This window comes from Vibrio sp. 10N.239.311.G01, assembly GCF_041465805.1.
Lineage (GTDB): Bacteria > Pseudomonadota > Gammaproteobacteria > Enterobacterales > Vibrionaceae > Vibrio > Vibrio crassostreae_C.
The window spans coordinates 1-47,000 of record NZ_JBFSRM010000033.1; the positions used below are offsets into that span (position 1 = coordinate 1).

36 protein-coding genes and 2 pseudogenes are annotated in these 47,000 nt (G+C 44.4%); 16 read left to right on the forward strand and 22 right to left on the reverse strand.

Translation table 11 applies throughout. The features are described 5' to 3' along the window. A partial coding sequence (locus AB6D06_RS19995) for a cadherin-like domain-containing protein (protein ID WP_372111560.1) occupies positions 1-1,678 on the reverse strand: 1,678 nt, incomplete at its 3' end. A 190-nt stretch (positions 1,679-1,868) separates the two neighbouring features. Between AB6D06_RS19995 and AB6D06_RS20000 the strand changes: the two genes are divergently transcribed. The 10 genes from AB6D06_RS20000 to AB6D06_RS20045 all read left to right on the forward strand — a co-directional run bounded on the left by AB6D06_RS20000 (position 1,869) and on the right by AB6D06_RS20045 (position 16,382). Further along, entirely contained in the window at positions 1,869-2,219 is a 351-nt protein-coding gene (locus AB6D06_RS20000; protein WP_065584860.1) for a hypothetical protein, read from the forward strand. Positions 2,220-2,231: 12 nt separating this feature from the next. Next, the gene (locus AB6D06_RS20005) at positions 2,232-3,581 is read left to right on the forward strand and encodes an HlyD family type I secretion periplasmic adaptor subunit (protein WP_017060459.1); all 1,350 of its coding nucleotides are present in this window, start codon (positions 2,232-2,234) and stop codon (positions 3,579-3,581) included. A gap of 3 nt (positions 3,582-3,584) precedes the next feature. After that, positions 3,585-5,816 (forward strand): response regulator, encoded by a 2,232-nt coding sequence (locus AB6D06_RS20010; RefSeq protein WP_372101356.1) that lies wholly within the window; start codon positions 3,585-3,587, stop codon positions 5,814-5,816. Further along, on the forward strand, positions 5,791-7,215 hold the full coding sequence (locus AB6D06_RS20015) for a TolC family protein (RefSeq protein WP_372101358.1): 1,425 nt from the start codon (positions 5,791-5,793) through the stop codon (positions 7,213-7,215). Before AB6D06_RS20010 ends, AB6D06_RS20015 begins: the two co-directional genes overlap by 26 nt. Beyond that, positions 7,205-8,791 (forward strand): ABC transporter transmembrane domain-containing protein, encoded by a 1,587-nt coding sequence (locus AB6D06_RS20020; RefSeq protein WP_017060462.1) that lies wholly within the window; start codon positions 7,205-7,207, stop codon positions 8,789-8,791. The genes AB6D06_RS20015 and AB6D06_RS20020 overlap by 11 nt, the downstream gene beginning before the upstream one ends. Further along, the gene (locus AB6D06_RS20025) at positions 8,788-10,926 is read left to right on the forward strand and encodes an ATP-binding cassette domain-containing protein (RefSeq protein WP_017060463.1); all 2,139 of its coding nucleotides are present in this window, start codon (positions 8,788-8,790) and stop codon (positions 10,924-10,926) included. Before AB6D06_RS20020 ends, AB6D06_RS20025 begins: the two co-directional genes overlap by 4 nt. Positions 10,927-11,034: 108 nt before the next feature. Further along, a complete protein-coding gene (locus AB6D06_RS20030; RefSeq protein WP_017060464.1) occupies positions 11,035-11,409 on the forward strand; it encodes a hypothetical protein in 375 nt (124 codons plus the stop codon). A 213-nt stretch (positions 11,410-11,622) separates the two neighbouring features. Next, positions 11,623-14,826, forward strand: a complete 3,204-nt coding sequence (locus tag AB6D06_RS20035) for a response regulator (protein WP_372111567.1) — start codon at positions 11,623-11,625, stop codon at positions 14,824-14,826. Positions 14,827-14,836: 10 nt separating this feature from the next. Next, positions 14,837-15,313: a hypothetical protein gene (locus tag AB6D06_RS20040; RefSeq protein WP_017060466.1), complete on the forward strand. Its 477-nt coding sequence runs from the start codon at positions 14,837-14,839 to the stop codon at positions 15,311-15,313. A 1-nt stretch (position 15,314) separates the two neighbouring features. Next, positions 15,315-16,382, forward strand: coding sequence for a sulfate ABC transporter permease (locus AB6D06_RS20045; RefSeq protein ID WP_372111569.1), 1,068 nt, complete (start codon positions 15,315-15,317; stop codon positions 16,380-16,382). 136 nt (positions 16,383-16,518) lie between these two features. On the opposite strand, the gene AB6D06_RS20050 is transcribed toward AB6D06_RS20045, so the two are convergent. The 3 genes from AB6D06_RS20050 to AB6D06_RS20060 form a co-directional block, all read right to left on the reverse strand. After that, a complete protein-coding gene (locus AB6D06_RS20050; RefSeq protein ID WP_010429296.1) occupies positions 16,519-16,929 on the reverse strand; it encodes a phosphate ABC transporter substrate-binding protein in 411 nt (136 codons plus the stop codon). Positions 16,930-16,938: 9 nt separating this feature from the next. Further along, positions 16,939-18,075 (reverse strand): outer membrane beta-barrel protein, encoded by a 1,137-nt coding sequence (locus AB6D06_RS20055; protein ID WP_016768816.1) that lies wholly within the window; start codon positions 18,073-18,075, stop codon positions 16,939-16,941. 131 nt (positions 18,076-18,206) lie between these two features. Next, the gene (locus AB6D06_RS20060) at positions 18,207-19,673 is read right to left on the reverse strand and encodes a methyl-accepting chemotaxis protein (RefSeq protein WP_372111607.1); all 1,467 of its coding nucleotides are present in this window, start codon (positions 19,671-19,673) and stop codon (positions 18,207-18,209) included. A gap of 621 nt (positions 19,674-20,294) precedes the next feature. Here AB6D06_RS20060 and AB6D06_RS20065 point away from each other — a divergent pair. Both AB6D06_RS20065 and AB6D06_RS20070 read left to right on the forward strand, forming a co-directional pair. After that, positions 20,295-20,573, forward strand: a pseudogene (locus AB6D06_RS20065) (gamma-glutamyltransferase); the annotation flags it as partial. 64 nt (positions 20,574-20,637) lie between these two features. Continuing rightward, the gene (locus tag AB6D06_RS20070) at positions 20,638-20,781 is read left to right on the forward strand and encodes a hypothetical protein (protein WP_157939025.1); all 144 of its coding nucleotides are present in this window, start codon (positions 20,638-20,640) and stop codon (positions 20,779-20,781) included. Positions 20,782-20,928: 147 nt separating this feature from the next. On the opposite strand, the gene AB6D06_RS20075 is transcribed toward AB6D06_RS20070, so the two are convergent. Together AB6D06_RS20075 and AB6D06_RS20080 are read right to left on the reverse strand one after the other, a co-directional pair. Then, positions 20,929-21,987, reverse strand: a complete 1,059-nt coding sequence (locus AB6D06_RS20075; RefSeq protein WP_102319817.1) for a HEAT repeat domain-containing protein — start codon at positions 21,985-21,987, stop codon at positions 20,929-20,931. An 87-nt stretch (positions 21,988-22,074) separates the two neighbouring features. Next, positions 22,075-23,406 carry an anaerobic sulfatase maturase gene (locus AB6D06_RS20080; RefSeq protein ID WP_372111573.1) on the reverse strand — a complete coding sequence of 444 codons (1,332 nt, stop codon included), beginning with the start codon at positions 23,404-23,406 and terminating at the stop codon, positions 22,075-22,077. A gap of 137 nt (positions 23,407-23,543) precedes the next feature. Between AB6D06_RS20080 and AB6D06_RS20085 the strand changes: the two genes are divergently transcribed. From AB6D06_RS20085 to AB6D06_RS20100, 4 genes are all read left to right on the forward strand, one after another. Further along, positions 23,544-24,332 carry an SUMF1/EgtB/PvdO family nonheme iron enzyme gene (locus AB6D06_RS20085; RefSeq protein WP_017060470.1) on the forward strand — a complete coding sequence of 263 codons (789 nt, stop codon included), beginning with the start codon at positions 23,544-23,546 and terminating at the stop codon, positions 24,330-24,332. A 165-nt stretch (positions 24,333-24,497) separates the two neighbouring features. Continuing rightward, entirely contained in the window at positions 24,498-26,180 is a 1,683-nt protein-coding gene (locus AB6D06_RS20090) for an alkaline phosphatase family protein (protein ID WP_372111576.1), read from the forward strand. A gap of 195 nt (positions 26,181-26,375) precedes the next feature. Continuing rightward, positions 26,376-27,638, forward strand: coding sequence for an ISL3 family transposase (locus AB6D06_RS20095; protein WP_372111579.1), 1,263 nt, complete (start codon positions 26,376-26,378; stop codon positions 27,636-27,638). Positions 27,639-28,220: 582 nt separating this feature from the next. Then, on the forward strand, positions 28,221-29,396 hold the full coding sequence (locus AB6D06_RS20100; RefSeq protein WP_017064690.1) for a threonine/serine exporter family protein: 1,176 nt from the start codon (positions 28,221-28,223) through the stop codon (positions 29,394-29,396). A gap of 312 nt (positions 29,397-29,708) precedes the next feature. Here the strand turns inward: AB6D06_RS20100 and AB6D06_RS20105 are convergent, their stop codons facing one another. The 16 genes and pseudogenes from AB6D06_RS20105 to AB6D06_RS20180 all read right to left on the reverse strand — a co-directional run. Continuing rightward, positions 29,709-30,692 (reverse strand): GTP-binding protein, encoded by a 984-nt coding sequence (locus tag AB6D06_RS20105; RefSeq protein ID WP_032548688.1) that lies wholly within the window; start codon positions 30,690-30,692, stop codon positions 29,709-29,711. Positions 30,693-30,784: 92 nt separating this feature from the next. After that, positions 30,785-32,461 carry an amidohydrolase family protein gene (locus AB6D06_RS20110; protein WP_017062008.1) on the reverse strand — a complete coding sequence of 559 codons (1,677 nt, stop codon included), beginning with the start codon at positions 32,459-32,461 and terminating at the stop codon, positions 30,785-30,787. 168 nt (positions 32,462-32,629) lie between these two features. Continuing rightward, positions 32,630-32,923 (reverse strand): hypothetical protein, encoded by a 294-nt coding sequence (locus AB6D06_RS20115; protein WP_372111583.1) that lies wholly within the window; start codon positions 32,921-32,923, stop codon positions 32,630-32,632. Next, on the reverse strand, positions 32,886-33,287 hold the full coding sequence (locus tag AB6D06_RS20120; RefSeq protein WP_372111586.1) for a carboxylesterase family protein: 402 nt from the start codon (positions 33,285-33,287) through the stop codon (positions 32,886-32,888). Before AB6D06_RS20120 ends, AB6D06_RS20115 begins: the two co-directional genes overlap by 38 nt. Before the next feature lie 44 nt (positions 33,288-33,331). Then, positions 33,332-33,616: a hypothetical protein gene (locus AB6D06_RS20125; protein WP_017062010.1), complete on the reverse strand. Its 285-nt coding sequence runs from the start codon at positions 33,614-33,616 to the stop codon at positions 33,332-33,334. A gap of 377 nt (positions 33,617-33,993) precedes the next feature. Beyond that, positions 33,994-34,953, reverse strand: a pseudogene (gene tnpC / locus AB6D06_RS20130) (IS66 family transposase); the annotation flags it as partial. Further along, positions 34,854-35,594: a YegS/Rv2252/BmrU family lipid kinase gene (locus AB6D06_RS20135; RefSeq protein ID WP_372111589.1), complete on the reverse strand. Its 741-nt coding sequence runs from the start codon at positions 35,592-35,594 to the stop codon at positions 34,854-34,856. The pseudogene tnpC and the gene AB6D06_RS20135, both read right to left, overlap by 100 nt. A 19-nt stretch (positions 35,595-35,613) precedes the next feature. Continuing rightward, on the reverse strand, positions 35,614-36,519 hold the full coding sequence (locus tag AB6D06_RS20140; protein WP_372111592.1) for a LysR family transcriptional regulator: 906 nt from the start codon (positions 36,517-36,519) through the stop codon (positions 35,614-35,616). A 78-nt stretch (positions 36,520-36,597) separates the two neighbouring features. Then, positions 36,598-37,980, reverse strand: a complete 1,383-nt coding sequence (locus AB6D06_RS20145; RefSeq protein WP_372111594.1) for a BatD family protein — start codon at positions 37,978-37,980, stop codon at positions 36,598-36,600. Beyond that, positions 37,977-39,701 carry a VWA domain-containing protein gene (locus AB6D06_RS20150; RefSeq protein WP_372111596.1) on the reverse strand — a complete coding sequence of 575 codons (1,725 nt, stop codon included), beginning with the start codon at positions 39,699-39,701 and terminating at the stop codon, positions 37,977-37,979. The genes AB6D06_RS20145 and AB6D06_RS20150 overlap by 4 nt, the downstream gene beginning before the upstream one ends. Continuing rightward, the gene (locus AB6D06_RS20155; protein WP_372111599.1) at positions 39,694-40,773 is read right to left on the reverse strand and encodes a VWA domain-containing protein; all 1,080 of its coding nucleotides are present in this window, start codon (positions 40,771-40,773) and stop codon (positions 39,694-39,696) included. The genes AB6D06_RS20150 and AB6D06_RS20155 overlap by 8 nt, the downstream gene beginning before the upstream one ends. Further along, a complete protein-coding gene (locus AB6D06_RS20160; RefSeq protein WP_017064701.1) occupies positions 40,766-41,308 on the reverse strand; it encodes a DUF4381 domain-containing protein in 543 nt (180 codons plus the stop codon). Before AB6D06_RS20160 ends, AB6D06_RS20155 begins: the two co-directional genes overlap by 8 nt. Further along, on the reverse strand, positions 41,309-42,271 hold the full coding sequence (locus AB6D06_RS20165) for a DUF58 domain-containing protein (RefSeq protein WP_017064702.1): 963 nt from the start codon (positions 42,269-42,271) through the stop codon (positions 41,309-41,311). It abuts the gene before it with no gap. A 12-nt stretch (positions 42,272-42,283) separates the two neighbouring features. Beyond that, on the reverse strand, positions 42,284-43,267 hold the full coding sequence (locus tag AB6D06_RS20170) for a MoxR family ATPase (RefSeq protein ID WP_017060007.1): 984 nt from the start codon (positions 43,265-43,267) through the stop codon (positions 42,284-42,286). A 130-nt stretch (positions 43,268-43,397) separates the two neighbouring features. Continuing rightward, complete coding sequence (locus AB6D06_RS20175; RefSeq protein ID WP_372111604.1) at positions 43,398-45,806, reverse strand: tetratricopeptide repeat protein; 2,409 nt, start codon at positions 45,804-45,806, stop codon at positions 43,398-43,400. Between the two features lie 208 nt (positions 45,807-46,014). After that, positions 46,015-47,000 (reverse strand): sulfatase-like hydrolase/transferase (locus AB6D06_RS20180; RefSeq protein ID WP_372111605.1); only part of this gene is annotated, 986 nt, incomplete at its 5' end.

Sequence of the window (47,000 nt, forward strand, 5' to 3'; positions counted from 1 at the left end):
TGTCGGTAAGAATACCGTCACCGCCATCGTAGGTCACACCTTCAACCGTTAGGTTATCACCTTCAATGTCCGTTGCGCCTGTTAATAGGTCGGCATCAGTAAAGATTAACGTGCCGTCTTCTTCAACGCTGAACTGTTGATCTTGAGGTACTGGCAGGTCATTAACTGGGTTAACCGTTAGGTCAGCTGATGCTTGAACCGTATTGGTGTCATCTGAGATATCGAAACTGATATCGATGTCACCATTGAAGTTTTCATCTGGCGTAATCGTGAAACTGCCGTCATCGTTTTGAGTAACGGTTGCATCACCGTCGACCGTTAAGCCGCTGGCTGTTAGGTCATCGCCTTCAACATCTGATGCTTGTGATAGCAACTGCTCTTGGCTTAGACGAATCGAACCATCTTCGTCGATTGAGTACGCTAGGTCGCCAGACACTGGCGCATCATCAACCGCTGTTACGCTCACGTCGATGTTTGCTGATACCGTATCGGTGCCATCTGACACATCGAAGCCGAAGTTTACGTCACCATTGAAGTTTTCATTCGGTGCGAAGGTGTAAGTCCCGTTGCCGTTGTCGGTCAGGATACCGTCGCCACCATCGTAGGTCACACCTTCAACCGTTAGGTTGTCACCTTCAATGTCTGTCGCACCAGAAAGGAGGTCAGCGTCGGTGAATACAAGAGTTCCGTCTTCCTCGATTTCAAACGTTTTATCTTCAGGAACAGGCGCGTCATTAATCGGGCGTACCGTTAAATCAATTGCGCTGCTAATCGTTTCTTGGCCGTCACTGATGTCGAAAGTAAGGTCAAGTTCACCATTAAAATCAGCTGAAGGAACAACGGTGAAAGTACCATCACCATTGTCTTGAACTGTTGCATCATCACCAACTTGAACGTTAGAAGCAACAAGCTCGTCCCCATCTACATCACTTGCGTATTCGAGTAATTGTTCTTGAGTGAATGTTATGGAGCCATCTTCATCCATGATGTAAGCCAGATCTTGTTCAGCTTCTGGCGCATCATTTTCACTTTCCACTTTGATTTTAAACGTTTCGCTTACCGTTTCAGAATCAAAGTCATCCTCTACTTCGCTAATGGTCTCTTCGTCAGAAGCTTGAACATCAACTGCAAACGTCTCTTCTACTGTTTGTGAATCTAGCTCATCACCAACTTGTTGGTCACCCGACTCTGAAGATGTCGCACTCGGCGCTGCTGAAGTACGCGCAGCTTGGCCTTGTTCTTCATTACCTTCAGCGTCTACACCACCTGTCGCAGCCTCTGCGATATCACCACCTACAGCTTGTGCGCCCGCTCCAGCACCGCCACCACTGCCAGCAGCGTTATCCGAGCCAGCTTCAGAAGCGGCTCCACCAACTACATTGGATTGTGCAGCGTCTGAATCTCCATCACTTTCTGGCGTCTCTTCTTGCACAGCCGCACCAGAAGCAGAGGCATCTTCAGCATTACCTGCACCACTCGGATTTTCGTCTAAAGCCTGGTTAACTTCGTCTGCCGCATCCGCATTTTCAGCACCCGTCGCTATTGTCGACGCAATCGTGTTTTGTTGATTTTGTTGATTCTGCTGTTGGGAGGGCGTACCCGCGTCGTTCGTGTCCGTTTGTTCTACCGCGTCATTTAGATCTTCATTTTGGTTGTTTTGGTTATTTTCGCCTGCCATTACAGCCTCCGTTGCTACTAGCTAACTGATCGTATTTATAGAGGCATTAAAGGACATCATTTTGAAAAACCAATTTTTTATACAACATTTTTCATAATTTCTTTTTAAAGAGAAAGAATCAAAAAAAATTTGAAAACTGCCTTTAAAGATCCTTAGTTATTGTGATTAAAGCAATTAAGGGAGTGGAGCGATGATAGACATGACGAATTTGTTGCGCTCGGTCGACAACAACCACAAAGGGCTGCAATTGCTATTAGGCGACTTTTACAATGACTTTTCTGACGCAGCCCTAAATATAGAAGCGCTTCATAAAGGTAATCGTTTTGATGAACTCAACAGTTACTCAAAACGATTGAAGACCATCTTAACGTTGCTTTGCGACCAAGACCTTCCGCCAAAAATGGCCAAATTGGAACACTTGAGTAGACACGAGTTTCCTGCGCCGGAAGATCTAATAGAGGATGTAAAAACTGAATTGCACAACGTCAATCGACAAATCAACCACTTGTTGGATATTAAGGAAGTAATAGATGGCAAGTAACCGAGGTCAGTCATGAGCAATAACCAAATAGAACATCACCTCAGAAAAGCACTCGTTTCCAATAACGAGGCTTCTAAGGTCACAGCTGATGACACTATTGTGCTTGCTAGTGCCATGACCAGCGTTCACAAAACGTTGCTCATTATATTCTTGCTCGCTTTGGTCGCTATTGCGGTGGCGTCACAAGCACGTATCGATATTGTTGTTTCTGTACGTGGCGAACTGCTATTGGAATCGGATGTTGAGAAAGTTCAGCATTTAGAAGGCGGGATATTAGAAGAATTGTTAGTCAGAAAAGGGGAAGTCGTTTATGAGGGCCAACCTATCGCTCGAATACGCTCACTTGACCGTAACACTCAACTTGATACCGTCAATACTGAAATTATTCAGATAGAGCTCGATAAGATTCGTTATGAAAGCTTACGCGACATGATAGAGCCTAACTTCGACGCTTTCATTGAGAAATACCCTGAGCAAGTTCAGGTCAACATGAATACCTGGAGACAAGAATTCTCTAAAAACCGTTCAAATGAAGAACTCATTACACACGATATTAAGCACAAGAACTCGTTGATCAGTTCAATGTTAAAGCGTCGCAAAAGTTCAGAGAATCAACTCTCTCTGATACGTAAGCAGCTCAACATCAAAAACACCCTCTATAAAGAAGAGATGGCGTCTTATGTCGACGTTCTTAACATGAAAGTACAAGAGTCGAATATGGTGCGTGAGATTGAGAACCTTGACGAATCTGTGATGAATGAGCGTTTCCAACTCGACAAACTGGAAAAGCAACACCGTGACTTGGTTGAGAATCGAAACTCTGAGTACCAAGCACAAATCATTCAAGCGAACAAAGACCTCAAGCTAAAGCGAATCTTACAACCGCAGCATTCCGACAAGGTTGATCGCCTAGTCGTCTACTCGCCAGTCGATGGTGTGGTCGATAAACTTCACTTCAATTTCCGTTCTGCTGTGATTCCGCCAGGAGAAAGTATCGCCGATATTGCCCCAATAAATAATTCGTTACACGGTGAAGCGAAGATCCCACGTAAAGACATGGGATTTGTCGAAATTGGTCAGGCAGTGAAAGTAAAAATGGATACCTATAACTTTGCAAAATACGGGTTTGTTGAGGGAACCATCGCCTCAATCAGCCGTTCATCATACGAAGAAGAAGACGCTGAATTCTATTTAGCTGAGATTGAAATTGACCGAAATTTTCTTGAACGAGGAGGCACTCAATACAAGTTATCACCTTACATGGAGTTTACCGCTGATGTGAAAACAGGCTCGCGTCGCGTGATCGAATACGCTGCGAAACCGGTGATGTCAGCCATCGAGGATGCTTTCGATGAGAGATAATCAATGAGCGGTAAACCTTCGTACAATATTTCCATACCCGCCCTACGTCTAAGCATACTATTTAGCGTGGTATTGGCTGCGCTCGCTTTCTATTTATACTTTTCTTGGTCAAAAATAGATTCAGTCGCACAAGTGCAAAGCGCCCCACTGCTCATACAAGCCCAGAAGCTTAATCAGACCATAGAACAAGATATTCAAACTCTGCAACAGTGTTTAAGTACCAACACTTGCGGCACTAACCAATTCAACCTGGTTAACTTGAAGCTTGAAATTAATGAATTTCGCTCTTTAGCCTCGTTGAACAAAACCGAGTTCAGCTTGGTTGGGGCAACTGAATACACACAACTGGAATTGGCGATTAATCGTTTCTCCGATAGCGCAAAAACACGTAACGACGTATTAGGCTTGTACCTTTCATTGACCAATAACTATCTGCAGATGGACGACAACTATCGCACCATGTTTAACAACCATGCAAATGACTTAATGTCAGAAAAAAACGAGTTCTTTATCTGGTTGTTTATGGTGGTCGTGATATTGGCTGTGATTACGATTCTATCCAACTCAGTTGCTATGTTGAAGCTAAAGAAATCCAGTTCTAACGAACGCGAAATCGACTATGAATTCGATGCCCTGTATCAAGAGCTGAAGCAGCTAGATTTACAACGTCTTGAAGAGCTTCTTAATGAAGTTAGCATCAACCCCAAGCAGCGTCAGATTTACTCTCATCTCAAACTTATTTTCAGTAAATTAGAAGACCAAAAGCGCAATAACGATCTCTACAAACAGTTGTATGCGCTGATCGGTTATGAGATTCGCGGAATTACAAACACCATCAACGGTGGCGTCCAATATCTGGTTCAAGAAACCGATGAAAACGGCGTGTTGATGGCGAACGATATTACCTCTGCGTGTAGCACACTATCTGAGTTAGCAGAAAACTATAATCGCTTGATATCACAGGGTACGGAAAGCAAGTCGAAAGAGTTCTCTTTACTGAGTGTGTTATCTGAATTAATGATTCATATCAGTGCCAAAGTACAACGTAATGAAAGCCAACTGGACTGCTTTATTTCTGACAACTTACCCAATCGTGTAGAAGGTCAATCCACCAGCTTGTTCTGGATATTGTTTCTGCAGCTTTCCAATGCCATTCAACTCAAATCAAATAAGAAACTGTTTGTAACGATTGAATCGGGTGCGGCTTCAGACATGGAAAATACCCGTGTCACCATCAACCTCAACTTCTTATCAACACTGGATGTTTCTGTTGCCAAGCTCAACAAACTCCATTGGAGCGCACACAAAGACCATACAGCCAGCACAGATGACTTAGCGAAAAGCGTTCTGAAGGATTACGGATATTACGAGAGCCACTGGTTCCAGTCAGGGGCTCAGGAACGTTTTCAGATCGAGCTTGATCTTAAGGCTAAGAACTTCCACACAGAGAAAACTCGCTTTGATGGCAAGCGTTTACTCTTGTGTGCTAATACTCAAGTTCGCATCGATGTGATGAAGAAAATGCTCAGTAACTTGGGGCTTGATATCACCGAGATTCGCACTGCAAATGAGCTTTTCTCAGCGGCGAAAACGTTCGGTGATTACGATGCGATTATGCTCACCGATACCTTTGAACCCAACAAGCTGCCGTCGTTGAGCAAGACGGTGAAATCTCAGCTTAAGAACCACCCAAATACCAAGTTACTGTTGTCAGTGACCAACACTCAGCAAGCACAAGAGTGTCATAGCTTCGTCGACAAAATCATCAACGCTCCTGCTATCCCTTACGAGTTCATTCCAAACCTACTCACCATTATGGAAGCGGAAGCATCGGAAGAACAGATGGAAAACAGCTCATTCCTTATCGTAGAGGATGACCGAGTTCAACAAATTTTACTGAAACGAATCTTGACCAAACAAGAATATGAACCAGACATGGTTGGCGATGGCGCCGATGCCGTGAAGCACTTTATGAACAAGCGTTCTGACATCATCTTCATGGATTGCATCATGCCGGGTATGGGTGGCATCGAAGCCACAAAACGCATTCGCCAATTCGAACAAGAAAACGAGAAAAACCCTTGTACCATCATAGGTGCAACCGCATTGACCAGCAGTAACGAACACCAGGCTTGTATTGAGGCCGGAATGGATTACGTAATCAGCAAACCTTATAAAAGCGACCAAATCATCAAGGTGATCAACAAATATGTGGCGGTACAAAAACTTAACTAGCAGCATCATAGCTGCGCTTACATTAAGCACGACACCTTCAGCATCGGCGACTACCCTGCTTGAGGCGGTAGAACTCGGTCTGCAGAACAGCCTTTCTCTTCGGGCGAGTGATAAAGGGGTCGAAGAGAACGAGTACAACATTGGTATCAGCCGCTCAAAATTTCTTCCTTCCCTCAATGGTGCTGCCGATACCACATGGAACGAGAATGAAACCTTGCTATCAAGTGTGCCTGATGAAACTTCAAGCTATAACTCGAACAGCTACAGCCTTTCCCTTTCTCAATCGATCTTCAATCTGGGCGATATTTTCAAATATGGGACGGCAAAGCTCGACTTCAACATTGAAGAGATTAAACACGAGAACAAAATCCAAAGCACTATTTCAGAAATCGGCTCTCAATACTTTGAGTATTTGAAAAACAACGCACAAATTAAAGCGACCAAGGTAGAGCTTAAGTCGTCTGAGACGCGTGAACATCAAATGCGACGCAATGTGGAACTCGGCAATACAGCCGCCAGTGAGCTTTACGAAGTGATTGCTCAGAAAGAAGGTGTGTCGAATCGATTGAGAACCTTGCAGAAAGACCGTCGTGTCATTCTCAACGGGCTCTCTATTCAAATTCAATACCCTATTACTCCATCGCAAGACATATACGAAAGCGTGCCTTTAAAAGAGATCAACGAAACAGAGCAACGCTCGATCATGGATCAGGCGTTAAAGCTCAATAACGACTTGTTGGTAGCAAGGAAAAACGTAGAAAGAAGCCGCAGAAGCTTAAAAGAGAGCGGTTCGAACTTCTTACCGACCGTATCGCTTTCAGCCAGCTATCGACACGATGACGCCAATAACTTCGACAAAACCGACATTACAGCGACAGGCGAAAGTAACTCAACCAGTGTTGGGTTAAACCTAGCAGTTCCTATCTTGTCTGGTGGCTCTGATTACTACGGCTATCAAAAATCATCGACGGCCATCGAACGTACTGAGCTGCTTTACCAAGATTCGCTTTACACCACACGTAACAGTGTGAATACCTCCGTGCTCAACATTAACGATTTCTCGCAGTCTATAAGCAGTTACGAAAACATCATTCGCGCCAACTACGCGTCTTATAAAGGGATCCAAAGAGCCTACCAATTGGGCACGCGTACTATCACCGACTTGCTGGCGGCGGAAAGTAAACTATTCAGCGCCTTAAGAGACTACGAAAGCGCACGATACGACTACATCATCGAGACCATCAAGCTTGAGCAAATTAAGGGAATACTCTCAATTCAATCTATCGAAAGCGTGATGCAATTAATGAGCGATATTGAGGGACGAGACAATCAAGATTTGGTGCCTAAACATCTTCTCTCAACGGAGTCGTTGAGGAAAGGAGGTCGCAATGCAAACTGAGCAGTTTTCGCAAAAGATCAACATGGCAGATAAGTGTTATCTGACTTTCTCAACGATAATATCGACCCTGTTTGGTTTGGTACTGCCCTTCTCCATTCTGATCATTTTTGACCGAGTGTTACCCAACCAAGCACAAGATACTCTGTTCTTATTGTTCGCGATTATCTTGATTTCTATCTTCCTCGACTATCACTTAAAAAATCAGGAAGAGAAGATTTCCTCTGTCATCATGAGGCAGTTTGAGACCAACTTAACCAATAAGGTATTTCAATCCATCTGTTTGGCGGAAATCTCTAAGTTCCGACGTTTGGAGCCAGGCGAATACCTAGAACGAATCTCAACCATTCCTGAATTGAAAACCTTCTTTGGTGGCGAATCGGTTCGAGCGCTTATCAACCTTGCCGTCAGCGTGATCACTATCCTCATCATAGGACTCATCAACATATGGGCTGGCATTACCCTTCTGATTGCCTCTGTCATCTTGGCTATTTTTGCGTGGAGCCTTTCCAAACAAAAGATTGGTAGTTTGCAGAATAAGTCAGACATCGAAGGGTTAACTACCTCCAAAATCATTGAGATCATCTCTAGCCCGCTTGATATCAAAGCTCGAAATATGGAATACCGCGTTGAAAGCCTGATGACACAAATGGTCGAAGAGCGCGAAGTTGAGAACATCAAATATGAGCAGATTGAATCTAACTTCAGCCTAATATTGGCGCTCATCCAACAGCTTTCTATAGCTTGTGTTGTTGTGGTACTGGCAACGGCCGTTATCAATATGGAATCTAGCCAAGGCATCATGGCCGCGATCATCATGCTAACCAACCGTTATTTTGCGCCTTACCAACAAGTGATGCGCACCGCGAGCCGTTGGGAGTTAAACAAACTCCATATTCAGCGTATCGTTGACCTCCTTGAATTGGCCGCCTCTGTTGAACACCAACATGAAACAACAGAAGTAGAACGTATCTCGGTTAAGTATTCTGAAAAGCAGCGTATCGAGTTCGAACTCGGACAAGCCTATTTGCTGACAGGGAAAAGTGGTTCAGGTAAGACCCACCTCGCTAACTGTATTACGCGTCAGAACAGTGATAGCAAACTAGATATCATGATTAACGACACGCCTTTGGATGACGTCAATTACAACGTTTGGCGTAACAGTGTTCTGATGGTTGATAAGACCAGTTCGTTCGTAGAAGGGACGATTATCGATAACCTCACCTGTTTCCGCCCAAGCTTGAATAACACGGCGTTTGCACTGTGTGAAACCATGAACATCAAAGCTCAAATTGATGGGCTTCCTGCCGGTTTTTATACAGAACTCAAAGGCCATATGCGTAACCCATTCTCACGCCAAGTTGGCTACGCCCTATTATTAGTTCGCGCCCTGCTCGCCAGTAAGCGCGTATTGATATTTGATGACATCGACTGTGTGTTTGATGAGGAATTTGCACGAATGGTTCTCACCAGTACGGCTTATCGAGCCAACGACAAAATCTTGATCATCGCCAGTAATAAAATGGACAAGCTTAACCATCGCCTCAAACGCGTAAAACTTACCGGAGGTGACCAATGAGTATCTTAGTCGACTTCAATAATGTACCGCAACGTGTCTTGGATTTTGAATCCAGCGGATACGACGAACGTTACAGTCAATCGCCACTTATCCGCGGTTTGGCCTACACCTTGATAGCACTCGAATGGGAAGGCACACCCGCGATACTCAGCGATGCTTTTATTCCGAAACACAAAGACAGCGACAGCTTTACAGCAACCATAGAGCGTCTTGGGTATCGCTGTGATGTGACCAAATTAAAGACACTCGAGAATATAGATAAACACCCTCAGCCATGCTTTATTGAAATAGAGAATCTAAGTGCGATTTTCTTAGGCACCAAAGATGGAAAGTTGCTGCTGTTTGATTACACGAACAACAACACCATTGAATACCCAATGTGCAAAAAGCCCTGTTTGCTGATTGCGATTAGCGAATATTCTCGTCTGTTCCGCGAGCCACCTCCGGAATCGCAAGACAGAAGCAATTGGATTAAATACGCTTTCTATCGTTATAACAATGAACTTAAAAGCCTGATCATTCTCAGCTTCGTCATCAGTATTCTCGGTGCATTGCAGCCATTCTTTATTATGAGTGTATATAACTTCGCACTGACTTCGAGCTCCGAAGCCACACTCTATTGGCTAACCTTATTCGCCATTATTGTCGGCTTCTCTGAATACTTTTTTAAGAAAATGCGCGTCAACATTATTGCGACCTCCGGTAAAGACCTCGCCGTGCACATCTCGCAAGCCGTTATATCTAAGTTGCTTTGGCTACCCTATGCGATGACATCTACTGCTGGGGTCTCTTCTCAGCTAGCACGTTTGAAAGATATCGATACCTTCCGACGCTTGGTGACCGCAGAATCAACGCTTAGCTATTTTGATATGCCGTTTGTGATTGTATTTATCATCGCCATTGCTCTGATGTCTGGTACAGCGGCATTGGTGGTGATGGGCGGCTTAATACTGATGTTAGTGTTCTGTATTTACTCGCGCTATATCTACTCGCAAGCCACATCCAAAAGTTCGCGTGCCAATGCGATGGTTTCGTATCAATGGAATGAAATTCTTCGTGGTATCAAGACTATCCAAGGCCTGCCTTTACTTCGTGTCGTTCAATCTCGATTCAGCGCATCGCATATGCAAAGCACCAGCGATGCAGAGAACGTTGCCGTAACGAACAGTAAGATTCAGGCCGCTGGCGGTAGTTTGATCCAAGTGATTGGCACAGCAAGTATCGTGACTGCAGTTATTGGCGTGATGGAAGGTACTTCTGATGCGGGTGCCATGCTCGCGACCGTTATTCTGGTTTGGAAAGCGTTAGGCCCAATCATGGGTATCTATAACTCAATTTCCAAGTTCCAGTCGATCAAAGCTTCGTCCGCACAGATCAACAATTTAATGTCGATGAATGACGACAAATTAACCTTAGAGAAAAGCCCGCCTATTCGCCTGTTCCAAGGCAGCATCGTGGGCAGCGGTGTCAGTCACCGATACGCGGGAGCAGCAACCGGCTTAACTAACTTGGGGTTCAAAATCCCACCCAGTGCCAAAGTGGTCATTTGTGGCCCTACGGGCTGCGGTAAAACCACCTTAATTTCAATCATTGCTGGGTTAGAAGACCGCTATCAAGGCGCTGTATCTGTCGATGGTTACAACATTAAACAGTTCAATAGCTACCGTTATCGCACGTCGATTAACTACATCCCTTTCAATTTGCATATTTTTGAAGGCTCACTTGAGACCAACTTCATTTTACACAACGGACTGATTCCAACAGACAAGATGCAAGAGATGATCAGCTTCTTCGAATTAGATGAATGGCTTCCGGAAGGCTTGGCTACTCAGTTAAGCGTGGATAAATGCAAAAGTCTTCCGAATGGAATTCAACAAAAACTGCGTCTGGTACTTGGCCTAGGTAACTGTGAGCAATCTCTGATTATCATTGATGAACCGTTCAACGGTGCAGAGCAAGAAAACGCTCAATACTTTAATCGCCTGTTCTCCGATAAATTGTTGAATAAGACCGTGATTTTTTCGACTAACGACCCTGGTTTGATCGCAACATCAAACATGAGTTTAGTGTTAGAGCCGGATGGAAATTTGAAATATTTTGGCTTAACAGACAAATACTTAAACAGCTTAAGCTAAAACCTCAACGCTTAATCACAATTCGCTATTTAGGAAAATGGATATAATTGACAAATTCATAAGCGAGAGGGATGATTCGCCCCAATACCACAGGTAACAAGGAAGAATATGTACACATTCGTTGCAGACAAGCTTGATGTAGCTTACTTATCCGCAATTCCTGAAAACCACCAACTTCAGGAGTGCGATGTACCTGAAGAAGAGATGGAGCTTCGAGAGATCGTTGAGGTTTGGTATGAGTCTGCCTTCCTACCCGCTTTCAATCTTCAGAAAATAGACATTGAGAACAAAGCAGAGCTCACCATCGTACAAATGCACGTATTCAGCAATGATACGAGCACACTCGCCTTCCTACTAAAAAACAGAGTGTATCGCGCCGCACTTAACAGAATGCTCGGTATTTGGACATTAGAACCCTCTGCAAAAACCGTATTAGAGCAACTTCTTTTCGAATTAAGCCTCGATAACAATCGTCCTCATTAGTAAGCTTTTTAAGTGATTCATCAATAAGCATAAAATTAAACAAACTGCCAAACGCTATAAATTACTAATAAAAGAACGCATTTCCAAATAAGCTCTGGAATCACAAGAACTTATACCTCTCCCACACTTACGTAAAATTTACCGTTTCAAAGTTTCCATATCGGCATTTTTATTCTACTGTTTTTATATAACGACAGTTGGATGGATCCTTATATGGCGATTACGGTTTGGAATAACCTTTCAGTCAAACATAAACTCTTTGGCTTAGTTCTACTTCCCATTTCATTATTACTCTTCCTAGCAGGTAGACAGGCTTATATATTAACGACTCAGTTAACCGATTTTGAACGAACCAATCAGTTATCTGTCTATCTTCAAGATATTTCTATTTTGTATAGAAGTACCTTAGCCTCTAGCCCTGAAGAGTTTGCTACTCAAAGCAACCAAGTAAAGGCAGAACTTAAAAACCTGTCTCCCATCATTTTTTTAGACGCATCTGATGAAATGAATCAACTTGTTGCCGATTTCAGCGAAGCGACCTTATCGACGATGCAAGTGACTGACACTTACGATAAATTGGATGCCCTCGAATGGCAGAGCGATTTATACAAGCAACTGTTACTTGAAGTAGAGAAAGTCCCTTTTGAAAACACTAAACGTGAAATTCAACAGCACCTCACTGCCCTTCAACAACTTGAGTGGTTGATGTTTTGGTCGAACGAAGAGTTCAAGCTTGGTAGTTCACTGATTGAGATCTTCCAAATCAGCCAAGAGTACGACCCAGAACTCGCCGAACAGATCAAAACCTTGAGTGAAAGACAGCAATTGTTCTTAGAGCGCTTTGTTTCATTGAACGCCAACGAACATCAAGTTTCTTTGATGGTTGAAGTGTTTCGAAATGATGTGTTTGCTCAAAGCCAAGAGATAAGAAGCGCGCTACTCGACCTAAATACAATCAGCCAACTGACGCCACAAGAAGTGTCTGTCGGCTTAGAAGCGATGAGCGCACGGCTCAACTTATTACAAAGCCTTGGCGGCGTAATCAAGCAAGAGTTTCAACAAGAAGTTGAGCAAGCCATCTATGACGCGCAAATACAACGAACCCTGTTTATTTCAATCGTCGCTTTGCTGGCTGCGATTGTTATGGGTTTAACTCTTAGCTTGGCGAGACAAGTCACTAACAACCTTAATTTGGTGTTAGCTTTCTTAAAAAGCGAAAATGATGACACGCGCCCTTCTTTAGATAAATTAATCCAAGGTAAAGATGAACTCAGTCTGTTTGCTCAGCAAGTTGAACGATTGACCATCGAACGAGAGCTCGCGAAAGAGAGATTGACGGTAGCAAAAGAAGACGCAGAGAGAGCCAAAGAGGATGCCGAACACGCGAAAGACCACGCAATACAAGCCAGCAAAGCAAAAAGTAGCTTCTTGGCCAACATGTCTCATGAAATTCGCACCCCGCTCAATGGTGTTATTGGTATTTCGGAAATCCTCGCAGATACGCCGCTCACACCCACACAGCGTGATTATGTGGATACGATTGAAACTTCATCCCAACTGCTACTTAGCTTAATCAACGATATCTTAGACTTCTCTAAAATTGAGTCTGGCATGCTATTAATCAGCCCGCATTCTGCATCGATTAGAGAGTCGATATACGACATCGCCTCTATTGTGGCACCAAAAGCGAAAGAACAAAAAATATCGGTTAACGTTGATATCAGCCCAGACACACCAGCTCGCGTGATGATCGACGATCACCGCTTAAGACAAATCCTAATGAACTTTATGTCGAATGCAGTGAAGTTCACGGCAGAAGGTGGCGTCACATTATCAATCCAAACGCTCGAACAATCTGACGATAATGTCACCATTCGATTTGCCGTTCGCGACACAGGTATTGGTATCGATTCAAAGCAACAAAAACAAATATTTGAACCGTTCGCTCAAGAGGATGATTCAACAACCAGACAATTCGGTGGTACCGGTCTTGGCCTAGCCATCAGTACACAGTTGGTAGAGCTGATGGGTGGTCAAATTCAACTCGACTCCGTCAAAGGTGAAGGAAGCTGTTTCTACTTCGACTTGGTATTGCCTGTTGACTTGATACTGCCAAAACCAAGTACAGCAACGGCTGATATTTATGTGCTGGGTAACGAAAACATGCTCTCCGAGCGAATAGAGTCCGACCTTAACCTTTATGGTTTGAAGGTTACCGATAAAACGAATGATATAACGGCAATTACAGAGCAGCTCTCCACTCAAAAACACACTAAACCTATTACTGTTGTTTTCGCCGAAGATGACGCATTCCTAGCTAATACCCACGCAGATAACTTAGAAAAGCTGCACCAAAACGGCATCACTATCTGTTTGATACGTTCCTTCTTAAGTGAGCCAGCGGATCTTGGTGACAGCGTTACTGCACAAGTCGCACAGCCCCTACTCGGCTTGCGTTTAATTAAAGCTATTGAGCTTTGTGATACTCGAGGTTTGGCGGAACTATCAGAAGCAAGCCAGACATCAGTCGAGATCCAACACAAAATCCTCATCGTTGAAGACAACAAGATCAACCAAAAAATTGCTGGTCTTCATGTCGGTAAAAGTGGTTTTGAATTCGAGTTCGCTAATAATGGTCAAGAAGCTGTGGACATGTTCACCGCTAATCCTCATTACGCGGCGATACTCATGGACTGCATGATGCCGGTTATGGATGGCTTTGATGCAACAAGCAACATCCGAAGAATTGAAAAAGAAACGGAAGCGACGCGACGCATCCCTATCATTGCATTGACCGCCAGTGTCATCGATGACGATATTCAGAGGTGTTTCGACGTTGGTATGGATGACTATGTACCAAAACCATTCAAGTTCGAAATGCTTAAAGAGAAAGTACTCACCGCGGTAGAAGCTATGCCACTACCAGCTTCCTATAAAGCTCAACCTAAGAAACAACCTGCAACTGTCACTCCAATTATCAACGGGGCTGCGACCAAACGTACTTTGCCTAAAGAAGCGGAACAAAACGCAATTCCGAGCAAATCAGAGAGAATCTTGCTAGTCGAAGACAACCGCGTCAATCAAAAAGTAGCTTCTATCATGCTGAAGAAGGCCGGATATGCCTTTGAAATTGCAGACAACGGACAAATTGCCGTTGATATGTACCAGAACGACAGTAGCTTCGACATTATTTTGATGGATTGCATGATGCCTGTTATGGACGGTTTCACGGCAACTAAGGAGATTCGAGAACACGAGAAAAACCAAGGCTTAAGCAAAACTCCTATTATCGCGTTAACCGCCAGTGTTATCGATGATGATATTCAAAAGTGCTTTGATTCCGGAATGGATGGATACGTAGCGAAGCCCGTAAGAAAAGAAAAGCTATTCCATCAAATAGAAAGTGCGATTTGTTAGGAGATACCTCATGGATTGGATTAGAACAATAAAAACACTTCCCCGCAGAGTCATGTTGCCAGTCGCGGTAGGGCTATTAGGAAGCTTGCTTTTTCTAAGCCCTGCTCACGCCGCTGAAGATTATGCCATATTTTCTTTAGACTCCGGATTTGAAGAGATATCAATAAACAAAGCGCGAAAGCTCTATAGAGGGAAAACTAAGCACCTCAATGGCAAACGTGTTGAACTGTCTGATTGGCCTGAGAACAGTGCCGAAAGAGAGGACTTTTATCAGCTTTTGCTTGGAAAAAATGCCGCTCAAATGAATGCACACTGGGCTGGTTTATCTTTTTCAGGAAAAGCGCGTTATCCAAGAGAAATCAAAACGGCGTCAACCGACAGCTTAGTCGACTGGCTTGATGACAAACCAAACCGTATTGGTTACTCCCCACTCTCTTCGGTTCCTCAAAATGCCAACGTTCTCTACGTTATAAGTTCGGAGAAATAATATGAAAAGAATAATTACGTCAGTGTTATGTGCTTCAATGGCCTCTCCGGCTTTTGCGAATATCGAACTTACCGATAATTTATCCTTGAGTGGCTTTGGCTCAACGTCTTGGGCAAAATCAGATAACGATAACCCCTTAATTATTACCCGCGGCTTTACCGATGAAAACTGTTACGACTGCGATACTACATTTGGGGTACAACTCGACTATTTTTACAATTCATTCAAAGCTTCCGTGCAAGTTGTCAAACCACCACAATACGATTGGAGTGAACCACAACTCGAGTGGGCTTATCTTGGCTATGAGTTTAACGACCTTGATGTAAGTGTCGGGCGTCTGAGGCTCCCGTTATTTCTCGCGTCTGAATACTATTATGTAGGCCAAGCTTACATGACAGCAAGGCCGCCTACAGAGGTCTACAACAGCGTACTTGGCATCACGGCGTTCAATGGTATTAAAGTGAACTGGACTCATGATGTGAGCGATGAAGCGACCTTGTTACTCTCCCCGTTTGTTGGAATTAAGGATAAGAATGATGTCGAGTTCAATTCATCAACCAAGCTTGAATTTGAAACCAATCGAATGTTCGGAGCGAACTTGCAGCTTAGTGGTGAAGATTATCGTTGGAACATATCTTTCCTAGATTCAAATTTTGACCAAACGGTTAAAATCAAAAACATTGGCTCTCTTCCAACAGATAACAATCAGCATATCCAACTTTGGTCTCTAGGTGCAGAATATGAGTTTGGTCAGGCCATCTTTGCCAGTGAGGGGCAAATCAGTGACTTCAATTCTTCTATGTATGCAAGCCTTGGTTATCATTTAGGTCAATTTACCCCATACCTTGTATACGGGGCGCAATTCGACGCCAATGAACACTTAAATGGTAACAGTTATCTTATTGGTGTGGACTACGATGTACTGCCAAATGTATCTATCAATGGTGAAATTCAGTACTTTGAAGCTCATAAATCAAGAGGTGCCTTTATCGAAGATTTCAGTTCACTCAATACTTTTGATGACAAAGACGCGATGCTTTATACCGTCATGTTGAGCTTCGTGTTTTAACCCACGATAAAAAATCGTATCCATCAAAACATTGGTCAACGCGACTATTAGTCATAAATAACAATAGTGATTAAAACCAAAAGCCCAAGGTAATCAAATAACCTTGGGCTTTTAAATGCTGGTAAGTAAGCAACGCTTAGTATTTAAATAATACTTTCACGTCACCTGTTAAAGCGGCTTCATCTACATAACCAATTGCATTGGTTTTTGAAGCAACCGTTATAATTGCTTCGTTGTAGTCTGAAACCTGGATTGGAGCTTCAGCTTTACCGGTAAATACAAGTCGCGACCACGCTGATTGAAGTTGTGATTCGCTGCGTCCCGTTGCCACCTCATGGAAGGCAAGTCTGCCTTCAGAACCATCAGCTAGCTCGATGATCTGTGCTTTAGTGCCATTCGATAGCTTGCTTTTCTTACCCATGAATAACTTTTTAACGTCTGATTTAGATAAAGAATCAACGCCAGCATTGTTACCAATCACTACCATTCCAGCAGAAGCGTTAAATGAAAGAACCGCTACGGTTATTGCTGCCAGTAAACTTTTCATATGGCCTCCTTAGAATACGAAATCAAGACGTGCTGAATAGACAATAGAGCTGTCTTCAAGGTAATTACCCGTTGCAATATATGGGCTTACTGTTGTTTCAACATTACTTTGGAACCCACCACTAGTATCGCGGTAATCGACATAGGTCACATCCGCTTTTAAAGACATGTTCTTAGCGAAATCCCAACGGCTACCAACAGAGTAAGAAAGACGCTCGTAATTCATCGACTCTTGAATAGCCGTCGTAGTCATGTTCTCACGTTCTTCGTTGTCTGTTGTTTCAACCCAGCTAACGGAAACGTAAGGCGTAAATTCATTGACTCGGTAACCAACCAAACCAGAAACCGATTGATAGTCATAAAACTGCCCTTCCAATTGAACATCTGCAGCTTCTACGTTAACTAACAGATCACCATTGTCATATTGAGCACCCAAAGAGATGAACTGACCATCTTGGCTATCTAGCATTGCACCCAATTGACAATACGGGTCTTGTGAGTTTTGGAAATCACAAGATGGATTAGATTCAGCAACAAAATATGAACCACGGAAGGTAAAGTCATCTACGTTCCAGTTGGCACTGATACCGAATAGTTTATCTAGTTTCACCTCACCAACAATTGAGTCATCTTCATCAATAGTACCGATACCAACCACTGGCTGAAGAAGAATACTTGAATCTTCAAGTTCAATCGGAATCAATAAATCAGCACCCGTGTAGCCCTTCAAAACAATGTTTTCATACAACTCTTGAGAAGGCCTGATCATTGGATACGCATAGCCAAGGTCTGTGTAATCTGAGTAGAAAAACAAAGGTAAACGCAACTTACCTGCTCGAGCTGTGAAGGCCTCAAAATCATAAGAGGCATAAGCCATCTCAATTTTTGGCTCATAATCATAACGGCTGTTTGCAACGATTTGCGTCACGAACTTAGCACGCTCATTTACTTGAAAATCAAATTGTAAGCCTGCTAATGTCTCTTGCTCCCAATCTAATTTTTCGTCGGTATAACCCGCATAACCTATCGCATTGTCTGACTTACCGATGCCTACAGAACCAAATCCACTAATTCGAAGATCATCCATGTTTGCAGCATTTGCTCCAAACGCCATACTTACTAGGGCAGCAACCACTGTCTTCTTCATAACTAACTCCAATTGTTATGTGATTTTTCGTTTTTATATAATTGTTTTTGTATAATCAGCCCATATTTGGGGCATACTCCCGCCCTCCTTAAGGCATAGCCGAAAGGAGAGAGGGAATGATTCTAGGGAACTTAACTGACTTTAAAGTGGCCAGTTAGTGTTGAAAGGTTACGAGTCACTTTTTGAATATCTTGCGCCACGGCGTCCACTTGCTGAACGCTGTTACTGGTGCCTTCTGCCATCTTGCGAATTTCTTCGACAAAAGTTTCAATACGAGTGGAGGTTTGCTCCTGCTCTTCAGTCGCAGCGGCAATACTTTCGTTTCGTTGACTGATTTCGATAATATCTGAAGTAATTTTCTGCAGAGAATTTTCCGCGACAATTGACTTTTCAACACAAGTTTCGGCTTTAACTACGCTATCAGAAATAATCGATGACGCAGTTTTTGCTTGGTCTTGTAACTGTAAGAGTACAGATTGAATTTCTTGTGTAGATGATTGAGTTCTTGATGCTAACGTTCTTACTTCATCAGCAACGACAGCAAAACCACGGCCTTGTTCACCAGCGCGTGCAGCTTCAATTGCCGCATTAAGCGCAAGCAGGTTGGTTTGCTCTGCAATCGCACTGATCGACTCAAGTATCGAGCCAGCACTTTGTGTGTTGTCATTTAGCTGTTTAACCACTTGAGATGCATTACTTACATCATGCGTTAATTCTTGCACGGCTAAAATCGTACTCTTGACTTGCTTCTCTCCTAAGCTTGCTTGCTCACTCGCACTGGAAGCTGAAGTCGAAGCATCATTAGCGTTCGTAGCGATTTCTCTAGCGGCAAGAAACAATTGATTTAATGAACTTGATACTTCTTCAATAGAGAGATGCTGCTTAGTCGACAACTCACTTGTTACTTGACTTGATTTAACAAGTGAACCAGAGATCGTGTCCAGCTGAGTAACGTTACCTATAGTGTGTGTGACGTTCTGTTGTAAATGAGAGACAAAGTTATTGAATGATTCAACTAAAGGTTTCAGTTCGTCATTTTTTTCATGCTGTAGGCGAACCGTTAAGTCTCCATCCCCTTCAGCAATATCACGCATTTTGTCACTGATATTCGCGAGATCTCTACGTATACCTTTCACCACAAACCAACCAAAGATACACATCGTAAGCATGGCTACAGCACCAGACACACTCATGATTTGGTTAGCTTTTTTATTGTTTGATTCTAGATCTTGTACCGCGTTTTCAAACTCTGATTGACGAGCCAAAGAAAACTTATGCATACCCAAAGTAAGCTCATCTAAGATTGCGGTGCTCTGTTTTGCAAGGCGCCCAGCTTCGCTAAGGCTGATCTCTTCATCTATCATGCCTTGAGCAATTCGGTAAGCTAACTCAAAATATTGATTGGTTTGATTTTGCAAAAGTGCAGATGAGCTCTGTAATGAAGGATCGAGAGAGATTTGAATGTTGAAGTTATTTTGAATCTCAGCGAGAGTTTGCTTGTTCATCTCCAAAATCTCGTCATCGCCTAGAGTCACTGCCAAATTAAAGCGCTCGGCTAATTGAGAGATCAATACACTATTCAATGAAGCCGCATTCATAACCGGATAAGTAACTTGATCAATTCGATTAACCTGTTGGGTGTTACTGGTTAACGTATCCCCTCCGACAAATAGAATACTAGTAAATCCTACTAGCGACACTAAACATAAAGCCAAAATCCTATTTTTGATCGATAGTGTAAACATAAGCTCCCTTTGTTAAACAGTATGATGAACTGCACATGTATTTTGAACAATAACAGATCTGACCAGTATATCAATCTGTCACACCGAAAATAGTGACAAAAATGTTAATATTATTTATAAATTATTATGCAAGTAAGAATAACCATATAAATCAGCATGTATAATTAACTACTTTATTAAAAACGAGTTCAACATCAAACTGAACACCTCTCCATAAGACTGTAATTCATCATGTTCCAAAATCGCTTTAGTTATTCAAAAATTAGGATTTCAAGATAGTTAAATTAATATTGAGAACCCAAGTTTGCCCTTACATTTAGCTTCGCAATAAATTTAAGCCGCAAAATTCTCTACTATTTAATGATTCTGTCAGCAGCGTCAGTGTTGTGTAAAAAGGCTGCAAACTCACGAACTTCACCGCCCTTACTCGGTCAATCTTAGAGCGAATAAACAGATACCTTAAACGGAGAACGCATGCGAATAGCGACTTTATCTTTAAGTTTGGTTTCAGCGGTCGGTTTCGCGGCTAAGCCAAATCCTTTTCCAATTACGCCAGACGAAACTGGCGAAGAGTTTATGGTAAGTGCAACGAATCCATATGTAAGCAGCACTGGGTATTCGGTACTCAAGCAAGGAGGTAATGCAGTCGATGCAATGGTGGCGATGCAGATGACAATGTCGGTGGTTGAACCGGATATGACTGGGATTGGCGGCGGTACTTTTGCGCTGTTTTACCAAAAAGACAAAGACCAAGATTGATCGCACCAAACCTTATGACCCAACGGGTTTACTCGTCGAAAAGAAAACCTACGCCGAAATGTTAGTACCAGAGTTCATGCAGCTCGGTTATCCGGTGCATGTCATTCCAGTCGTCAGTGGCTTGAATGCCATTGAAGTCAAAGATGGCAAGATCTATGGCGCGACCGACAGACGCCGTGCATCAAGCTCTATGGGTGAATAATAAAACGAAATGGGCAAGTAACAGGCTTGCCCTTATTTTGTCTTTAGTTACTTGAACCTCGTCTAAGCAGTTCATGGATGCGAAAAAGCCAGTCGAACGTGTCGACTGGCTTTTCATTATAGGCTTCGCTAATTACTCATTAGGATATTATGAGCTTGGCGCTACTCGTTTATCTTTCAACTGATCAATAACATAGTCAGGAGCTACTTTACCTAGCTCACCTAAGCAATCATCGGTCTTTTCATTTCCGTAGCGCACATAGATATCGCATACCGCGTATAGCTGCTCTGGAGAACCAGAGATCAAATATGCTTTCTCGAACGATTTAGTCGACTTGTCGATATCCAACTCTTCTTGTAATACCCCATTTAGGTACCAGTAGTAGCTGTTATCTTTCGCTAGCTTCGCAGCCACTTCAATCTCTTTGGCTGCCGCAGTTTTGTCTTCAAGGCGAACCAGAGTCAACGATTTCGAATAATGCAGAGCGGCGTTGTTTGGCACGCTCTCCAAACCACGATCTAATACTTCGACTGCTTGCTTATCTTTGTTCTGAGCTCGAAAATTATCTGCGTAGCTCAACCAAACTTGCGCTTCTTTTGGATGCGTATTGATCAGCTCTAGATAAACCGTTTCCGCCTTATCCCAGTCATTGTGCCAACGAAGCACATCAGCAAACAGTAATTGGTACTTTTCAGATTCTTGCGTTTCCAAGAAGCTAATAAGCTCTGTGACTGGTGGTTCAATTTGTGCTTTCTGCTCGTCATCCAATGCATTGAAGTCACGGACTAGGTTTGACGTTGCCGTATGGCGAACCATGGTATCGCTGTCTTTTAGCAAGGGGGAAACTAACGCCCAGCGATGTTCAAGTTGGTAAGGTTCAGAACCGATAACCGCCGCTTCACGAACTTCAGGGTTTTGATCTTTTAAGCCTCTTGCCACCGCCACCAGCGCATTTTGGCTTGGATATGAAGCAAGCTCTTGCAGTGCACCAGTACGATTTTCAACAGATTGATTCTGATCTTGTGCCATGTAAGACAACTGTTGAATGCGGGTTTGAGTGTCCGTCATTTCAAGCACTTGATTGATATTTTGTGCTGGCGCGTCAACCGTTTGTTGAACGCTATTCGCAGCCATCGCAGACGTTGAAATTAATGCGGACGTTGAAATCAATAAAGCAACAGCCGTCGCTAAACTCTTCTTCATCATAGTATTACCTTAAACTGGAGAACTTAGCCTGTCCTTAGACTCGTATCTGATTAAATTTATCTTGGACCTGTTGATCCAAAGAACGAGTTAAAACTTGGTCTCGAACGTGGCTTGTTGCGCCTGTTTTGCTCGATGCGCCATCAATACTGAGTCGCTGAATTTACCATGAGCAACCGGATGCCCCATCGCGCGAGCGATGTACGCCATCGACTTATCGACATGAGAAAAGAACTTATGCCAACCTGCACATAAGTAGTTCAAGCCCGGTTCGCCTGCACGAGTTTTGATAAAGCGGTTCTTAGGGCACTCACCATGACAAGCGAACTTGTAATCACACTGCTGACATTGACTGGTCAGTGTGCGGGATTTAGCAAAACCAAATTTTTTCTGTGGTGCGCTGTACGCCAAATCATCAAGTTTCTCGTGATGAATATTGCCAATTTTGTACTCAGGGTAAACATAATGGTCGCATGAAAATACGTCGCCATTTGGCTCCATTGCCAAGCCCTTTCCGCATATCTCATTCAAGGTACACAGTGGGTTCGGACGCCCAATCCATGTTTCTACGCTCGCTTCAAAATACTGAACAAACACCTTGCCGATGTCGTTCTTGGCCCACTCGTCAAACACAGAAATCAAGAAGTTACCCCAAGCCAAGTCCGACACACACCACGATTCCATGATTGAATCTTTATGGCCGGGGATCAGGCGTTTGTCGCCTTGTTTAAGCTGCTCGCTTACTTGGGATGTTTGTGGTGCAACCGTTCGGAACGTTTTCTGTTCAACGATAGGAATAAACTGCATTTGTGGCGACTTCACCACATCACGTAAGAATCGGTACACTTCTAGTGCATTTTGACTGGTCAGGTTGTTCACGCAGGTTAACGTCGCGAATTTCACTTGGTGCTTGTGCAACAGCTCAACAGCCGCCATCACTTGTTTGAACGTACCACGACCGGCTCGGTTAGTACGGTAGGCGTTATGCAGCATCTCTGGGCCATCAATACTTAAGCCGACCAAGAAGTTATTCTTTGCTAAGAACTGTCCCCAATCGTCATTCAGTAACGTGCCATTGGTTTGTAAGTCGTTTGAAATCAATACACCTTCAGGTTGGTACTTCTTCTGTAGTTCAACCACACGCTCAAAATAGGCCAAACCAAGCATGGTAGGTTCACCACCCTGCCATGAGAAGATGATTTCTGCCGTGTTTTGACCTTCGATGTATTGTCGGATGTAGGTTTCTAACGTCTCATCATCCATTCTTGGAGAACTGCCTTTCTTGTACTCCAACAAATCTTGCTTACTTAGGTAGTAACAATATTTACAGTCAATGTTGCATGCTGCGCCAATCGGCTTAGCCATGACATGCAAGCGCTTAGACGCTTTACCGTTATATTGTGGACCTTGAGTAATATGCATGATTTACCTACCTATTTTAGTATTCTGGACCCATCATAATTCCTATTCGAACAGGTGACATGTTATACCCTTTATAACCAATAGGAATGACCTTAAACGTTAGAATTAGACCCTATTTCGAACATCTGAGGCACGTGATGAAATTTCTTAATTACAAACAGTTAGCAACAATTAGCAGCGTCACCATGACTATCCTTCTGAGTGGCTGTGCAAGCGTGCCTACACACCCCATCGCCCAACAAATTGACCAAGAGATGGTGTTGGTTGAAGGCGGCACATTCACCATGGGGTCGAACGGTCCAGAAGCGACCAAAGCAGAGCGTCCTGCACGTAATGTAACTGTAGATAGTTTCTATATTGCGAAGTTCGAGGTGACTCAAGAATTGTTCGAATCGGTGATGGGTTCATCTCTCAGTTATTTCCAAAACCCACAAGTTCCGGTCAATAACCTTAGTTGGCAGCAAGCAAACTATTTTGTTGAGCAGTTGAATGAATTAACGGGTGAAGAATACCGTCTGCCTACTGAAGCTGAATGGGAATTTGCAGCCAAAGGTGGCAATAAAAGTAAAGGCTATACTTACAGTGGTTCCAATAACTTAGATGATGTTGCGTGGTACTCAGCAAATTCTAAAAATAGCGCACATCCAGTCGGGCTAAAGAAACCAAATGAACTAGGCTTATATGACATGACAGGAAACGTGGGCGAGTTTGTTATCGATGCCTTCGATGACACCTTCTACCGATTCGGTCCAACAGACAACCCTAACAACGCAAAACACAGCGACGTCGGTTTATCACACAAATCGGTTCGCGGTGGCAGCTTTGCTTATGACGAAAATGAATCTGAAAGTTACCGTCGTGACTTCGCAAGCCAATCGATCACTATGTCAGATATGGGGCTGCGTTTAGTTAAGGATGTGAACTAGCTAACGAAGCGAACTAACTAAAGATGCCGAAGGTTATGGTTCACTAATCGTCACCAACAATACTAAAAATACGATTCGCACTGCACACACGTTACAAATCTGGCCAAACGTTGGAAACCTGACCAAACATTAGAACTCAGCGGCAACAGTGAATAAGGAAACTCTATGCAATACACCAAGCTTTCAGGACTAACCCTCGCGTTACTCTGCGCTCTCCCAGCTTCAGCTGAGGAAAAGCCAAATCTAGTCCTTCAAATCACGGTAGATGGCCTGCGCGCAGATCTAATCGAACGATATAAGCACAACTTCGGTGAAGGCGGTTTCCGGTACTTAATGGATGATGGTACCTACTACACCAACGCAAACTACCAACATGGCAACACGGAAACGATCGTGGGCCATGTGTCGCTTGCAACAGGTGCTCCACCGAGCGTACACGGCATGGTAGGTAACGTTTGGTATGACCGTAGCGAAGAACGTTTGGTGTATAACGTAGAAGACGGTAACTACCAAATGCTGACCTCTGGTGCAGGTGTCGATAAAGCAACAGAGATCGACCCAACGCAGAAGACAGCACAAGGCGATGGCCGCTCTCCAGAGCCAATACTCTCCACCACGTTTGGTGACGAACTGACGATTTCCAATAGTGGCAAATCAAAAGTATTCGGTGTATCAGTGAAAGACCGCGGCGCAATCTCATTGGCAGGACACAGTGGTAAAGCCTTCTGGTTCTCCAAAGCACAATCGGAGTTTGTCACCAGTAACTATTACTATGACGAGAATCCAGATTGGGTATCACGCTGGAACGAGAAAGCGATTGCTGCTCAGTATTCCAAACAGAAATGGGAGCTCTCATTACCGCGTGATAAGTACACGTTGCAAGAACACGATACCGAACACAAAGTGAAACTCGGTGACTTCCAACGCACCTTCCCTCATCCTTATGGCCCGGCAAGTTACAAGTACTACAGCACAACGCTAACCGTCAGCCCTGCTGGTGACGAAATCACGGAAAACTTCGCTAGCACCTTGTTGATGCAAGAGAAGCTTGGTCAAGGCGACGTGACCGATTATCTGTCAGTGAGTTTCTCATCAAATGACTACGTGGTGCACCTTTACGGTCCTGAAAGCCTAGAAACAGAAGACAACCTTATCCGACTTGATAAGACTCTCGCTAAGCTTTTCAAAACCGTGGATAACCAAGTCGGGCTAGAAAACACATTGATTGTGCTGTCTGCCGACCACGGTGTACCTGAATCTTCACCTGCGGCAAATGCGCTTGGTTTCAATCAAGCTCAATACTTCAATAAAGACACACTACTCTCGAGTGGTGTTGAGAAACGATTGAAGGATGAATTTGGTTTAACCAAAGACGCGATTCGCTTGTACGCACAACCTTACATCTATCTGAATCATGATCTGATCGCTGAGAAGAAGCTTGATCTGGCTAAGGTCCAAGAAGCTATTGCGGATGAAATTGCAAAAGTGAAAGGTGTTGCGTTTGCTGTATCAAGTAGTGACATTGCGGCTAACCGAGTACCGGATACGCATGTGATGCAGCTAATTAAAAACAACTACCACCCTGCTCGTTCTGGCGACGTGTACGTAGTATTTGCACCGCGCAGCTACATTAACGACATGGAAGGCCTCCAAATTGCCTCTACACATGGTTCTCCGTGGAAATACGACACTCATGTGCCTGTGATCTTTGCAGGCTACGACGTTGAAGCTAAGAAGGTATCGCGACCAGTGACGCCATATGACATTGCGCCAACGCTTTCGAACAAACTGGGTATCACCCAACCAAGCGGGTCAATCGGAGAAGTGCTGCAAGAGATCACTGAGTAGACTCAATCTCTAAGGTTTCGTGAGCTAGATTTCGAATCCAGCACCCACTCAATAAAAGAGCCGTTTATCTGTTTCTGACTCACTAGGTCGAAACAAATAAGGTTCATCGCGCATTAGCGGGAACTAAAAACAAAAACGGTAGTAAGTGACATGGTTTAGTCGCCAAACAAAAATCATACACAAACTACCGTTTTCATGCCGAATCATACTTTCCTATCTTCATTCTGGGAAGGCTTTCAAATAGTAAAGTCTCACCAGACAGCATCACTTATTACCCTGACTCTTAAACCTAACTCTGAGGCTAAGTGCCTTTGTGGTCTCGAGGCCGAGGCTATTCATGAGTATCAATGGCGTCATGTAAAAGAGGCCATGTTGCTCGGTGTTCCTGTTGAACTTTCCGTTCAAACACGAAGAATCAAGTGTCGTGACTGCGGCATAAAAACAGAGTCTCTATCTTGGTTAGAGCCTTATGCTCGTATAACGAAGCGCTTAAAAAGTTATATAGAACAACTGCTGCCTCTTCTTCCCATTAAGCATATCTCCCAGTTAACAAGCGTACATTGGCACACCATTAAAGAGATAGATAAACGCCGACTTCGACAAGTTGTACCGTCAGTGAAATGGGAAGAGCTAAGGCAACTCGTCATGGACGAGTTCGCTATCTTTAAAGGGCATAGGTATGCCACGGTCATTGTTGACGCTAAGACTCATCAAGTCATTTGGATAGGGTTAGGCCGTAGCCGCAAGGACATACGAACGTTCTTCGAGCTGTTAGGCAAGCATGGCAATAATATCGAAGCGGTCGCGATGGACATGAATACGGCTTTTGACCTTGAAGTTCAAGCGCACTGCCCGAACGCAAAAATCGTTTACGACTTATTCCATGTTGTCGCTAAGTTTGGTCGTGAGGTCATGGATAGAGTCAGAGTCGACCAAGCCAACAAGCTCAAGCAAGATAAAAAAGCGAGGCAATGGGTCAAGCCCTCACGCTGGGTGTTGTTGAAAAATAGAGGCAACTTAAATCCACGGCAAGACAGCTATCTTACAGAAATATTGAATATCAATAAGGACTTAATGACCACTTATATACTCGGGGCACAACTCAAAGAGCTTTGGTATTGTGAATCAGAAGCACATGCTAAAGGGCTCTGGGAGGCTTGGTGGGCACAAGTACAAGAGAGTGGAATTAAGCCATTGAAAGAGTTCGCACGAAAACTGAGTCCTTATCTTCACGGTATTATCGCATCGGCAAGTTATCCGCTAAACACCTGCACCCTAGAAGGGATAAACAACAAGATAAAACTAATCAAGCGAATGGGGTATGGGTATCGAGATACCGACTACTTCTTGGAAAGCCGCGATGAACCACAAATAAGCGGCTCTTTTTTAGCCCAACTTTCTGCTCTTAAACCTTATCGACTGTATCCGCCCCATGAACCCACGGGACGATATTGTTAATACGTGAGCGCCGCAATCACACTGTTAGCGCTAAGGAACCTTTGAAACCGTCATCAAAGCTCACTCATAATAAGCTATTATTTACAGTAGATTTCGGTTAATTTTCCAAAGGCCATTATGAAAAACAAACTGAGTTTAGCAATTCAAGCATACTGCAACTGGATTGATTCAAACATTATTGAAATTGCTTATGTCGGTTCCATTCTAGTTGTGATTCTAACGCTCATCATCAATCTTATTTAGGCTTCCATTTCCTAAATATTAGTTTCCTTTACTCATTACCGAGCTTTTCTAAAAGCCTCAGAGTTAAATCAATCACCTCATGGATTTGGAGTTTTACGCCTTCAAATAGCTGCATGAGCGGATCTATTTTTGAGGTTGCAGCTTCAACAATGACTGATTTACCTCAACGATAAACTGATAACCTCTCATTCAATGAATCCTATCTTTTTAACCATTGCCTTGTTCGTTTGTAGGGGCCCGTCCTCTATACACGACTATTGGTTACGCTTGAATGAGGATACTATTGAATTAGAATGCCCCTCAAACATATATCGCCTTGGTGATTGAGAAACAAACAGAATGAAACAAACAAATCATATCGAACAATGCCAGCAAGAAATTTTGAGCTTTTCGGACCGATTACATCAATCTGGTTGTGCGCCTTACTCGGTAGCTCAATACACTCAAGCTTATGCAAAACGCCAGAACATTGATGTCTCTATTGATGTGACCCCGACAAAAGTCATCACTATTTTTGAGCAACCCACGCAAAAAGTCGTGATGGAAAACAAAAAACCACCCTCGGTTAACTTACGTGATTTAGTCGCAACGCTTAAAGGGTTTTCGACTCATTCCCATTACGAAGGTTCAGAAACCTACTCGAATCGTACCTTGTGCTTTGCCAATTTATTGCTTCCGCCATGTTATTTAATGTTAGTTGGCAGTACTTATCTGGCGGTCGGTTTATCCATTATTCTGGGCGCTATAGCCTGGCTAGCACAAATTTTCCTGACTGGGCCAAGAAGCATTCTTGTCGAGTTCTTTGTCGCCTTAGTAGCCAGTTTTTTAACCGGTATGATAGCGGCACAGGTTCCCGGCTTACCAACATTGGCACTGTGCATTTCTTCCATTGTCCTTTTTATTCCTGGGTTAACCGTCACCAACGGCTTAGCCAGTCTTGCTCTCAATGACTTTCGGTCAGGTATCGAACTGCTTGCACAAAGCGCACTCATAGTAATGAAAATATTCATCGGCATTGTTATGGGGTTAGGCTTAGCCAACATAATCAATCAACCATTATCGGTACCGGTATTTATTGATGAAATCCCATTCGTTCTTCATGTCACCGCACTGATCGGGATTTCTGTCGCTATTGGCCTTATTTTCAACGCAAGTATGACAGAAATTCTCTTAGGCCTTCCTGTCGCGGCAATTGGCATGTGGGGGCCACATTGGTTTACTTCCGATTGGGTTGTAGGTACATGGGTAAGCACAATACTCATTACGCTTTACGGGTTGGGGATGGGAAAATTGCGTCACGTTCCACCACTCATATACATTATTCAAGGGATCATCATTCTTGTCCCCGGTAGTCGAATCATTGTCGGAGCAAGTGAGTCCTTCTTTGCGACCTCCATTTTACCCATTCCGAATATTGGTCTGTCCGCCTTGCTGATGTTTGGCGCGATTATGGCGGGACAAATCATGGTTTATTCTATATTTAGTCGTCATTTTGATTCCATCATTGAGGACTAACCATCGAGCTAACAATCGCTGATCAACACGCCCTAATAACCCACGATTGAGTCTTTATCTGCTTTTTGACGTTAACCGATTCTGAGAAGGTACTGATGAACAGAGTCTCGAAAATCGATAAGACTATTTTGTTTCAGATGGCGAGGGGAATGAGCAATATGGATTTGGAAAAACCGAATAGAATCGAAAGTAGCCAATAATTCAATAAGATAAGGATGCTAAGGATGAGTCAATGCAAAGTAGGCAGAGGTAAGCTAGGTATAGGCAAGCGCTAGGTTGATAGGCTTGCCATCTACTCCATTTCCGTTCTAACTACGCCACCAGTGCGTTCAGTTTTTTACGCATACTCTCTTTATCAAGGCCACCTTTAGGTCCAATGAAGACTAACCGTGACGAACGAGATTCATCATCTTCCCATGCATCTCCAACCGTCACATTGGCTCGCTGGCCCGTGCACTGAAATACACAGCGATGATCAGGACGATCGGTTAAATTTAAAATACCTTTCATGCGATAAGCATCAATTGAAAACTGTTGCAGTAGAGGATACAAACTTTGTAGATTAAGCGGTTGATCAGTTTCAAAGCTGAATGTTTCGAAATCATGGTTCACGTGATGACAGTGCTCATCATGACAATCATGGTGCTGGCATTCCCTTTGATCAGCCGCTATTTTGTTAGTGACAAAGCGCGTACTTTCAGGGGCATCAAATAAGATAGGTAAATCCACTTCGCCGAATGAAATATCAATCAATTTAGCAAACGGAGCTTGTACTCGGCACCATGCTTTGACTTGCTCTAGTTTATCAGCATCGACTAGGTCAACTTTATTAACCAGAACAATGTCAGCCACTTGAATTTGCTGCTTCGACAACGTCTCCATTGGGCCTTCTAGCCCTAAAATGTTTTCCGCATCGATCGTCGTCACGATTGCATTTAAAGGTGCGTGTGCTTGCAGTTCCGGATCTTCAAATTGAAGTGCCACTTCTTTGGGTTCTGCGATACCTGAAGTTTCAACAATAATATGGTCTGGGCGTTCCTCTAATGCGAGTAAACGCATTACCGAAACGACTAGTCCTTCTGCAAGGTTACAACAGATACAGCCATTCTCTAGGCTGATCATATTTTCACTTTCAGATTTAACTAACTCCGCATCAACATTGATTGATCCAAAATCATTGACGATCACAGCCATGCGCATTCCATTTGCATTGGTTAATATATGGTTTAGTAGGGTCGTTTTCCCTGCTCCTAAAAATCCGGCTAAAATTGTTACTGGAATAGGCTTCTTGCTCATAGCATGCTCTCTTTCGATTTTCGTTGTCTATATTTACTCGGTAAGCAATAAAAAAGGTTGAGCTAATGCCCAACCTTTTAAGTCAGGATAACTTAGCCAGTAACTTTGTTGCGAACCGCTTCACCTGGGTTTGAATCTAACAACATTTCACCAGCTTCAATGATAGGTGTCCCGTTTACAAGTACGTATTTCATGCCTGTAGAAAGGGCATTTGGTTTATCAAATGTTGCAACGGCTTTTACTTCATCAAGTTTGAAAATAGCTAAATCAGCATCTTTACCTACTTGAATACGACCTTTATTTGCCATTTGTGGCACAGCATCCTCAAGAATACGACATGCGTTTAAGCTAGTTCTTTCCATCGCTTCTACTAGTGTTACCGCTTTGTATTCCTCGACATATTTTTCAATAAAACGAGAGAAACAAGCAAGTGAGCGAGGGTGAGCTATTGCGTTGCTTGGAAGTGGCCATACATCACCTTCAATTAATACGCCTTTATCATCCATCCAAGGCATTGCATCTGAAGCGATAGCTGCACCTGGGAACAATACTGAACGGTCCATTTTAGCGCGATCTTCTTTGTTCTCATCGGGTTTTAAGAAGTGCATGACAACCACGGTACCGGGCGCTGATGCTTGTAGTTCAGTGACTTTTTCTTGGTTTAGTGCTTTACCATTCGCTTCCATGTAGCTAGCGCTTGGTACACCCCAACGTTGTAACCAATCGTCACCACGGAAAACTTCTGCGCCAATAACGGAAGAGCCAGCACCATAAGGATAAGCTTCAGTAGTAACGGCTAAACCTTGATCAATGGCGGATTGAACTAAATCGGCACAATCTTCGATATCTTGTACTGACGTGCTGTTGAGGTGACAAATGTGCATGTGTGCACCCGTTGTCGCCGACAGGCTAATGAGTTCTTGGTATGCTTCAAAGCTTGATTGTGGCTCTGCGCTGTTTAGGTAACGAACGTGAGTGTAGGTTGGTACTTCATAGCGTTTTGCTAGTTTAGCAAGATCATAGTACTCTTTGTGGCCATAACCTGGTGCGTAACCCGCGTTAATACCAATGCCTAAGCCCCCCTCTTTAAGACCTTGCTCAACCGAGCCCAGAATTTGTTTTAATTCATCTGGGGTTGCTAGGGTATTTTGCCAATTGTTTTTAGAAAAAGCTTTCTGGAACCAAACAATCGTACCATCAGGAGCAGGCATCGTAGGTTCTTTTGCTTGAATACGAGCGTAAGTCCATGCTACAGAAGCGCCGTAATTAATCGGGCGACCTTCAGCAGCAGTAATATCGTAGTACGTTCCGATTGGGAATAGACCAGATTCCATCTCAAGAGCGGTGGTTACGCCATCGAATGCTTGAGCACGGGCAGCAGGAAGTTGTTGTCCGTGAGCGTGCATATCGATAAAGCCAGGTGCAACCACGAGACCTTCAGCATCGATGATTGTTTTGCCTTGCAGCTTTTTGTCTGAGATTGCAGCAATACGCTTACCTTTAATACCGACGTGACGAATTGCGTCGAGTCCAGTTTCAGGATCAACAACACGGCCATTTTCGATAACGATATCAAATGGCCCTTTCTCGTTAGGCATCAGTTTGATGTTTTGGCCAACCAGTTTTTCAGGGGCTGCATGTAAAACAGAGGCAAAAGGCAGTGCCGCAGCCCCAACCGCTAACTTAGTCAAAGTCGAACGTTTATCTGTATCGACACCATCAAGTAATACTTGCGTAGCGTCCAATTCATTTGGGTCGTAATTTTTCATATTGATACCTGTTATGTTTGTTGTAAAAAAATACTAGTTCATGATTGCTATGAAAACTATGCTGCATGTAGAAAAATCAATCGATTGACTAACACCCACCTTTCCATCATTAGAATCCACTGCCAACCGTTATATAAAACGCGCTGTCAACGTCACTAAAAGCGAGGTCTACCCCATGTGTAACCCATATCGGCAAGCTATCTGATAGCGAAATCCAGCACCATACGCATCGACACTTTCATCGTCTGACAGACTGCCCTCTACTGTCGCTTTACCCAGGCCATAAAACGCAGAAACGGTCCAACGATTATCAATCGCATTATCGTATTCCGCGACAACACCCAGCCCAGAGGTCACCGAGCTTTCGCCCATAAAATATTGAATAACGCCATTGATAGCGTTATTCACATCTTCATTACTGGTCTCAAACTCTACCGAGCTCTGGCCAATAATCTGTTTCACACCCAGCATCAATGGTGTGTTTGCCACTCGAAACTGGAGCTGCTGAAGCGCAGCGACTCCCGAGTTTTTTGTGCCGAATTGAATCGTTTTGTTGTACGACGCACCTATACTGAACTCTTTGAAAATATCGAGGTTCGCCTTTCCAGCGCCAACGCCACCCGTATATCGAATGGTATCTTTTAGCCACGACGGTATCACCGTTAATGTCGGTATCAGAACCTGCGCCATATTCAAAGTCCCCACCATGAATAAAGACATACACGGGTAATAACTCTGAACCATTGATCTCCGAAGGACGCCAAATATTAAGATTCAAGCAATCTTCAGATTGCTCTTGCTGGGTTATTTTAAGCTGTGGGCACACGGCGCTAAATTGTGTCGCATCTATAGCGCTATCAGCATTGTCTTCTAATTGACGGAGTGACTGTGCTGAAAACGTTGTTGATCGGCGTAAGTGATTCCTTTAAACGCTTCAATGGATACGCGTTGCTCGTCACCTGCTAAGGTATTGATCACAACAGACTCTCTATTTGCGAAAAGAGTCGCGTCCCCGATGGATACTGAAACCTGCTCTGTTGGTAATGTCTGAAGCGGTTCTGGCTTAATAGGACGTGAGCTGGTTTCATCACTACCCCACGCAGAAAGAGCAACAGTGATAGCGATAACCATGAGTGAGCGATGCGTTAAATTCATGGTTGTACCCATAAATGTGTTCGGCCATCTGACCTGATATTGGTATCATCAAACCTGAGAATCCCTATGCTCAGCCATGCTCATTTCTGGAGTATTTGAAGTATTTTTTCTTTATGGTGCGATATTAATTCACTCTTTAAATTTGAATAAATCGCTTATGCAGGACGTGACCCTACATATATTCACTACCGTGAGTGGATGTCGCTTTTTATTTATCACAAAGACTTCTTGTTGTACCTTATTTGGCTGACTATCTAGGGTTGATAAAATTTCAACGGGTTCTTGAAACAGCTCTATAGGGGGTTGCTGTGACTCTCCTTCTGAAGCTTCAAACTCATCAAAGAACCCAAATATGTTATTAGAGTCTGATGGCATAGCTAGCACCAAACGTAAGTTTCGAGGCCAAAGCCAATATTGTTGAGGTCTGTTTTGACTTGACCCGAAGAGGTCCAAGGTAGAAGTGCGTCGATATCAGGCTCTGCTTTCGCCAGCTCTTTCATGCACTTGACCATGTAGTCTTAGAGGATAAGACCGTTGGCTTTCGCGGTCTCGATGATGCTGTAAAGCATCGCGCTCGCCTCAGCACCGTTTGGTGTGTTGGAGAATAGCCAATTTTTCCTGCCAATAACCAGCGGTTTAATTGCGCGTTCAGCGCGATTATTATCGATAGATAAGTGACCATCGTCGATATAACGAATGAGTTTATGCCATTGCCCGAGCTAGTACTTTATTGCTTTGCCTAGTGGGCTAGAGCCTATCACCTTCTGGGTTGTCATCCATTGGTAAAGCTCATCCAGTATCGGCTTGGCATACGCTTAACGCTCTGCTTTGCGTTCTTCGGCAGGCGCACCTTTTAAGCATGATTCTATCCCGTAGAGCTTTTGGGGTTTAGCCAGCACTTTATCAGCCTTGCCCGATTTACCTTCCCCTTGAAGCTTCTTCGCGTCCATGAACTTGCGTTAAGCACCCCACATTAGTGACGTGATGCAGACCATGATAAGCCGTGTAGCCATCGGTTTGTAGATAACCGTTGTAGTCACCTAAAAAGTCCACGGGGCACACCCTCGCGCGACTGTTTTGATAGTCGTACAAGGCGATTTTTTCACATTCGGCAGTGCCGCTTCGGGCGAGTCAGCGCCTGAGCAGTAAAGCCACATATAACACTGCTTCTCTTCTTTGAGCACATTGAGCGGCGTTTCATCCGCCTGAACCACCACTTGTTGAAGTAGGTTCTCCTTCAAGGCCACATACAGCGGGGCGAACTTCTCACTGACTTGGATAACCCACCTTGCCATGGTGGCGCGTGATAGCTCGATACCCGACTGGGTAAACAGCGATCATCAATCAATGCATTGGGTGCTAACTCTTGTCCTCCACCCGCTAAGCGACCATTACAAAAAGCACCAACAAGGATCTCGCCGGTAAAGCTGCCTTTGTCTATGGGCAACGTGCCACTGTAGGGCTTAAAGCCAAGTGCTTTCACCACACCTGTTAGTGTATACGCACCGCCACCGAGAAAATCTTTAAGCTCGACTGGCGTTTCAGCTGTGACTTCAGCACCAAAACCCGCCGCAGCGACATTCATAAAATAGCGGTCATTCGCACGCACGCTATCCACCGCAAACGCCTTGCCTTCCAGCGCTAGTTCAAAAGCACCCGAAATATCGTTAGGTATTCCCGTTGCGGTAGCAAAATCATTCGCAGTGCCCATTGGGACAAGCGCCAGTTGTGGTCTTTCACTGGCACGGAACAGGTTGAGCGCGTTAACGGCTTCATTCACCGTTCCATCGCCACCGACAACAATCAGACGCTTAACACCATCGCATATTGCCTCGCTTACCAAACGAAACATGTCCGACGATTCCCAAGTCACTCTAACTTGCAGGTCAATATCATTGTCCCTCGCCGCAAAGGTGGCTTGCCTTAATTCCGGGATATTGGCTTTCTTTCCGTTTAAAATCACGCGAATGCTGTCCATGGCTATGTCCTTGTATAGGCTAACTTGATAACTCTTTTGCTGCCGCTTTGATCTTAGCTCGTAACCACTTATGGCTTGGTTCATTAGTACGGCTTGGATGCCAAATCATACACATATCGAGGTCTTCCAACTCGAAGGGTAATGGTAGTGTTTTTACCGCGTACTTTTCAGCAAAACAACGCACTGATGAAATAGGCATTACTCCGATGTACTCAGAGCCTTCGATAACAGGAAGCATCTCTACAACGCCCGCTGCGCGATACACGATTCTACGTTTCTCAAGGTCACTATAGTGCTCAGAGCTTAATAAGCTTTTGCGCGCATGCCACCTAGAGACCACCACATGCTCGAGTGCTAAGAACTGTTCCATATCGATGGTATCGCCAACCGTAGGATGATCACTACTACACACCACGACCAGCTCTTCTGTAGAAATCACCTCGTGCTTAAGCATGGTTCTTCCTTTAGGCGTCATATCAACAATCACGTCGTGTCTTTGCAGCCTTAAATCAGACTCATAGTCTTCGGTAAACAGAGGATGAACCTCTAACGCGATACCTGGTGCGACTTGGCTGATTAACCGCATGACTTTTGGCATCATTTCGTAGCTCGCCGCCGAGACGCAGGCAATGGAAAACACGCGGCCTGAGGTTTTAGGATCGAAGTCTCTTGATGCGGATAAGGTAGAAGTAAAGTTTTTAAGTGCAGCGGCCATTGCAGGATAGATATCAATAGCGAATGTGGTTGGCTCTACGCCTGATGTGGTGCGATGAAACAGTGGCTCATCATAGATATCTCTCAACCTTGCAAGTGCTTTACTCACTGCTGGTTGGCTTATATCCATGCGATTAGCAGCTCTAGATAAGTTCAGCTCTTCATAGATAGCAACAAATATAGGAATTAGATTTAGTTCGGTACTTTTCATACAGTTCCATATTAAAGAAGCAGGTTCCCCATAGTAGAGAACCTGCCGATTATGTTCGATGCGAATAACTAAAGTTTGCTACTTAGTTCTATCTTTTAAGTTTGGCAAGGCTTTAGGGATTTTCAAGCGAGCGGCAATTGAACGAGAATTGCTTGAGTTTGATGTGTCACTGGGCAAGTTACGTAACCCTTTCCATAAACGAGTGAATACGTTTTTATCTTCACATCCTTGTTGAAGGGCTTCGCTATCTTCTAGCCAACGCTTTTGTCCATTTGATTTACCATGTTGCGCTTTATCCAGTTGCACTTTATTCAGTTCTAACTGAGAGGTTTGGTTTCGCAATTGACGGTAGATAAAGGTTCTTAATGCCGCCCAATTACCTTGCTTAACTAAACGACGTAGTACCAGCCAACTCGGTGTTGGGCGGTTTGCGTAGTAACGCTTAACCAAAACAATCAACGCAATGCAGACTAACAACACCAAACCAACAGTAATAAACACCGACATGTAGGCCTTGATGAAAGATTGGACTGTGTGTTTGGCTTCAAACACTTCGCCTTTTATCACCACGTTTTCAAGGCGTTGATTTTTGCTGTCCCACCACTGAAATGAAAACTCTGGCAGCGTAAACTCACCACCCTGCTGAATCACATATACAGTCTGTTCAACTCGGCTTGAGCGATAATCACCACGTTCTTGAGTGTCATCCAAACGGTTGGGCTGTGGGTAAGCTTGGAACTGCTTAGTGGACTTATTGGTTAGCACATCTGGCAGCAACACAGAAAAGCTGTCTTTTGCCTTAATCGTGATAGTTCGAGTAATAGCATCGCCAACTTTTAGCTCTTCACTTGAGCGTTGCCATTGCTGCTCTATATCTACTTCTGTCGCAGAAAACCAAGGCGTTTCATTATCGAGTAAACCTGAAGGCAACGAAGCTTCAAACTTAATCGGCTGCGTGTAAAGCGTACCGCCCACGTTTGAACCATCAGGAGCAGAAACTTGGATACGAACCGGTACGGTTGGAATAACAAACTCACCGGAAGTCATCGGATAAAGCGTCAATTCCCAACGCTGACGTGACCATGTAGTATCACCGACTCTTTCTGTGTAGTTCGTCGCGAGTTGGTTACGCTGCTTAGCAATCACGTTAGGGATTTCGATACTGCCGATTCGAGTCCCTCCCGTTAACCAGCGCGGCGTCGCCACCTCAATGTTCAGAATCACCTGCTCATTTACGCTCACTTTAGTCGGCGTTATCTTATCGCCTGACTTTGGCTTTTCTCCTACCCAAGCGATAAGCTCAACGTCACCACTTTTTTGGAGGTCGAAGATATCGGCAGCAGAAGCAACAAAAGGAAAAAACCAACTCAATATAAGAGTCATCGACAGTAACCACTTACGGGTTCTGAATCGCACTCTCTTTGATTGAATGACTTCAAGAGCTAAATCATATCGACTCATTGCGTTTGCTCCTGTTTTGGCGCCTGCTCCTGTTTTGGTGTCTGTTCGATAGAAGGCGCAGGATCTCTTAACTGAATTTGGAATTTGGATTTCAAGAAGAACTTAGGATCGGCTTCTACTCGCTTCAACCACTTGTCGGCAAGCTCTTGGCTACCCAAAATTTCATTGGCATTAAGCGTTTCTTTAAGCATCAATTCTGCGACCGTTTCTTCTTCAGCGCCATCACCCGTTCGCGGCTGATCGTCTTCGAGTTCTAAAGACTCTTCAGGGCCATCTGTAGTTCCGGACTGGCTTTCACTGGTTCGGTTTACCTCTTCGACAATTCCACTAAGCACAGCAAGATTGTTTTCGACATCCGTTCTTAGTTCTGGTGACAGATCCTCTTTCTCGCTTAATGATTTCAAAAGGTCTCGCGCCGCAAGATATTCACGCTGTCTGGCTAACGCACTCACCGCGTTGTATAAACCAAGGTCAGTTTTGGTTTGCAGGAATGCACTGTGAGCGAGCTTAAAATCACGAGCATAGTAGTAAGCCGCACCTTTTCTCATGGGGTCGGTGAAATGTTTTGCCGCTTCAAGGTATTCTTTCTGGTTCAACAGGCGTTGACCTTGCTGATCGGGCGTTAACCATAAGTCCCACCACCATTGAGCTGTTTTGTCCCAAGCCGTAACCGACTCCACCACAACTGGTTTCTCAGCGGTTAAGTTGACGGTTTTCGCCAAAATGCTTGGTGAATACAGGCTGCCCGAAATCACTAGACCAACGACACACCACTGCACCAACCAGCCTTTTCTGAACCACAACAACATGATAATCGCCATTGGGATAAGCAAGCCATAGCCCATGTCTTTCCAAGGCATTGAAGATTCGCCGTTGAGCTGCATGTTTCTTTCAACCGCTCTGTTCAGTTGTTGGATATCCGAATCATCAACGGTCACCTCAACCACTCGTCCGCCCGTCTTGCTCGCTAAGCTACGTAATGAATCGAGATCGACTGGATTATCACTCACCACATTGCTATTTCCTGCGGCTAGAATGAGCAACTGATACGGATTGTCGTTAAAGAAACTCTCGTACGCCCTAATGGTGCTTGGGTTTACACCATCTGATACCAGCAGTACAGAAGAGCCTAACTCACCAGACAGTTGTTGATTAATCAATGGCAGTGCTTCTTCTGCTGACTTACCTGATACCGGCATGATATCGGGTGTGATAGCCGCTAGAAACGGTTCGAATACCTTGCTGTCTTGAGTAACGGGCATCGCGACGTGTGCGCTGCCTGCATAAACCACTAAGCCCGTATTACCGCCTTTCCGAGCTGCTAATAAGTCTCTAATCTTCTGCTTAGATCGTTCCAAGCGACTCGGTGGTAAGTCTTTAGCGAGCATAGATTCACTGTTATCAAGCACAACCAACATCGACGCTTTGTCTTCACCAAAAGGCGAAGCCTCACGCTGCCATGTTGGGCCAGAACAGATAATGATGGCGATAGTTACAATCACCACCAATAGCTTCAATGGCAGCTGCTTACGCCAGCCTGTTTCGCCAATCGTCAATGCATCACGTAAGTGTGCAGGTAGAATGTCTTTCCACGTTGGTTTGGTCTCTTCTCTCCAACGAACCCATAGCAGGAAGAACATCGGAATAAAGGCCAACAACCACAAAGGTCGGATAAAATGAAACTGGGTAAAGAACTGTTGCAGAGTGAGAGAATCAGGCATCATCCTCTCCTTTCAATTTTTTAGTTTTAGAATTCAAAAGCGACCTTCTACGCAAAGTCGCCAGACTAAAGGCAGTCAGATACATCACAACAACAATCGCCATTAAGTAATGGTGCAGCCCCTGTTTAGGACGATAAGTGGTACTTTCATATAACTGTGGTTCTAGTTCACCGATTTGAGCGTAGGCTTTGGTCAGTTCGTCGCGGTTAAGCGCCTCAAAGGCTTCGCCACCAGACTCTTGAGCCACTCGTTTGATGGTTTCCATATCCAAAGCCACTTCACCAACGGTTTGTGGGTCACCCATAGCGATCACGTGAATACGAACGCCTTTCGCCTTCGCCACTTTGGCGGCATCAATCGGTTCAACAAAGCTTCCCGTATCATTACCGTCGGTTAGTACGATCACGACCTTCTCTTTTTCGTTGGCATCAACACTTGAATCTTGAACGGCAGCACTTTGCTTTTCGCTTTGTTCAAACACCTTAATCGCCAAGCCAATTGCATCACCTAAGTGCGTGCTTTGCCCTGCCATCGCGACATCGGTTTGATTAAGCAGTTCAAGCCAGACATCTTGGTCAGCTGTAAACGGTGTTTGTACAAACGCTGCATCACCAAAAAGAATCAAACCGAGTCGATCCCCTTTTCGTGTAGTCGCAAAATCAGCCAGCACTTCTTTGGTCGCGTCCAAACGAGATATTTTATCGCCCCGCTTAGAGGTAAAGTCTTGTTCTGCCATTGAGCCAGATAAATCGACCACTACCATCACATCACGACCTAATTGTTCGCGAACTTGCGGCTCACCAAGAATGGTTGGTTTAGCGAGCGCGCACACCACTAATGCCCAAGTAATAATGAGCGTGGTTCGTTGCCACCAGCTTGGTGTTAGCTGGCTTGCCCCTTCAGACGGCGCTTCACCAATAGCTTCAACCAATTCACTGAAAAATGGCACCTTGATGGCCATTTGCTTAGTTCGATAAGCTGGCACGGCAAAGTAGACCAACAACGGCAAAGGCAGCGCGATAAACCACAGTGGGTGCGCGAATTCAAAGCTGGCAGATAAACTATCAAACATTATCTTGCCCCTCTGGTTTCGCTTGTACATCTGGTTTATGAATTTTTAGCCACATCATCGCGGTTTGAATCACCTCTAAACGCTGTTCAAAGCTCAAACGCACATTAGAGTCAATTAGGCTTTGCATCCATAATTCCGAAACTTCATCGGCAAAGAACGCATTGCTGTTTTCACTCGTGTTGGCGCTAACAGGCAGATAAGCGTTCAAACGGTTCACATAAGCTTGGCCAAACAACTTGGCATTACTGCTGTCTAGGTAACGAAGCACCACTTTGAGGACTTTAAAGGTTCGTTCGGTTGAGTTCTTGTCTCTTGCATCCAGTACCATGAGTTCTTGAAGCGCTTCTTTGCGATAACGGTTATTCCACCACCTTAACGCCAAGCGATAAGCCAGATAGATAGCGACCAATAACAGAATAACGCCAAGGATCTTCCAGCCGATCGTTTGAGGAGCCCAGCTCACACTGTCAGGAATCGCTACATCGTGCAGTTCGCGGAGGATATAGGTACTTGGGGGAGTATGTTCAACAGCCATTTAGCGCCCTCCCACTAGTTTCTGCAGCTGTGATATGTGATTGCCCGACGTGTCTAATTCTATATAAGGGAGGTTTTTCATCGCCATCAATTTAGCAAGGGACAGTTTCTGAAGTGCCGCTTTTTGGGCAAGGCTTTCACTTGCGAGGTTAACCTTAGATTGGCTATCCAGATTAAGTTGAAAGCGACCATCACCCACCACCCAGTTTGCGCTTGCAAGATCTTGAGGCAATGACTGTTCTAATGAATCGGTGACCATAATGGCCAAGATATCGTTGTGTTGCTGTAACTGCTTTAGTCGATCGAGATGTTGTTCTCGGCAGTCTCGCCAGTCACTAATGAATATCAAGGTTGATTGCTTGAGTCTCATTCGTTTGATCAGTTCAATCCACTGGCTAAAACCAATATTATCGCCATCACTTACATTGACGCCTAAGCTTTGATTGGCTTTGGTAAGATGTTTTAGCTGAGCCAACAAATCAGATTGAGAACGTTGAGCTTTGGTATGAAACAGTTTTTGGTGCGAGGCCAAAACGAAGCCGACACGATCACCATCTTTCAGCACTCGCCATCCACACAATGCCGCCACTTCGGCAGCCACAACAGATTTCATGGTGTTTTGAGACGCAAAGAACATCGAACTGCGCTGATCGACACAGATCATCACATTACGGTCTTTCTCTTCGGTATAGCTACGAACATGAGGCTTACCCGTTCGCATCGTAACTTTCCAATCGAGATTACGGATATCATCACCCAATTGGTAATGACGTAATTCTTCGAAGTTCAAACCACGACCACGGAACAAAGAGTTATGTCTGCCCGAAAGTACGCTGCCCGCTTTTAAATGAGGTAACAGTGAAAACGACTCAGCTTGAGCCTGAATTCGCACTAACCTTGAATAATCACAATACAGTCTTGGATCAAGGCCTTGCGATTTGGGAGCTTGTGTTGGCTTCGCCATGACGCCCCCTAGTTATCCAATCTCAACATTATCGAGCAGTTCTTCAACCACTCTTTGATGGTCAACACCATCGGCCAATGCGTCGTAAGACAACGAGAATCGGTGACCTAATACGGTTGGTAACATGGCACGCACATCGTCCAACGTGACATGGTCACGTCCTTGCAACCATGCATAAGCGCGAGCACATTTATCCAACGCGATGGAAGCACGCGGACTTGAACCAATCTCAATCCATTTAGACAAGTTTGATTCTGGGTAACGCTCTGGCTTACGAGTTGCCATCACCAAGGCCACAATGTAGTTCTCAACTAAATCAGAAACGGCAATGTCTGGAAGTTGGCGCCGAGCTTCAAGTACCAACTCAGGTTCAATATGTTGTGGCGTGACTAATTCTGAACTGGTCTCGCTACCGAGTTCCTCACTGCGCACAAGTCGAATGATGTCGCGTTCAGCTTCATCTTCTGGATAGTCGACTGTCACTTTCATAATGAAACGGTCCATTTGTGCTTCAGGCAGTGGATACGTACCTTCTTGCTCAACTGGGTTTTGTGTGGCTAGCACCATGAACAAATCTGGCAGGATGTGAGTTTGACCACCCACCGTAATCGTCCCTTCCGCCATCGCTTCAAGCAGAGCAGCCTGTACTTTTGCAGGCGCACGGTTCACTTCATCGGCTAATACAATGCTGTTGAAAATAGGACCCGGTTGGAAATGCAACTGAGGCTTTCCATCCAGCTCTTGATACACCTCCGTGCCCGTCACATCAGATGGCAGCAGGTCTGGCGTAAATTGAATTCGACCAAAACTGGTGTTCAGTAGATTCGCCAGCGATTTTACTGAGCGAGTTTTCGCTGTACCGGGAAGTCCCTCTAAAAGCACATGGCCATTAGTCAATAACCCTATCACCAGAGCCCGAACGACGTGGCTCTGACCGATAACACTTTTCTCTGTTTGTTCAATCAGTTGGTTTATTGCTTGTTGCGCATGGTTCATAGGTCTTCCCTTAATTCAATCTGGCTGCGTACATCCTACTCACAAGCTCCATAACTATTAGTTATAAACGCGATAATTGGTTACAAGCGGAATAAGCAGCAAGCTCGATAGCCAAGCTCACCTCATCGCTTTATTTAAACCTAGCTTTCAATTGGTTAATGGCTTCCGGCGGTGCCACTTTGCTCAATGATGAAATACATTGCTCAAACGCCTTTGGTACGCCCGGTATATGACTGTTTCGCGCCAACACTTCACACTGGGCATACAGGTGCTGTGGGTTGCGGCTAAATTGGTAAGCCTTATGCAGTGATTGACTTGCCGCAAGCACATCCGATTTTTCCAAAGCCAATCCGTACACATACCAATATTGAGGGTCGGTTTGCGCAGTTTCAGCGGCTTGTTTAAGGTAGTCCGTTGCTTGTTCGTAATCTTTCACACGAAGCAGAGACAATCCTGTGCTGTATGGCAAAACACTCGATTTAGGCTGAGCTTCAATACCTTGCTTCAAGGTCGACAACGCTTTTGCCTCGTTACCTTGCGCTCGATACAAATCCGCTAAATTGGCGTAGCTGTTTTCGAAATAAGGCTCAATCTCGATAGCGCCTAGATAAAACTCAATCGCTTTGTCGTGCTGGCCTAAATCTCGGTAAACGTTGCCTAGGTTAGTACGTCCAAATCCTCTGTCGGCATTAAATTGCTGTATTTCAATGTACTCTTCTAATGCAGGCTTGATTTGGTCTTTCTGCAGAGGGTTCATTTCTCCCCAATAACGCACTAATGCGCCTGCGGTTTCTGAACGAATCGACAATACAGGGTCTTTCAGTAGCGGCTCTAGAATTTGCCAACGGTCAGTGAATGGGAAACCAGACGAGCCTTGTACCACACCCAAACGGATCATTTCATCATCATGTTTCACCGCTCTTGCCAGCGAAATAAGCGTATTCTTACCCGTATTACCGCCCAAACGTTCTAAGCTCGATGCACGAATGATATTGCTTAAGCTAGAGTCCTGAGCCGAGTATGCCAACGCATCCTCTGCACCTCTGTGCCCTATCGAGTCAGCATAAAAGGCAACGGCAAAGTGCTGCTGATTACGATACTTAGAATCTGGGAACCACTCACCGATTTGCTTATCTGCCCACTGGTCGGTTTGATCTGCATGACAGCTAGTGCACACGTTCGGCGTTTTAATGTGTTGGCTAATATCAGGATGTGGGATATGCCAACTGTGGTCACGCCTTGGGTCGACCTCCATGTAAGTCGTCTCTGGCATGTGACAAGTCGTGCATTGTGAAGCTTCAGTATTCGCTTCGTGGAATGTGTGCTTTTCAGGCGTGTATTCTGATGCAATATGACATTGGCTACACACGGCTTCTTCCGCAATTTTTAGTTCAGCGGTATGAGGATCGTGGCAGTTAGTACATGTGACGCCTTTTTCAGCCATCACGGATTGAAGGAAAGATCCGTAAACGTAATCTTCATCGTAGATTTGACCATCGTTGTGGTAAAGCTCTGGGGTAATCAAGCTCAAGCGATACTTATCAAAGAAAGACCCGTTAACGTGATCACCCGTTTCATTTAACTGAGTACGACGGCTGTGGCATTGAGCACAGGTTTGAACTTGATTGGTATGGATGATGTCTTTTGGTTGCAGGGTTGAATTACCCTCTTGATAGATCCACTCTTTGACCGACTTCGACAAGTCGCGGTCAAAACCATAATGCGCCGAGACTGGAGCATCCTTTCCACCGTGAGCTTTTGCTAGCTGAGCCTTTTCAACGTGCTCACTCGCAGGGCCATGACACGCTTCACAACCGACATTAATCTCAGACCAAGTAGTGTTGTAGGTATTACTCGCGCTGTCGTAGTTTTTCTCTAGGTTCGTTGAATGGCAATCAGCACACATGAAGTTCCAGTTTTGACCGCTATTGGTCCAGTAGAATTCATCGGTGTTGGTGGTATCAGGATAGAGGTGAAACCAGCGTTGACCGCCTTCGCCCTCAGTGCGAGAATCCCAAGCGAAAGGAATCAACTGTACACGGCCGTCTTCAAATTCAACCATGTATTGTTGTAGTGGTTCAAAGGCAAAGGTATAGCTGATTTTGTAATCTTTAAAGTGGCCGTCTTGCCCTTCAATATTGACCCAGAACTCTTCGCCCTTGCGGAAAAATCGGTTGGGTTTACCGCCATGAGTGACCGTTTGATCGTTGAAATCGCCCAATACAGATTCATCTGTAGCGTGTTTCATCGCCATGTCATGATGAGAGCCCTGCCACGCTTCGACTTCTTCACTATGACAATCAACACAAGCTTCCGATCCGACATAGGTGGCTTTAGAGCCGATAGGTAAAACATCAGAGCTAGCGTATGAAGCTACAGAACTGAGCTTTGAAGCCTCAGTGTTGCTATTAGGATCTTGCTCGTTGGCATAGGTGCTCAAACTGAACAACGACAACATAAGTGGAGACAAGATTACGGATAATACTGCGACTCTCTGGTGTTTCAATCCGTTCACTAGCGAGCACAACCATGCAGACATAACATTCCTTGTTTTTATACATCCTTATGCTTAATAAGGTAGACGTAAAAACAACGAATTTACAATTATTTAGTGGCAATGAGCTCGATAGTTGTGATTCATATTCACGACCGGGATTTACTCATCGATATGCGCATAAAAAAAAGAGCTCCTAGGAGCTCTTTGTGTTTTCAGTTTCATCAAGCTATCAGTTTCAATAAACCAGAGCTTACTTATTATGGTTCTCTTGAAGTTTCTCCATAACCTGATCCAAGCTAAAGCTTGCTGCTTTTTGGCGTGGTGGGTATTCGGCAAACGTTTCTAAGAACTCGCCTACATACGCTTGCGCAGGAACGAACATATAAGCATGGTCTAACAACCAGTCATAATAGGTATTCGAAGTAATATCTGCGTTTTCGTATGGGTCCATACGCAGGTTAAACAGCTTAGGAAGACGTAACGTCACGAACGGTTCTGACCAAATCTGCATGGTACCCGTTGCACGTTGCTCCATGAACACCGCTTTCCATTGGTTGTAACGAAGCGCTGCTAAATCGCCATCATCGGTAAAGTAGAAGATCTCTGAACGACGGCCTTTTTCTTCTTCACCCGTTAGGTAAGGAAGGAAGTTATAACCATCTAAGTGAACCTTAAACGTTTTATCACCGGCAGTATGACCTTTCAGCAATTTCTCTTTGATTTGGTCATCACCAGCAGCGGCAACGAAGGTTGGCATCCAGTCCATGTGGTGCATGATTTCATTGGATACGGTTCCAGGTTCAATCTTACCAGGCCAACGGACCATTGCTGGTACACGGTATGCGCCTTCCCAGTTAGTGTTTTTCTCACCACGGAACGGGGTTGTACCCGCATCTGGCCAAGAGTTCATGTGTGGGCCGTTATCCGTTGAGTAGAAAACAATCGTGTTGTCTTTGATTCCCAATTCATCCACTTGCTTCAATAGTTGCCCAACGTGTCGATCGTGCTCAACCATACCATCAGCGTAATTACCGACACCGGTCACACCTTTACTATCGGCTTTCACGTGCGTTCTAAAGTGCATACGTGTTGCGTTCCACCAAACGAAGAATGGCTTGTCCGCTTTCACTGCGCGATCCATGAAATCAAGTGCCGCGTCTAGTGTTTCTTCATCAACCGTTTCCATACGCTTACGCGTCATTGGGCCAGTATCTTCAATCTTACCGTCAGCAGTAG

Bases quoted from the DNA above. Each gene is read 5' to 3' on its own strand.
- AB6D06_RS20000 (WP_065584860.1), top strand. From the start codon at position 1,869: ATGATAGACATGACGAATTTGTTGCGCTCGGTCGACAACAACCACAAA.
- AB6D06_RS20005 (WP_017060459.1), top strand. From the start codon at position 2,232: ATGAGCAATAACCAAATAGAACATCACCTCAGAAAAGCACTCGTTTCC.
- AB6D06_RS20010 (WP_372101356.1), top strand. From the start codon at position 3,585: ATGAGCGGTAAACCTTCGTACAATATTTCCATACCCGCCCTACGTCTA.
- AB6D06_RS20015 (WP_372101358.1), top strand. From the start codon at position 5,791: ATGTGGCGGTACAAAAACTTAACTAGCAGCATCATAGCTGCGCTTACA.
- AB6D06_RS20020 (WP_017060462.1), top strand. From the start codon at position 7,205: ATGCAAACTGAGCAGTTTTCGCAAAAGATCAACATGGCAGATAAGTGT.
- AB6D06_RS20025 (WP_017060463.1), top strand. From the start codon at position 8,788: ATGAGTATCTTAGTCGACTTCAATAATGTACCGCAACGTGTCTTGGAT.
- AB6D06_RS20030 (WP_017060464.1), top strand. From the start codon at position 11,035: ATGTACACATTCGTTGCAGACAAGCTTGATGTAGCTTACTTATCCGCA.
- AB6D06_RS20035 (WP_372111567.1), top strand. From the start codon at position 11,623: ATGGCGATTACGGTTTGGAATAACCTTTCAGTCAAACATAAACTCTTT.
- AB6D06_RS20040 (WP_017060466.1), top strand. From the start codon at position 14,837: ATGGATTGGATTAGAACAATAAAAACACTTCCCCGCAGAGTCATGTTG.
- AB6D06_RS20045 (WP_372111569.1), top strand. From the start codon at position 15,315: ATGAAAAGAATAATTACGTCAGTGTTATGTGCTTCAATGGCCTCTCCG.
- AB6D06_RS20050 (WP_010429296.1), bottom strand. From the start codon at position 16,929: ATGAAAAGTTTACTGGCAGCAATAACCGTAGCGGTTCTTTCATTTAAC.
- AB6D06_RS20055 (WP_016768816.1), bottom strand. From the start codon at position 18,075: ATGAAGAAGACAGTGGTTGCTGCCCTAGTAAGTATGGCGTTTGGAGCA.
- AB6D06_RS20060 (WP_372111607.1), bottom strand. From the start codon at position 19,673: ATGAATGCGGCTTCATTGAATAGTGTATTGATCTCTCAATTAGCCGAG.
- AB6D06_RS20070 (WP_157939025.1), top strand. From the start codon at position 20,638: ATGTTAGTACCAGAGTTCATGCAGCTCGGTTATCCGGTGCATGTCATT.
- AB6D06_RS20075 (WP_102319817.1), bottom strand. From the start codon at position 21,987: ATGATGAAGAAGAGTTTAGCGACGGCTGTTGCTTTATTGATTTCAACG.
- AB6D06_RS20080 (WP_372111573.1), bottom strand. From the start codon at position 23,406: ATGCATATTACTCAAGGTCCACAATATAACGGTAAAGCGTCTAAGCGC.
- AB6D06_RS20085 (WP_017060470.1), top strand. From the start codon at position 23,544: ATGAAATTTCTTAATTACAAACAGTTAGCAACAATTAGCAGCGTCACC.
- AB6D06_RS20090 (WP_372111576.1), top strand. From the start codon at position 24,498: ATGCAATACACCAAGCTTTCAGGACTAACCCTCGCGTTACTCTGCGCT.
- AB6D06_RS20095 (WP_372111579.1), top strand. From the start codon at position 26,376: ATGCCGAATCATACTTTCCTATCTTCATTCTGGGAAGGCTTTCAAATA.
- AB6D06_RS20100 (WP_017064690.1), top strand. From the start codon at position 28,221: ATGAAACAAACAAATCATATCGAACAATGCCAGCAAGAAATTTTGAGC.
- AB6D06_RS20105 (WP_032548688.1), bottom strand. From the start codon at position 30,692: ATGAGCAAGAAGCCTATTCCAGTAACAATTTTAGCCGGATTTTTAGGA.
- AB6D06_RS20110 (WP_017062008.1), bottom strand. From the start codon at position 32,461: ATGAAAAATTACGACCCAAATGAATTGGACGCTACGCAAGTATTACTT.
- AB6D06_RS20125 (WP_017062010.1), bottom strand. From the start codon at position 33,616: ATGAATTTAACGCATCGCTCACTCATGGTTATCGCTATCACTGTTGCT.
- AB6D06_RS20135 (WP_372111589.1), bottom strand. From the start codon at position 35,594: ATGGACAGCATTCGCGTGATTTTAAACGGAAAGAAAGCCAATATCCCG.
- AB6D06_RS20140 (WP_372111592.1), bottom strand. From the start codon at position 36,519: ATGAAAAGTACCGAACTAAATCTAATTCCTATATTTGTTGCTATCTAT.
- AB6D06_RS20145 (WP_372111594.1), bottom strand. From the start codon at position 37,980: ATGAGTCGATATGATTTAGCTCTTGAAGTCATTCAATCAAAGAGAGTG.
- AB6D06_RS20150 (WP_372111596.1), bottom strand. From the start codon at position 39,701: ATGCCTGATTCTCTCACTCTGCAACAGTTCTTTACCCAGTTTCATTTT.
- AB6D06_RS20155 (WP_372111599.1), bottom strand. From the start codon at position 40,773: ATGTTTGATAGTTTATCTGCCAGCTTTGAATTCGCGCACCCACTGTGG.
- AB6D06_RS20160 (WP_017064701.1), bottom strand. From the start codon at position 41,308: ATGGCTGTTGAACATACTCCCCCAAGTACCTATATCCTCCGCGAACTG.
- AB6D06_RS20165 (WP_017064702.1), bottom strand. From the start codon at position 42,271: ATGGCGAAGCCAACACAAGCTCCCAAATCGCAAGGCCTTGATCCAAGA.
- AB6D06_RS20170 (WP_017060007.1), bottom strand. From the start codon at position 43,267: ATGAACCATGCGCAACAAGCAATAAACCAACTGATTGAACAAACAGAG.
- AB6D06_RS20175 (WP_372111604.1), bottom strand. From the start codon at position 45,806: ATGTCTGCATGGTTGTGCTCGCTAGTGAACGGATTGAAACACCAGAGA.